The sequence below is a fragment of the Cohnella thailandensis genome, from assembly GCF_014212135.1.
Taxonomy (GTDB): domain Bacteria; phylum Bacillota; class Bacilli; order Paenibacillales; family Paenibacillaceae; genus Cohnella; species Cohnella thailandensis.
On record NZ_JACJVQ010000013.1, the window covers coordinates 1 to 57,671 of the forward strand.

Annotated in this window: 58 protein-coding genes, 2 pseudogenes and 1 riboswitch; of the genes and pseudogenes, 9 read left to right on the forward strand and 51 right to left on the reverse strand. The window is 51.0% G+C overall.

All coding sequences use genetic code 11. The features are described 5' to 3' along the window. A partial coding sequence (locus H7B67_RS14115) for a transposase (protein ID WP_185120497.1) occupies window positions 1-266 on the forward strand: 266 nt, incomplete at its 5' end. A 412-nt stretch (window positions 267-678) separates the two neighbouring features. Here the strand turns inward: H7B67_RS14115 and H7B67_RS14120 are convergent. The 9 genes from H7B67_RS14120 to H7B67_RS14160 form a co-directional block, all read right to left on the reverse strand. Next, window positions 679-2,964 carry a helix-turn-helix domain-containing protein gene (locus tag H7B67_RS14120; protein ID WP_185120498.1) on the reverse strand — a complete coding sequence of 762 codons (2,286 nt, stop codon included), beginning with the start codon at window positions 2,962-2,964 and terminating at the stop codon, window positions 679-681. Window positions 2,965-3,119: 155 nt separating this feature from the next. Next, window positions 3,120-4,736 carry an extracellular solute-binding protein gene (locus tag H7B67_RS14125; protein WP_185120499.1) on the reverse strand — a complete coding sequence of 539 codons (1,617 nt, stop codon included), beginning with the start codon at window positions 4,734-4,736 and terminating at the stop codon, window positions 3,120-3,122. Window positions 4,737-4,820: 84 nt separating this feature from the next. Beyond that, window positions 4,821-5,714, reverse strand: a complete 894-nt coding sequence (locus H7B67_RS14130) for a carbohydrate ABC transporter permease (RefSeq protein ID WP_185120500.1) — start codon at window positions 5,712-5,714, stop codon at window positions 4,821-4,823. A 12-nt stretch (window positions 5,715-5,726) separates the two neighbouring features. Continuing rightward, a complete protein-coding gene (locus H7B67_RS14135) occupies window positions 5,727-6,653 on the reverse strand; it encodes an ABC transporter permease subunit (RefSeq protein WP_185120501.1) in 927 nt (308 codons plus the stop codon). 260 nt (window positions 6,654-6,913) lie between these two features. Further along, window positions 6,914-8,608, reverse strand: a complete 1,695-nt coding sequence (locus H7B67_RS14140) for a methyl-accepting chemotaxis protein (protein WP_185120502.1) — start codon at window positions 8,606-8,608, stop codon at window positions 6,914-6,916. 247 nt (window positions 8,609-8,855) lie between these two features. After that, on the reverse strand, window positions 8,856-9,836 hold the full coding sequence (locus H7B67_RS14145; RefSeq protein WP_185120503.1) for an aldo/keto reductase: 981 nt from the start codon (window positions 9,834-9,836) through the stop codon (window positions 8,856-8,858). Window positions 9,837-9,984: 148 nt separating this feature from the next. Then, on the reverse strand, window positions 9,985-10,518 hold the full coding sequence (locus H7B67_RS14150) for a hypothetical protein (RefSeq protein ID WP_185120504.1): 534 nt from the start codon (window positions 10,516-10,518) through the stop codon (window positions 9,985-9,987). 160 nt (window positions 10,519-10,678) lie between these two features. Beyond that, window positions 10,679-11,194 (reverse strand): hypothetical protein, encoded by a 516-nt coding sequence (locus tag H7B67_RS14155; RefSeq protein WP_185120505.1) that lies wholly within the window; start codon window positions 11,192-11,194, stop codon window positions 10,679-10,681. 25 nt (window positions 11,195-11,219) lie between these two features. Beyond that, entirely contained in the window at window positions 11,220-13,367 is a 2,148-nt protein-coding gene (locus H7B67_RS14160) for an ABC transporter transmembrane domain-containing protein (RefSeq protein ID WP_185120506.1), read from the reverse strand. Window positions 13,368-13,600: 233 nt separating this feature from the next. On the opposite strand from H7B67_RS14160, the gene H7B67_RS14165 reads away from it, so the two are divergent. After that, window positions 13,601-14,020 carry a VOC family protein gene (locus H7B67_RS14165; RefSeq protein ID WP_185120848.1) on the forward strand — a complete coding sequence of 140 codons (420 nt, stop codon included), beginning with the start codon at window positions 13,601-13,603 and terminating at the stop codon, window positions 14,018-14,020. Window positions 14,021-14,092: 72 nt separating this feature from the next. On the opposite strand, the gene H7B67_RS14170 is transcribed toward H7B67_RS14165, so the two are convergent. Then, on the reverse strand, window positions 14,093-14,650 hold the full coding sequence (locus H7B67_RS14170) for a DUF420 domain-containing protein (RefSeq protein ID WP_185120507.1): 558 nt from the start codon (window positions 14,648-14,650) through the stop codon (window positions 14,093-14,095). 355 nt (window positions 14,651-15,005) lie between these two features. Here H7B67_RS14170 and H7B67_RS31290 point away from each other — a divergent pair, with 355 nt between their 5' ends. Continuing rightward, the gene (locus H7B67_RS31290; protein ID WP_342592513.1) at window positions 15,006-17,087 is read left to right on the forward strand and encodes an Ig domain protein group 2 domain protein; all 2,082 of its coding nucleotides are present in this window, start codon (window positions 15,006-15,008) and stop codon (window positions 17,085-17,087) included. A 43-nt stretch (window positions 17,088-17,130) separates the two neighbouring features. Here H7B67_RS31290 and H7B67_RS14180 read toward each other — a convergent pair whose 3' ends face one another. Beyond that, window positions 17,131-18,561 carry a flavin-containing monooxygenase gene (locus tag H7B67_RS14180; protein WP_185120508.1) on the reverse strand — a complete coding sequence of 477 codons (1,431 nt, stop codon included), beginning with the start codon at window positions 18,559-18,561 and terminating at the stop codon, window positions 17,131-17,133. Window positions 18,562-19,093: 532 nt separating this feature from the next. Between H7B67_RS14180 and H7B67_RS14185 the strand changes: the two genes are divergently transcribed. After that, on the forward strand, window positions 19,094-19,912 hold the full coding sequence (locus H7B67_RS14185) for a glucosaminidase domain-containing protein (protein ID WP_185120509.1): 819 nt from the start codon (window positions 19,094-19,096) through the stop codon (window positions 19,910-19,912). Between the two features lie 89 nt (window positions 19,913-20,001). Here the strand turns inward: H7B67_RS14185 and H7B67_RS14190 are convergent, their stop codons facing one another. The 10 genes from H7B67_RS14190 to H7B67_RS14235 all read right to left on the reverse strand — a co-directional run bounded on the left by H7B67_RS14190 (window position 20,002) and on the right by H7B67_RS14235 (window position 29,963). Continuing rightward, complete coding sequence (locus H7B67_RS14190; protein ID WP_185120510.1) at window positions 20,002-20,601, reverse strand: histidine phosphatase family protein; 600 nt, start codon at window positions 20,599-20,601, stop codon at window positions 20,002-20,004. Between the two features lie 19 nt (window positions 20,602-20,620). Then, window positions 20,621-21,058 carry an NUDIX domain-containing protein gene (locus tag H7B67_RS14195; protein ID WP_185120511.1) on the reverse strand — a complete coding sequence of 146 codons (438 nt, stop codon included), beginning with the start codon at window positions 21,056-21,058 and terminating at the stop codon, window positions 20,621-20,623. 21 nt (window positions 21,059-21,079) lie between these two features. Next, the gene (locus H7B67_RS14200; RefSeq protein ID WP_185120512.1) at window positions 21,080-21,442 is read right to left on the reverse strand and encodes a hypothetical protein; all 363 of its coding nucleotides are present in this window, start codon (window positions 21,440-21,442) and stop codon (window positions 21,080-21,082) included. 89 nt (window positions 21,443-21,531) lie between these two features. Next, window positions 21,532-22,047, reverse strand: coding sequence for a GNAT family N-acetyltransferase (locus H7B67_RS14205; RefSeq protein ID WP_221468770.1), 516 nt, complete (start codon window positions 22,045-22,047; stop codon window positions 21,532-21,534). 505 nt (window positions 22,048-22,552) lie between these two features. Continuing rightward, complete coding sequence (locus H7B67_RS14210; protein WP_185120513.1) at window positions 22,553-24,868, reverse strand: universal stress protein; 2,316 nt, start codon at window positions 24,866-24,868, stop codon at window positions 22,553-22,555. 75 nt (window positions 24,869-24,943) lie between these two features. Beyond that, a complete protein-coding gene (kdpC, locus tag H7B67_RS14215) occupies window positions 24,944-25,558 on the reverse strand; it encodes a potassium-transporting ATPase subunit KdpC (RefSeq protein ID WP_185120514.1) in 615 nt (204 codons plus the stop codon). Between the two features lie 22 nt (window positions 25,559-25,580). Beyond that, a complete protein-coding gene (gene kdpB, locus H7B67_RS14220) occupies window positions 25,581-27,611 on the reverse strand; it encodes a potassium-transporting ATPase subunit KdpB (RefSeq protein ID WP_185120515.1) in 2,031 nt (676 codons plus the stop codon). Window positions 27,612-27,630: 19 nt separating this feature from the next. After that, window positions 27,631-29,310, reverse strand: coding sequence for a potassium-transporting ATPase subunit KdpA (gene kdpA, locus H7B67_RS14225; RefSeq protein ID WP_185120516.1), 1,680 nt, complete (start codon window positions 29,308-29,310; stop codon window positions 27,631-27,633). 37 nt (window positions 29,311-29,347) lie between these two features. Further along, complete coding sequence (locus H7B67_RS31465) at window positions 29,348-29,425, reverse strand: potassium-transporting ATPase subunit F (protein ID WP_185120850.1); 78 nt, start codon at window positions 29,423-29,425, stop codon at window positions 29,348-29,350. A 121-nt stretch (window positions 29,426-29,546) separates the two neighbouring features. Then, window positions 29,547-29,963 carry a hypothetical protein gene (locus H7B67_RS14235; protein ID WP_185120517.1) on the reverse strand — a complete coding sequence of 139 codons (417 nt, stop codon included), beginning with the start codon at window positions 29,961-29,963 and terminating at the stop codon, window positions 29,547-29,549. Between the two features lie 115 nt (window positions 29,964-30,078). Next, window positions 30,079-30,264, reverse strand: a riboswitch (cyclic di-AMP (ydaO/yuaA leader). A 273-nt stretch (window positions 30,265-30,537) separates the two neighbouring features. Here H7B67_RS14235 and H7B67_RS14240 point away from each other — a divergent pair. From H7B67_RS14240 to H7B67_RS14250, 3 genes are all read left to right on the forward strand, one after another. Beyond that, window positions 30,538-32,079, forward strand: coding sequence for an ATP-binding protein (locus H7B67_RS14240; protein ID WP_185120518.1), 1,542 nt, complete (start codon window positions 30,538-30,540; stop codon window positions 32,077-32,079). 14 nt (window positions 32,080-32,093) lie between these two features. Next, window positions 32,094-32,789, forward strand: coding sequence for a response regulator (locus tag H7B67_RS14245; RefSeq protein ID WP_185120519.1), 696 nt, complete (start codon window positions 32,094-32,096; stop codon window positions 32,787-32,789). Window positions 32,790-33,087: 298 nt separating this feature from the next. Continuing rightward, on the forward strand, window positions 33,088-33,552 hold the full coding sequence (locus tag H7B67_RS14250; protein WP_185120520.1) for a hypothetical protein: 465 nt from the start codon (window positions 33,088-33,090) through the stop codon (window positions 33,550-33,552). 1 nt (window position 33,553) lies between these two features. Here H7B67_RS14250 and H7B67_RS14255 read toward each other — a convergent pair whose 3' ends face one another. The 28 genes and pseudogenes from H7B67_RS14255 to H7B67_RS14380 all read right to left on the reverse strand — a co-directional run bounded on the left by H7B67_RS14255 (window position 33,554) and on the right by H7B67_RS14380 (window position 54,273). Continuing rightward, entirely contained in the window at window positions 33,554-34,123 is a 570-nt protein-coding gene (locus H7B67_RS14255) for a hypothetical protein (protein ID WP_185120521.1), read from the reverse strand. An 87-nt stretch (window positions 34,124-34,210) separates the two neighbouring features. After that, the gene (locus tag H7B67_RS14260) at window positions 34,211-34,636 is read right to left on the reverse strand and encodes a hypothetical protein (RefSeq protein WP_185120522.1); all 426 of its coding nucleotides are present in this window, start codon (window positions 34,634-34,636) and stop codon (window positions 34,211-34,213) included. Window positions 34,637-34,638: 2 nt separating this feature from the next. After that, complete coding sequence (locus tag H7B67_RS14265; RefSeq protein WP_185120523.1) at window positions 34,639-35,301, reverse strand: HAD family hydrolase; 663 nt, start codon at window positions 35,299-35,301, stop codon at window positions 34,639-34,641. A 66-nt stretch (window positions 35,302-35,367) separates the two neighbouring features. Beyond that, window positions 35,368-35,619, reverse strand: a complete 252-nt coding sequence (locus H7B67_RS14270) for a hypothetical protein (RefSeq protein WP_185120524.1) — start codon at window positions 35,617-35,619, stop codon at window positions 35,368-35,370. Window positions 35,620-35,634: 15 nt separating this feature from the next. Further along, window positions 35,635-36,087: pseudogene (locus H7B67_RS14275) on the reverse strand (NUDIX hydrolase). 36 nt (window positions 36,088-36,123) lie between these two features. After that, on the reverse strand, window positions 36,124-36,585 hold the full coding sequence (locus tag H7B67_RS14280; protein WP_185120525.1) for a GyrI-like domain-containing protein: 462 nt from the start codon (window positions 36,583-36,585) through the stop codon (window positions 36,124-36,126). Between the two features lie 74 nt (window positions 36,586-36,659). Then, window positions 36,660-37,010, reverse strand: a complete 351-nt coding sequence (locus H7B67_RS14285; protein ID WP_185120526.1) for a VOC family protein — start codon at window positions 37,008-37,010, stop codon at window positions 36,660-36,662. Between the two features lie 77 nt (window positions 37,011-37,087). After that, the gene (locus H7B67_RS14290) at window positions 37,088-37,387 is read right to left on the reverse strand and encodes an SdpI family protein (protein WP_425353901.1); all 300 of its coding nucleotides are present in this window, start codon (window positions 37,385-37,387) and stop codon (window positions 37,088-37,090) included. A 70-nt stretch (window positions 37,388-37,457) separates the two neighbouring features. Beyond that, complete coding sequence (locus H7B67_RS14295) at window positions 37,458-37,700, reverse strand: hypothetical protein (RefSeq protein WP_185120528.1); 243 nt, start codon at window positions 37,698-37,700, stop codon at window positions 37,458-37,460. Between the two features lie 4 nt (window positions 37,701-37,704). Then, entirely contained in the window at window positions 37,705-38,124 is a 420-nt protein-coding gene (locus H7B67_RS14300) for a DUF1801 domain-containing protein (protein ID WP_185120529.1), read from the reverse strand. Window positions 38,125-38,142: 18 nt separating this feature from the next. Next, window positions 38,143-38,700, reverse strand: a complete 558-nt coding sequence (locus H7B67_RS14305; protein WP_185120530.1) for a pyridoxamine 5'-phosphate oxidase family protein — start codon at window positions 38,698-38,700, stop codon at window positions 38,143-38,145. A gap of 7 nt (window positions 38,701-38,707) precedes the next feature. Next, window positions 38,708-39,550, reverse strand: coding sequence for an alpha/beta fold hydrolase (locus H7B67_RS14310; protein WP_245363616.1), 843 nt, complete (start codon window positions 39,548-39,550; stop codon window positions 38,708-38,710). Between the two features lie 146 nt (window positions 39,551-39,696). Then, the gene (locus H7B67_RS14315) at window positions 39,697-40,554 is read right to left on the reverse strand and encodes a hypothetical protein (protein WP_185120532.1); all 858 of its coding nucleotides are present in this window, start codon (window positions 40,552-40,554) and stop codon (window positions 39,697-39,699) included. A 254-nt stretch (window positions 40,555-40,808) separates the two neighbouring features. Next, window positions 40,809-41,195, reverse strand: a complete 387-nt coding sequence (locus H7B67_RS14320) for a tautomerase family protein (protein WP_185120533.1) — start codon at window positions 41,193-41,195, stop codon at window positions 40,809-40,811. Between the two features lie 258 nt (window positions 41,196-41,453). Beyond that, window positions 41,454-41,801, reverse strand: a complete 348-nt coding sequence (locus H7B67_RS14325) for an MmcQ/YjbR family DNA-binding protein (protein ID WP_185120534.1) — start codon at window positions 41,799-41,801, stop codon at window positions 41,454-41,456. Window positions 41,802-41,996: 195 nt separating this feature from the next. Further along, window positions 41,997-42,614 carry a hypothetical protein gene (locus tag H7B67_RS14330; protein WP_185120535.1) on the reverse strand — a complete coding sequence of 206 codons (618 nt, stop codon included), beginning with the start codon at window positions 42,612-42,614 and terminating at the stop codon, window positions 41,997-41,999. Window positions 42,615-42,759: 145 nt separating this feature from the next. Then, on the reverse strand, window positions 42,760-42,918 hold the full coding sequence (locus tag H7B67_RS14335) for a hypothetical protein (RefSeq protein WP_185120536.1): 159 nt from the start codon (window positions 42,916-42,918) through the stop codon (window positions 42,760-42,762). Between the two features lie 173 nt (window positions 42,919-43,091). Beyond that, window positions 43,092-43,640, reverse strand: coding sequence for a hypothetical protein (locus H7B67_RS14340; RefSeq protein WP_185120537.1), 549 nt, complete (start codon window positions 43,638-43,640; stop codon window positions 43,092-43,094). Between the two features lie 248 nt (window positions 43,641-43,888). Next, on the reverse strand, window positions 43,889-44,485 hold the full coding sequence (locus H7B67_RS14345; RefSeq protein WP_185120538.1) for a hypothetical protein: 597 nt from the start codon (window positions 44,483-44,485) through the stop codon (window positions 43,889-43,891). 282 nt (window positions 44,486-44,767) lie between these two features. After that, window positions 44,768-45,124: a DUF4181 domain-containing protein gene (locus H7B67_RS31470; protein ID WP_425353896.1), complete on the reverse strand. Its 357-nt coding sequence runs from the start codon at window positions 45,122-45,124 to the stop codon at window positions 44,768-44,770. Between the two features lie 1,038 nt (window positions 45,125-46,162). Continuing rightward, entirely contained in the window at window positions 46,163-47,455 is a 1,293-nt protein-coding gene (locus tag H7B67_RS14350; protein WP_185120539.1) for a hypothetical protein, read from the reverse strand. Between the two features lie 273 nt (window positions 47,456-47,728). Continuing rightward, window positions 47,729-48,481 carry a PD-(D/E)XK nuclease domain-containing protein gene (locus tag H7B67_RS14355; RefSeq protein WP_185120540.1) on the reverse strand — a complete coding sequence of 251 codons (753 nt, stop codon included), beginning with the start codon at window positions 48,479-48,481 and terminating at the stop codon, window positions 47,729-47,731. Window positions 48,482-48,701: 220 nt separating this feature from the next. Next, window positions 48,702-49,682 (reverse strand): site-specific integrase, encoded by a 981-nt coding sequence (locus tag H7B67_RS14360; RefSeq protein WP_185120541.1) that lies wholly within the window; start codon window positions 49,680-49,682, stop codon window positions 48,702-48,704. A gap of 251 nt (window positions 49,683-49,933) precedes the next feature. After that, window positions 49,934-50,251: a hypothetical protein gene (locus H7B67_RS14365; protein WP_185120542.1), complete on the reverse strand. Its 318-nt coding sequence runs from the start codon at window positions 50,249-50,251 to the stop codon at window positions 49,934-49,936. Window positions 50,252-50,702: 451 nt separating this feature from the next. Beyond that, window positions 50,703-50,996 carry a tyrosine-type recombinase/integrase gene (locus H7B67_RS14370; protein ID WP_245363618.1) on the reverse strand — a complete coding sequence of 98 codons (294 nt, stop codon included), beginning with the start codon at window positions 50,994-50,996 and terminating at the stop codon, window positions 50,703-50,705. Between the two features lie 112 nt (window positions 50,997-51,108). Next, window positions 51,109-51,636, reverse strand: a pseudogene (locus H7B67_RS31475) (hypothetical protein); the annotation flags it as partial. Window positions 51,637-51,766: 130 nt separating this feature from the next. Then, on the reverse strand, window positions 51,767-53,434 hold the full coding sequence (locus H7B67_RS14375) for an ATP-binding cassette domain-containing protein (protein ID WP_185120543.1): 1,668 nt from the start codon (window positions 53,432-53,434) through the stop codon (window positions 51,767-51,769). After that, complete coding sequence (locus H7B67_RS14380; RefSeq protein WP_185120544.1) at window positions 53,431-54,273, reverse strand: energy-coupling factor ABC transporter ATP-binding protein; 843 nt, start codon at window positions 54,271-54,273, stop codon at window positions 53,431-53,433. The genes H7B67_RS14375 and H7B67_RS14380 overlap by 4 nt, the downstream gene beginning before the upstream one ends. A 105-nt stretch (window positions 54,274-54,378) precedes the next feature. Between H7B67_RS14380 and H7B67_RS14385 the strand changes: the two genes are divergently transcribed. Continuing rightward, window positions 54,379-55,044: a biotin transporter BioY gene (locus H7B67_RS14385; protein WP_185120545.1), complete on the forward strand. Its 666-nt coding sequence runs from the start codon at window positions 54,379-54,381 to the stop codon at window positions 55,042-55,044. Between the two features lie 85 nt (window positions 55,045-55,129). On the opposite strand, the gene H7B67_RS14390 is transcribed toward H7B67_RS14385, so the two are convergent. Continuing rightward, complete coding sequence (locus tag H7B67_RS14390) at window positions 55,130-56,293, reverse strand: iron-containing alcohol dehydrogenase (protein WP_185120546.1); 1,164 nt, start codon at window positions 56,291-56,293, stop codon at window positions 55,130-55,132. A 145-nt stretch (window positions 56,294-56,438) separates the two neighbouring features. Between H7B67_RS14390 and H7B67_RS14395 the strand changes: the two genes are divergently transcribed. Further along, entirely contained in the window at window positions 56,439-57,080 is a 642-nt protein-coding gene (locus tag H7B67_RS14395) for a hypothetical protein (protein WP_185120547.1), read from the forward strand. A 44-nt stretch (window positions 57,081-57,124) separates the two neighbouring features. Here H7B67_RS14395 and H7B67_RS14400 read toward each other — a convergent pair whose 3' ends face one another. Beyond that, entirely contained in the window at window positions 57,125-57,622 is a 498-nt protein-coding gene (locus H7B67_RS14400) for a YlbF/YmcA family competence regulator (protein ID WP_185120548.1), read from the reverse strand. Between the last annotated feature and the right edge of the window lie 49 nt (window positions 57,623-57,671).

Consider the following 57,671-nt stretch of genomic DNA (forward strand, 5'->3'; position numbering starts at 1 on the left):
GCTTCGACGATGCCACAGCTGTGTTGGCGCTACCTTCAGATGTCCGAGTCCGCGCACGTACAACAAACGCAGTAGAGCGTCTCAACGAGGAACTCAGGCGGAGAGAGCGTGTCATTCGAATTTTTCCCAACCGAGACTCGGTGCTACGTCTATTCGGCGCTTTGCTCATGGAACTTGATGATACATGGACCACCGAGAGAAAGTACATTGACCTACGTGCGTACTTCGCCTGGCGTAAGGAGAAATCCAGTTCTAAGACAAAGTAACTTTCACAGCGAGGATTTTACACACAATAATGGACTTGACCCCAAAAAACGAAATGTAGTTGAGATTTCAAGTATAATTCGGTGATATGTTTAAAAAACACCAAATATACATGATTTTTCACGCATATCCAGCCATTTCGCTAATAAACCAGAAATTAAACATGAAATTTCATGTACAATCGCAACCATAACTCTACTTAACCATCATCCACAACCGACCGCCAACAAAAAGAAGTGGGGCCGCCTAATTACAGGCAGCCTCCTGCGCAACTAAGCGCAACTTATTTAACGCGTTCTTCCCCATCTACTCCCGCGTCTTCCCAACTTCCCCTTCCTCATCGCTTTTCTCCTATTTGTCAGCGCTAATCCCCATCACTCCACGTCACTCCCCACTTCGTCGATCCCTCGCCCTTCATCCCCCGCTCCCCAAGGCCGCCCCGTCCGAACCGTTCTCTTCATCCTGATTAGCGGTTTTGCGATAGTCGGTGGGCGTGAGGCCGAAGTGCTTTTTGAACATGCGATAGAAGTAGGACGAGTTGGTGAAGCCGCAGCGTTCGGCGATCTCGGCGACGGAGTAGTGGGTTTGCTGCAGCAGCTCGAGGGAGCGCTCCATGCGGACGGCGTTGATGACGTCGACGATCGCTTTGAACGTGATCTGCTTGTAGATGCGGCCGATATAGCTTGGCGACATATCCAGCTCCTCCGCGATCCAGTTCAGGGATAGGTTCGGGTCCGAGTAGTGGCGCGCGATGGCGTCGTTGATTCGCTTGATCAAGTCCTCGTGGCGCAAGCTGCGCTTCTCGACCAGCTTCTCCTGGATCTCGCTCATCACGCTGCCGAAGAACTCGTCGACCTCCTGAAGCGTCTCGAAGCGTTCCATCGCCGGCGCGGCCCATTCCGGGTTATGCTCGAATTCGAAGTTATGGTTCTTCTGCATGATGCGCATGATGCTAACGAGCTTCAGGGTGAGGTGAGTGATCACGGATTGCAGCACGGGAATCGGGTAACGCGAGGCTTCTCCGATGATCTGCTCATACTGGCAACGCGCTTCTTCCAGCTTGCCGGACATCATCGCATCGACCAGCTTCTTCTCCCGGTCCTCTGGATAAACGTATTCCTTGATCGGCGGAACGAGCACCTCTTGCGCCTTGATCAGCGCCCCGTGCCCCTTGAGCATCCGATATTGCGCCGCTTCCTTCACCTTCTTGAACATGGAATGAAGATGCAGCACCTGGTTATCGAGCTCCGAATAAGCGATCGTCACACTGATACGGAGATGCTCTTCCACCGCCTTCTGAATCTGGGCGAGAAGCGACTGCAGGTAGATCTCGTCCGCCTGCTCCGGCGAATTCGCCGCTCCGAGCAGCAGCAGCACGCTATCCCCTTCGAGGTCTACCGTCTCCACCGGATAGGCTTGGGAGGACAGCTCGGAGCTGATGTTCAAGATCGCGTATTTATAAACCCTCAAGTCGGCCTCCCGCGACTCGGCGAATTCCTTGAACCGATCGATCTTAAGGAGGACGAGCCGATATTCGTTGTTAAAGTCGAAGCCGATCCCGAAGGTAGCGAGGCGAGCTCGCAGAGTCTTCGGATTGATGGCTTCCCGTCCATGTACCAGATTGCGCAGAAAATCCTGCCGGACCGTATAGAGGCTGTTTCTTTTCTCCACCTCCAGCATCTTCATCCGGTTCGCCATTCGGTCGATCGGAACGTAGAGCCTGCGGGACAGATACCAGGAGAGCAGCAAGCCTCCGACCAGAATAAGAGCCGCGATGCCGATCGTCGTCCGTTGAATGTCCCGTACCTCATGCGTGACGAGATGATAAGGGGTGCTTCGGACATAACGCCATTCGAGCGCGTCCGGACGGGTGTAAGAGATCAGGGATTTCTCCCCGTTCACTTTCTCCACGATATAGCCCGAGTCCGGATCGGAGATGATTTTCTCCAGGATCGGCCGGGCTTCTTCCTTCAAGTTGCCCGCGATCAATTCGTCCCCCGACAGCAGACGACCTCTGTTATCGATAATGAAGGATTTGCCCATGTCTCCGTTCGAATGATTGCCGATATCCTTGTTGATCCATTGCGCCTTGATATTGACGATGACCGCCGAGTTGACTACCTTAGGAGAGCCGATCGCATCGTAGCATAAATAGGAATAGACCGCCTCTTTCCGACCCGTATCCGCATCCACGAGCAGCGTTCTGGGGATCGGAGTGAACGGCTTGTAATCCTTGTAATGACTGAGAAGCGTAAGAATCTCGCCGTCGATCAGCTCCCCCTTCTCGATCATTCCGTTCTGCCCTTGCCTCGCGGATATATACATGTATTCGGACTTCGGATTATAGACGTAGATGGACTCGATGTAGGTCATCGAGAGAAGGTAATTTTGCAGCTCGGCCATCGCAGCGACCGTATCGTAGATGTTCGGATCCGAATAGAACATCAGCTTGGAGACGTTCAAATTGCGATAAATTTGGAAGGAGAGCGACTGGGCGCTGTCGGTCATGCTGACGACTTCGCTGCTGGTCTGGGTGAGCGTGCTAAGGTCGGAACGATACACTTGGCCCAAGGCGATCCGATTAAAAAAAATCAGCAGGATAGACGAAGTGAGCGTAAGCGTGACAACCGTACATAACACGATCCCGAGGAAAAGCTTGTTGTACAGACTGCGATTCTCACCCGTTCTCACAACCCCCACTTGAGCTCCCCCCAATCCATCGACTCAACTTCCGAGACATCGAATATATAATTGAAAGCGTTTCCTGTCAATCCTGATCCCAAGTCCTATTCCGAGAAAAAGCCGGGTATCCCCGTTATGCCGAAGGATACCCGGTCGGTGCTGACGACAGCCCGTTACTGAATGCCTTTCTCCGAGGTGTAGGCGAGCCATTGCGTCTTGTAGGCTTCCTGAACCTTCTCCAGTCCCGCCTTCTTCGCCTTATCCATCGCGGTCTGAACGCCTTCTTCCACGTTCTTCACCAGACCCGCGTAAAGCGGATAGAAGTATTGCTTCTCGACTTGCTCGAGCGCGGCGCGCTCCGCTTGATACGACGAATAATCTTCGGCGAAGCCGGTGAACAGGTCCGGCTTGGCGACCTTGTCGAGTTGATCGAAGATCGCTTTCACGCCGTCGTAGCTCTTGTCGAACAGCATGAATTCCGGATTCCGCCATGCCCAGCCCTGCATGCCTTCGCGAGGGAAGCCGTTGGAGGTGGCGTCGCCGACCATCTTGTAGTAGCCGTCTTCGACGGTATAATGAGTCCCCTCTATACCGTATTGCGTCAGCTGATTGTAGCGCTTGTCGGTCACCATCTTCTCATAGAAGGCGAGCGCCCGTTCCGCGTTCTTGCTGCTCTTCGGAACCGCGAAGCCGTTATGGATCGGGTGAACCGGCGTCGCGAAGCCCCTCGTCTCGGCGAAAGGCGTGTAGCCCAGCTCCCAGTCCGGATGCGTCGACTGCATCTTCATCTTCGTGTCGTTGTAACGGGTCGGGTTGTCGCCGAGAATCGCGGCCGCTTTGCCCGTCGTGATCGGATCCTGCAGGGTATCTTGCACGTTAAGAACGTTCTTCGCGAAGAAGCCTTTCTCCTGCCAGCGTTGAATGACCTTCAGGTCGTTGATTTGCTCTTCGGAGCCCCAATACGAGTAAACGTCGTTCGGGCTGTTATACTTGATTCCGATGCCGTATGGCAGCGGGCCGCCGACCGTATCGTCGTTCACTTCGCGGAAGACGTCCATCATGTTGCCTTTGACGTCCGCGTTCATCGACAGCGGCTGAATGCCCGGCTCGTTCTTCTTGATGCCGTCCAGGTATTCCTCGAACGAGGCGATGTCCTTCGGCACCGGCAGGTTATACTTCTTGCGCAGGTCTTCGCGGTAAACGAAGCCGTTGTTGACGTATTCCTTGTAGGTAGCCGGTACCGTGTAGATGTGGCCGTCGATCTTGACCGCGTCCCACATGTCCTGCGGCACGAACTCCTGAAGCTTCGGAGCCGCCTTCGGCAGCAGATCCTCAAGCGGAAGGAACGCGCCGCTCTTCGCGTAGGATTGGTATTGGGTCCAGTCCGCGGTGAAGATGAGGTCCACGTCTTGGCCGGAAGAGAGCAGCAGCTTGTACTTCTGGTCCCAGTTCGTCCACGTCGTAAAGTTGAACTTCACCGTCGCGTTCAGCTCCGCCTCCGCCATCTCGTTGATCTTCTTCTCGATAACGGAGAGGTCCTTCGGCTCTCCGCCCAGCATGTAGAACTGCAGCGTGACGTGCTTGGACGTGTCGATGCCTGCCGGGCTCTCGGACGGGGAAGCGCTTGCAGATTCGCTGGCCGGAGCGCTGGCCGACGGGCTGGCCGAAGACTCGCTAGGGCTGGGGCTGGCAGACTCCCCGTTATTGTTGTTGCTGCTGCAAGCCGATAATGCCGAAGCCAGGATGAAGCTCGATAAGAGAACCGCGGTTGCCTTGCTTCTGGTATTCATTCGAATCCTCCCTTTTTCCTTATCCTTAATGTATGTTAGCCGCTTCGAAGCCGCAAGAGCGAGCTTGAAGACCGGTTCTAACCCTTAGCCTTTGACCGCTCCGATCGTGAGCCCCTTGACGAAGTAACGTTGGACGAACGGGTAGAGAAGCAGGATCGGTCCCGTCACGATAAGCGACATCGCCATCTTCGTCGTCTCGGTCGGGATATCCCCGCCTAGCGATACGCCGGAGCCGGCGCCCATCTGGGTGATGAAAGCGATCGTGTTGATGATGTTATAGAGGTAGAACTGCAGCTGATACAGCTTCGGATCGTTGATGAACAGCGACGAGAGGAACCAATCGTTCCAGTACGCCAGCGCGAGGAACAAGCCTACGGTCGCGATTCCCGGCATCGACAGCTGCAGCACGATGCTGTAATAGATCTTGAAGTCGTTCGCCCCGTCGATCTTGGCCGATTCCGACACCTCGTCCGGCACCGCCGAACGAATGAAATTCTTCATCAGAATAATGAGGAACGGCGTCATGAGCCCCGGGAAAATCAGCACCGTATACGTGTCGACGAGATCCAGATACTTCGTCAGCAGCATGTACCAAGGAACCAAACCTCCTCCGAACAAGGTCGTGAAGTAGATGACGAAGGAGAAGAAATTGCGGTACTTGAAGTCCTTGCGCTGAAGAACGTACCCCGCCATCGTGATGAAGAACAGGCCGAGGATCGTTCCGACGACGGTCGTCGTCATCGTCACCCCGTACGCCTTGAGTACGGGATCCGGCGCCTTGAGAACCAGGTTGTACCCTTCCAGGGAGAATTTCTTCGGAATGAAGTGATAGCCGTCGCGAATGATCGATGCGTTGTCCGTGAAGGAAGCCGAGATAATCAGCAGAAAAGGAAACAGGCAAGCGAGCGACGTCAGAATGATCACGGCATACGCGATGAACTTGAACAGTCCGGTGTATTTATCGTCTTTGATCTTCATGGGATCCCTCCGTCAGAACAAGGCGTAGTCTTCGTTGATTTTGCGAATGATCGTATTGACGACCATGATAAGAACGAAGCCGAACAGCGATTGGTACAGCCCTGCCGCGGAAGCCATGCCCATGTCGAACGTGACCTTGAGCGATCGGTACACGTAGGTGTCCAGAATATCGGTCGTGTTGTACAGAATCCCGTTGTTGCCGACGAGCTGATAGAACAAATCGAATTGTCCCTTCATGATGCTGCCCAGCGCAAAAAGAAGAAGGACGATAAAGGTGGACTTGAGCATCGGAACGGTGATATAGCGGGCGCGTTGGAAAATGTTGGCCCCGTCGATCTTGGCCGCTTCGTAATATTCGTCGCTGATCCCGGTGATGGCCGCGAGGTAGATGACCATGCTGTAGCCGATGTTTTTCCATAGATAGAACAACGGAATGAGCAGGATCCAGACCCACGGCGTGTTGTACACGTCCGCTTCGCCAAGCCCGAAGCTCCGGAGCGTGGTATTGAGGAAGCCGCTCTCGTAGTTGAACACGTTGTAAACGATGACGCTCAGGATAACGAAGGATACGAAGTACGGAAGGAACATAATCGATTGCGTCAGCTTCTTGAACCACTTCAATTGAATCTCGCTGAGCAGCACCGCGCAGACGATGGCGAGCACGTTGCTGCTGATGATGAACACCAGGTTGTAGCCCAGGGTATTGACGGTCAGCTTGCTGAGGATGCCCGATTGCCAGAGAAACCTGAAATTCTCGAGGCCGATGAACTCGCTGTTCCACAAACTTCTATTGAAGTCGAAGCGGACGAAAGCGTAGTAGATGCCGACCATCGGCGCATAGTTGTTAATTAGAAAGAACAATAGCGCCGGAAGCAGCATCAGAAACAGAATGCGATTCTTGACGAGTTCGTACAGAACTCCTCTCCTGCGGATTAGCATGCCGCTGCAACTCCTCCTTTTCTACGTGATCGAATCAACGACTTCAGTCTATCTGCCCTCCCGGATTCCGAATAGAGTAAGCTCGCGCGCAAATGTGAACTATCCCGCGCTGCGAATGGTGAACTATTGCGCGATTTGTGAACGAATCCGCGTTTTTGCCCTGTTCACACCGCAGAAAGCATGAAGGCAACAAAAAAGAAGCCATTCTTTCCTCCCTGAAAGGATAGGAAAAAATGACTTCCCTCGAACGGAAAATGGTTTCAGAGCTTAAAACGCGTAACGAGCTCTTCCAAATCGCCCGCAACGGCGGAGAGCTCTCCGGAAGACACGCGAAGGTCCTCGCTGGCCGCGAGCTGCTCTTCCGTGGCCGCGCCGACCTGCTGCGCCATGCTCGCGGTCTGCACCGCGAGGTGGCTCATGCTGTCGATCGAAGCGGCCACCTCTTCCGAGCTTGCGGACAGCTGCTGAGCGGCGGCGGCCGTCTCCTGGATGCGCATCGTCACCAGCTCGGTCGAGCCGACGATCGCCTCGAACGATCGTTCCGCGACCTTGACGCTCTCCGAGCTGTCTCTTATTTCCGCCAGACTTTCGCTCATCGTCCGTACGGCCGTATCCGTATCCGCTTGGATGGCTTCGATCAGCTCGATAATGTCCTTGGACGACTCGTCCGTCTGGGCGGCGAGCTTCCTGACCTCCTCCGCGACGACCGCGAAGCCTTTGCCGTGCTGACCCGCATGGGCGGCTTCGATCGCCGCGTTCAAGGACAGCAGGTTCGTCCGGGTGGCGATATCTCCGATCAGGGTCGAGATCGAACCGATTTTGACCGTATGAGCTTCCAGCTTCCGAATCGTTTCTTCCGTTTGCTCGAGCGATTTGCAGAGCTCGTCCATTTTCCGGGAAACCCGTTGAATCTTCTCCGATCCGTCCTTCGCCGAGCCCGCCGATTCCTTCGAGAGATCCGCCACCTCGGCCGTATTCTCCGCGATCCGCTGCACTCCCGACGCCATCTCTTCGATAACCGTATTGCATTCGCTTGCGAATTGAACCTGGTGCTCCGAGCCGCTCGCCACCTGCTCGATCGCCTCGGTCACGCTCCTAGCTGAGCTTGCGTTCGATTCGGCCCTCTCGTTCAGCTGCTTGGAGGAATGCGCCACTGACAAGGAGGATACTTGCATCTTCTTTACCGATGCCTGAAGCTGCTCCAGCGTCGAATTGACCGCCTGGATCATCTTGCCGAACTCGTCTTTTCTCTTCGTCTTGATCGGCTGCTGCGTCAATTCCCCGTTCGCGATTCGATGGAGCGCCTGCGTGGAAGCCTTAAGCGGCTTGGTAATGTTTCGGATGAGCAGATAGGCGAATAACGCGTTAACGAGCAGAGCCAGTCCGCCGATAATGCTGAACGTTCTCAAAGACGATCGGTACAGGCTTTCCGCGTCTTTGGTGCTCTGAACCGCTCCGTTGTGGTCGTACATGACCATCAGCTTGAGCATGCTGCGCATGTTATTGAAGAACTGAACCGCGCCCTGCGTGGCCTGCTCTTCTTCCGGCGAGCCCGGCGCCGTGGCGGCGATCTTCTCGTAGGCCTTCTTGAACATGCTCCAGTTGTTCGCCAGGCTGTCGTAATTGCTTCTTCGGTCCTCTTCGTCGGTAAGCGTCGCCGCGTATGTATTCATGCTCTGTTCGATGTTCATAATCAAGGTGTCGCGGCTCGCGACAAGCTGCTTCTTCTCGTCCGCCTTGTCCGTCAGTTGAAGCTGGTAATTATTCGCCATGTACTGCTCGACGAATTGCACGATCGTGTTGATCGACTCGATCCCGACCATCCACTTGTTCGTGACTTCGGACGAGTAGCTCTGGATCTGCCGAATATTCGAGATGCCGTTCCATCCGATGACTCCCGTGAAGAGAAGAATCACGGCGAATGCCCCCAACAGTTTATTGCGAACGGACCACATACGGACTCCCCCTTTAAGCAAGAATAAGCGCGACTTTGGACTTAGGATTGAACAAGTATAGGCTGCTTTCGATTCAACTTACAATGAAATTAACCTTAATTTGTTAATTTACATAACGTTATCTTTCCCTAATTGTCCTTATGCACGAAGAAACCGGATCGTTAGTCCCAAGCAAGCGTTATCATAAAAAAACGACCTCGGGAACATCCCGAAGTCGTTTTTTTTGCGCCCTTGCGGCGCCGCGTCCTTACCATGCGTATGCTTTCGGAGCCGAACCGCCCGGCCCCGGGAAGATCTCATCCAACCGCTCCAACGCCTGCTGCTCCAGCGCGATGTCCACCGCGCGCAGCGAATCCTCGAATTGCTTAAGCGTCCGCGGGCCGATTATCGGCGCCACCAGCGCCGGACGGGTCAGCGTCCAGGCAAGCGCGACGTTCGCTTCGCTCTCTCCCAGTTCGCGGCACAGACGCTCGAACGCCTCCAATTGAGCGCGATGCTTCTCCGCTCTCTCGGGATTGTTCGCTCGCTTTGAGCCTTCCACCGGATTCAAAGCGTTTCCGCTGAGCAAGCCTCCGTCCAGTGGACTCCAGGCAATCACGCCGATGCCTTGATCCTCGGCGGCAGGAAGCACTTCCAGCTCGGGAAGGCGGCAGTTCAAGCTGAACTTGTGCTGCTCGGAGACGAGACCGAGAGTTTGATGGTTTCGCGCCTCGTACTGCGCTTTAACCAAATCGAACCCGGCGAAATTGCTCGAGCCTACGTACCCGATTTTCCCCTGAGCGATAGCAACCTTGAACCCTTCCCACAGCTCGTCCCACGATACGCTGCGATCGACGTGATGCATCTGGTACAGCTCGATGTGATCGGTCTGGAGTCTGCGAAGGGAGCCCTCCAGATGGCGGCGCAGCTTATAGGAAGACAAGCCCGCTCCGCCGTTCGGCCCATCCGCGCCGTCATGCATGTCCCCGTAGAACTTGGTCGCGAGCACGACCTTCTCCCGACGTCCTCCGCCTTGGGCGAACCAGCGGCCGATGATCTCTTCCGTCCGGCCCGAGTTCTCTCCCCAGCCGTAAACATTGGCCGTGTCGAAGAAGTTGATCCCGGCATCGATCGCGGCGTCCATGATCCGGAAAGCTTCCTTCTCCTCGGTCCCGACGCCGAAATTCATCGTTCCCAAACAGAGCCTGCTGACATTTAACCCGGAACGGCCTAGCTTGGCATACTTCATGGCGGATCACTCCTTTTGAACGGTATGCCTTCATTTTCCTGCGCGCTCTCCATAACGTCAATAGTTAGGAAAAAGATTTACGCCGGGATTACATTTCAAAATTAAAAAAAGAGACATGCAGGCGTTCATAGCCGCAGTCTCTAATCCATTAATCCGCATATCCCGTCGTGATCCTCTCTCTCCGATAACATCGGCTAAAGCGATCCAATTCTTCAAACGACACCGAGTACAGCGCCAAGCTGCCTTCGATCCGGACCGACGATCCCGGCAATCCCCTCCATCTTGTATAGAGGCGCTTCGCGGAGTCCAGGTCGGCCGGGGCCCAGAATTGCACGGTCTCGACGGCAGGGTTCATAACTCGAATCGATTCCAGAAGCACCCTCAACGCTCTTGCGAACAGCGTGCTGCTTCTGTACCCTTCCCGCAAGAAGGCGACCTCGATCTGGCAGACATTCGTATCCTCGTATTCGTTAGCCCCCGTCCCGAGGACAAAACCTGCCGCTCCCGCAATCTCGTAGGACTCTTCCTCCAGGATGAGGAGAGCCTGTCCGTATAGCAAAGGAGCGGCGATGAAGCTCAGCTTCACCGGGAACGAATAAGGCAAATTCAACTCGTTCTGGTGCCGGATCAAAAATTTCGTGTAAGCCGCATGATCCGGCTCCTTGTCGCAGCGTCGATACAAATACGACATTACTTGGCGAGTTGAGCGCGAAGATTATCGTTGGCGATAACGATGCGGCCGAAGCCGGAGCCTTTCTTCGATTCTTTCTCGATGTTAACCGGTGGGATGATCATCGTATTACCTCCTTCGTGATTATGTAAAATATGTCATTACCTATACATTATAACCTGTCGAATGCCTTCATCCTAGTCCGAATTTCATCGATCGTCGCGCGATAAATCGACATTTCTCCCAATTCGTGTTCTTCCGTTCCGACTTTGCGGGCGAATTTGGAATAGAGCTCGCATAGATACCGATTGTCCGAGAATGCCGCCAATTCGAACTCCGCCGCTTCCGGATGCTTCTCTTTTATCGTTGAAGTCATATATTTCAGACCCCCGACGAATATCCTCGAGCCCCGATAGTTCCGGTCGGCCGCCGCGATGCCGGCAAAGGCGACGGTGCGCTCCCCCTTCTCATCCATGCGCTTACGCAACTGGTAGATCGAGAGGCCGATCAGCTGGCCCGCTTCGTTCTCCGCTTTGACCAAATGACCCTCCGCGATCGATTGGTAGAGCATGGATACCGTGCTCAGCACATCGTAGGCCGGATGAAGATCTCTTCTATTGTCCAAAATAAATAAGCTTGCTCGCGCAAAATCGTCGTCCGTCACGCAAAGGCTATAGCGAATGGCCACGTTACTATCCACCTCCTTAAATGGCTTACATCCGATCTAAAAGCGCGGCTTCCAACGAAGCCGACACTTGCGGATGCTCCCTAGTCATTCTCTGGAAAGCCTCGCGCCGAATCGACAATAGAATCGATGGCTCGATAGATTTAACGGTAGCGGTTCTCGGTATATTCTTGAGCAAAGCGATCTCCCCGAAGTAGTCGCCATCCTGCAGGACGGCGATTCTCTTCTCCTCCTGTCCGGGCTCCCGCTTCAGAACCTCGAACTTGCCCCTAGCGATAATATAGAATTGATGGCCTTCTTCCCCCTGTTTGACGACGGCTTCGCCAGCCTGGCAAGGGTATGTCGCGAACAAATCGGCAATCCCCGACAACAGCTCCGGATCTATCCCTTCGAAGAAAGCGAGCTTGGCGAGGCGTTCCGCATCCACCGTAGCGTGAAGACCGTCCGGCGAGACGCGGAAGCCTTGCTGCTTCTCCCACAAGCCCCGATAAGCGCCTCCGAGCTTCAGCAGCTCCGAATGGCTTCCGGATTCGACGATCTCCCCTTTGTCGAAGACGAAGATTCGGTCCGCGTTCGCCGCCGATCCAAGCCTATGCGTGACGGAGACGATCGTCCGGTCCCCCCTCAGACTCTCGATCACCCCGTTGATCTCCGATTCGGACGACGGATCGAGCGCCGAGGTCGCTTCGTCCAGCAGCAATAGCTTCGGATCTCTGAGGAGCGCCCGGGCGATGGCGAGACGCTGTCTTTCCCCTCCGGATAAAGAAGCTCCCTCTTGATGAACCATGGTGTCATAGCCTTCCGGCCAGCCCTCGACGGCGGAATGGATTTGCGCCAGCTTCGCCGCTTCCGCCATTCGTTCATCCGAGGCGTTCTCGTTATCCAGCAAGAGATTGTCCCGAATCGTCGCATTGAACAAGAACGTATCCTGCGCGACCATCGAGGCATGCCTCCGCAGCGAAGCTTCGCTAACCCGCCGTAGATCGATCCCTCCGACGGATACCGTTCCGATCGCGGGATCATAGAATCTCGCGAGCAGCTGAAGCGCGGTGCTCTTGCCGGAGCCGCTGGTCCCAACGAACGCGACATAGCTGCCCGCTTCGATGCTTAGATTGACGCCGCGTAGTTGACGGCTCTCTAGCGTATAACCGAACGTCACGTCCTTCATCAGGACGGAACCGGCAGCCTTCGGAAGCTCGAGGGGGGCGGAAGCTTCTTCGACGGAAGGCTTCTCCGCGAGCAGCTCCCCGATGCGGCGAAAGCTGACGTTCGCGTCGATCGCGACCGGAATGAGCTGCGTGAGATTGGTCGCCGCGGCTCCGACGCTTATGAACAGCGTGAGGAAAGCCGTGAAGTCACCGATCGTCATCCGATCGTGGAAAATCAAATAGCCTCCGAATACGATCATCGTACCGTTGAGAACGAGCAGAGCGGACGCCGGCAGCCTCTCCATAAGGGAATTGGCCATTCGCATCGCCAGACCTAACGAGAATAAGCCGCGAATCTGCTCCTCGGCCCTCTCATGGAACCTGCGCTGTTGATGTAGGTTGATAATCGTCTTATGGCCCTTGGCCATCTCGTCGATAGTGTTGGAGAACCTCTCTTGAGCTTCCTTATAGTGAACGTTAGCCGTCTCCGCGCGTCTTTGGACGAGCTTGGGCGCCGCGATCATCAGCAGGGCTCCCGCCAGAACGGCCAGGGTCAGTCTCCATTCAAGAGAGAAAAGGAGGACTAAGCTAATGATCACGTTGATCGATTCCCGAAACAGAAACGGGTATATTCCGCTGATCATTCTCTCGACGGCCGACATATCCGCGGAGAACCTCGTCGTCAAATCTCCGACCCGATACTTCTGATAGAAAGGCATGGATTGCCTCTGGATATGCTGAAACAAGTCCGTTCGGTATTGGCGAATCGCTTCGCCGCCTAATCTCGCGGTCGAATAATCGCCCGCCATACCCGCGAAGATGTTCAAGACGCCTCCGATCAAGACGATCCCTACGATAATCCAGAAAGCCTCCCAATCCTTCGGGAGAAAAGCCTTGTCCACTAAGTACTTAAGGCTTAGCGGCGATGCCGAGGCATAGGAAACCTCAACGAGAACGCAGAGGACATAGAGCAGCAGCAAGCCCTTGCGAGGCTTGAGATATCGAAGCATGATTCCGAGTCCGTTCAATCCGGCCTATCCCTCCCACGATGCCTATCTCTAGCTAATTCGGGACTAACAGCAGGTACATTATACCATTCCGACGACGCTTCGACAGGGTTTGCGCATAGTTTATTAGGAACGGAAAGCCGGAGTGGGCCGGAAGTCGTCATTTTCGTAAAATTGGGAACATACGTTTGCTTATGGTCGATCGATATGGTAAAATCATTCCGAATCGCCAATCCATTCAAGGAGTGATCCGCTTGCCGATTAACGCTTACCTGAATTTCGCCGGCAATACCCGTGACGTCGTTTTATACTACGCGAAGGTATTCGGCCTTCCGGAGCCTCAATTGATGACGTTCGGCTCCGTGCCTCCTAACCCGGAATTCCCTTTGCCTCCGGGCACGGAAGATCTGATCATGCACGCTGCGCTCGACATCGACGGGAGCAAGCTCATGTTCTCCGATACGTTTCCGGGAATGCCGTTCCAAGTAGGCAACAATATCTCCCTCGCCTATGTGACCGGAGACGAAGCCAAGGCAAGAGACATCTTCGAGCAGCTTAAGGACGGAGGAACGGTCGTCATGGAGCTTCAGGAGACGTTCTGGAGCAAAGTATACGGTCAAGTTACGGACAAGTTCGGGATCCTCTGGCAGATCAGCCACGAAGAGAATAAATAACGACTCGCATACGCAAGGAAGGCAACCCCGGACAGGAGTTGCCTTCTTCCATAGCTTTATAAACTTTTCCCCTTAATAGTACGGCTCCATCATCAGGAACACGACTACCCCGGTAAGACTGACATAGAGCCAGATCGGCATCGTCCAACGGGCGATCCGGCGGTGCTTGCGCAACTGGTTTGTCCATCCCCATACGAGCGTGAACAGCGCCAACGGCACGATGATCGCGGCAAGAATGCTGTGCGAGATTAGAATGAAGAAATAGATCGGACGAACGATCCCTTCCCCGCCGAATGTCGCCGTCTCCGAGGACATGTAATGGAAGGTCAAGTACGAAACGAGGAACAGCAGCGTCGACGAGAACGCGGCCAAGATGAATCCCTTGTGGAGCTTCACGTTCTTGCGGATTATCGCGATTAACGCGGCCAGAAGGAAGATGAACGTAAAGCTGTTAAGCACCCCGTTGATTCTCGGGAAGACGGTAAGATCGAAGTCGATTTCTCCTTTATAGCCGAGCGGCGAGAAGAACAGGAGCAGGATAACGATATTCGCAATGAGAGAAATCGCTACAATCGCGGCCGTATAATTCTTGTTGCTTGTCGGCTTCAAGCGGTCGGACTCTTGGCTCATGGATCCGGCAATCTCCTTTCCATTACTGGTTATGGCTTCATTATAGACGTAATACCGGACAAGCGAACGCCGGAGAACGCACAACATTATGAACAAAAGCTTATTCGCAGCTTCCGTTTAATGTGCCAGTATGGCCTGCTTTGGCTCCTACCATTCCTCTATCCCCTTTTCTTTTGCTCTTTCCTTTACGATTTAATCTTGACCCAACATAAATCTGTTATTTCGTTCATCTTTTTCCATTATGATTGATAGGCTAACTAGATCGACTAGACGGATGAGCCATCGCTCGAAAGGAGGGGATGCCGTTAACGGCCGCTTGCAAGTAGAATCCTATTTTTAACATGGAGAGGTGGAAATGATGTTGAGAAAAAAATGGAATCGTTTGCTCGCCGTCTGCCTTCTGCTCGTCGGTCTTCTTCCCTACTCTGCCGCTATAGCGGAAGGTCCGTCCGATCCCGCTCCGGAGCTCCAGCCTGTCGTAACCGCGAACGGCAAATTCGTTCTGTTCGACAACACGCATGCCCAGACGGCCGGCGCGGCGGACTGGGTCATCGACGGAGGCTTCTCCGACTTCGGCAACGCCTTGGCGGCGGAAGGCTATTACGTCAAGGAGCTGCGCAAGTCGACGCCGATCACGCTATCCGATCTTCAGGATTACGACGTGTTCGTCATTCCCGAGGCGAACATTCCGTACAAGACCTCCGAGCAGGAAGCCATGCTCGATTACGTCGAGAACGGCGGCAGCCTCTTCTTCATCGCCGACCATTATAACGCCGACCGCAACAAGAACCGCTGGGACGCTTCCGAAGCGTTCAACGGCTATCGCCGGGGCGCCTGGAGCAATCCGGCTTCGGGCATGAGCTCCGAAGAAGCCGCTTCCGCCGCGATGTCGGGCGTCGCCAGCTCCGATTGGCTGTCCGACAACTTCGGCATGCGGATTCGCTACAACGCTCTCGGCGACATCAATTCCGATTACATCGTTCCCTCGTCTCAAGCGTTTGGAATTACGGCCGGAGTCGGAACGGTAACGATGCATGCGGGCTCGACGATCGCCATTACCGATCCGACCAAAGCGAAGGGCATCGTCTACATCGACGAGACGACGACCGGCTGGTCGAACGCCGTTGACCAAGGCGTTTACGCGGGCGGAGGCATCGCCGAGGGGCCGTTTGTCGCCGTCGCGAAGGCGCAGCTCGGCAAGGTCGCCGTGATCGGGGACTCCTCCCCCGTCGAAGACAGCACTCCGAAGTACAAGCGCGAAGAAACGGGCGGAACGAAGACCACCTACGACGGATTCACGGAAGAAGACAATGGCGTTCTGCTCGTCAACATCGTGGATTGGCTCGCTACTCAGGAGAACTACACGAGCTTGACCGCCGTAAGCGGACTGACCTTGGATACGGCGACTCCGCTTCTCTCGATGGAGAATCCCTCCACTTCGACGCAGCCGGTCTCGGAACCTTGGTCCTCTCCGGCAGCCGGGTATAAGTGGTGGGACAGCTCGACCTTCAAAGCCGGATCCTATGGATACCAAACCGACGGCGGAGGCGGAACCGGCGGCGCGGACGAGAATTTCGAGAGCGGAACGAAGACCTCATATACCGCCGGCAGCGTGAGCCTTGGCAGCGGAACCTGGTACTTCGACAACGCTTTGATCGGAGACTCGACGACGGACAAGAAGAACGGAACGAAATCCGCCCGGATTCGAGCAGCCGGCAGCATCGCCATGAGCTATGACGTGGCCGGCGCGGCAAGCGTCACCGTCAACCACGCCAACTTCGGCTCCGATAGCGGCGCCAACTGGAAGCTCCAGAAGTCCACCAATTCCGGCTCGACCTGGACGGACGTCGGTTCCACGTATACGAGCGGAAGCACGCTGTCCGCTCAGACGATCTCCGTCGGAGAGACGGGAAGCGTTCGTTTCCGAATTGTCGTGGGCGGTACTTCCGGCCAACGCATCAACATCGACGATTTCGATATTGCGGCGTCCACGACCAATCCTTCGGCCTCTCTGGACGAGAACTACGAGAGCGGATCGAAGACCGCGTATGCGGTGGCCAGCATTACGCTCGGCAGCGGAGCTTGGACCTTCGATAACGCCTTGATCGGCGATTCTACATCCGATAAGAAGAACGGCAGCAAGTCCGCGCGAATTCGTTCGGCCGGAAGCATCGCGATGAACTTCGACGTGACGGGGGCGGCCAGCGTTACCGTGAAGCACGCCAACTTCGGCTCGGACGCCGGCGCGAACTGGAAGCTTCAGAAGTCCACCAATTCCGGTTCGTCCTGGACGGACGTGGGCTCGACTTACACAAGTGGAAGTGCGCTCGCTTCGCAGACGATCGCGGTCGGCGAGTCGGGAACGGTTCGCTTCCGGATCGTCGTTGGCGGAACGTCCGGCCAACGCATCAATATGGACGATTTCGAGATCAATTAAATGGCTGGCGGCACCTGGGATTGATCCCGGTGCCGCCATTCCGTTATTTTGCGAGCTCGGCTTCCTTCGGCCACGTGCCCGTGAATTCCCGTTCATCGTATCCGTAGAAGTTGTTCAGAATCTCTTCGCGGTTGTCGTGGAACAGGCTGTCCGCGATCGCCGATACGATCTTCGGGATCGCGTAGCGCATCCCCGATAGAGCCGATGCCGATAAGCCGCAGCTTACCATCGCCGAATAATTGAAGGAATAAAGACCGTGGAGCCGATCGATCCCTTCCTCGTCCCGGCTCTGGAACTCGAAGCCCGGGCTTAAGTAGGGATGAGCATCCAGCAGCGAATTCGCGATTGCCGCCGGCGCCTCGTACCGATCGCTCCAACGGGCAATATGCTTCTCGACCGATCGGAGCTCCTCGCGCAGCGCAGGGTCCGTGATCAGCCCCGTGCTGATAATAAGGAAGTCGAAGGCGAACTTGCCCTGCGGAGTCGTGACGACCGCCTGCTCTCCGGCGACTTCGACGTCGAGCCACGGCGCTCCAAGATGGAGCTGGAAGCCCGGCCAAGAGACAGCGCGTTCGTACGTGTCGTTCGTGGGCGGCTGATTGTGTTTAAAGAAGTGCGACATGACCGCGTATTTATCCGCATCGGACAAGGACGGGAATCTCTCGATCATGCCGGAGCCTTCCATCTGGCGGATCGGATTGATACGGGGCATCTCCTGGCGTCTGACGAATACATGAGCCTCCGCGACTCCATTCATTAAAGCGAAGTTCGCATTGTCGTAAGCCGAAGCGCCCCCGCCCAATACCGCGATTTTCTTCCCCTTTAACGCTTCGATATCGATCCGCTCCGAGGTGTGGGCATAAAGACGAGAAGGGAGCTTATTCTTGATCAGCGGAGGAATGTGCCATTCTCCTCCTCCTTGAATACCCGTCGCGAGAACGACTTTGCGGGCCAGCAGCTTGCCGGACGGGATGCCGGTACCTTCGACTTGTAGACGATGCAGCCCCCTCTCGAGCGGCTCGATCCGCGAAAGCTTCACGTCGTTCACCACGGGAAGCTTGAGTATGCTTCGGTACCAGCGCAGGTAGTTCATCCATTCTCCTCGCGGAATTTTATCTACCTTCTCCCACCCTTCCGCGCCGTGCTGCGCTTCCCACCAGGATCGGAAAGTAAGGGACGGAATCCCCAAATCGATCGCCGTCAGATGCTTCGGCGTCCGCAGCGTCATCATCCGGGCGTACGTTACCCACGGCCCTTCCTGGCCTTCGGGATTCTCATCGATAACGAGAATGTTCGAGATTCTCTCCTTCAATAAGCCGAAAGCAATGCCGAGTCCGCTCTGCCCTCCCCCTACGATAACGACGTCATAGACGCGATCTTCGGGATGCCTCTTGGGGATTACCCATTCCTTGCCGCCGAAAGCCAAATAAGACAGATCCGTGCTCACCCGTTCGTTCAATCGTTCCAAGCTCATTCTAATCCTCCCCTTCGACGGTGACCTGAGCCTACCAGCGAGCCGGAAGCGGCTTCGAAGCTTTATAATGTAATTATAGATTACACATTGCTGGTCGATTACCACCATTCCGGAAAAACATGTCATTAATATCAACAATCGATGTTAGATTGATATCATTTTATCGCTTCTTAAGGGGCAATTGAAGGCGAAGTCGTCATTTTTGTAAAGGTACCTAATAATTTTTCGGCTAATTGTTCATCGTTACTAGTTCGTCTTCGCACAGGATCGGCGTTAACTTCCAAGGTTCCGACTTCCGCCTCGGCTTTATCCTCGAACGACTGGGGTTGGAGGAGCGATGGACAAGATCAAACGCGCAGATGAGAAAATCTTAATGGGGAGATTCCGAAACCTCGACTCCAATTACGGGGATCCGCTCTTTTTGCGACAAATAAAGTCCCTGTAGCGCTGCTAGAGTATGACACGTTTTGCAAAGGGTTCTCTGTACAATCAGTTTAACCTTCCTCCCAAACTAATACAGAGGAGTGATTGTATGAGAATTAGTCTTAAAGAGTTATCACGATTCGGTCTGCTCGTAGGTACGATCTTCGTGCTCTTCCTGATCCTCGTTCTCCTTCGGTCTCCCTCCGCCTCGGCGGCAGCTTCCGCTCCCGCCTCCGAATCCAAGACTCCTTCCGCCTACACTCCTTATGTCACGACGGCCAGTTATCTGAACGTGAGAGCCGCCCCCTCGAACAAATCCAAGATCATTGATGTGGTTAAAAAAGGAACCGTATTATCGATAGCAGGCAAGCTGAAGAACGGATGGCTCCAGTTGGAAGGCAAAGGTTACGTACATGGAGGCTACGCGACCCCTCAGAACGGCAAGCAAAAGGCGCAAATCTTGAGTTACTCCAAAGCAACCGCGAAGAGCGAAGCTGCCGTCACAGCCGCGGGAGTCGGAGACGCTCAGGGGGATTCCGGTCTCACGGTCGAAGACCTCAAAGACATATTCAAGGGGACCGGATTCGAAAATCAGGGGTTGGAGGAAGCCATTCTTCAGGTGGAAGAAGACTACGGAATCAACGCTTACTTCACGATAGCCGTCATGAGACTTGAAAGCGGCAACGGCAAAAGCAAGCTCGCCAAGACGCGAAACAATCTGTTCGGCTTGAATTCGAGCAAAGGATACGTCAAGTTCGCCACCAAAGAAGCCAGCGTCCGACGCTTCGGCGAGCTGATCTCCAAAAATTACATAGGCAAGGGTCTAACGACCATCGATAAGATCGGCAAAAAATATTGTCCGCCGAATTCCAAATGGGCCAGCAAAGTAAAAGGGATCATGAAGACCGATTATCGTTCCACCGCATAACCGGCTTGTCCTGAGGGGCTGGTCGCGAAGAAGCCCGCGTTCGGGATGAACACGGGCTTACGAGCTTATGAGAGAAGCGCGGGAATTCTTTATCCTCGTTCTTCGTTGTCCAAATGAGCCGTGCAATTATAGAGAGGACAGCTCCACGTTCCATGCTCGTAGATGAGTTCCGTTACGGAGGTATTGCCCAGCAACGGCTCGGTATCGAGCCCATTCACCAAATGCTTGATCGTGTGGCGCAGGACGGCGCCGTGGCTGACGACGAGAAGGGTCTCGCCCGGATGCCGTTCGGCGATCTCTCTCAGGCAAGAAGCTCCGCGTTTAGCCCCCTCCTCGGGGGACTCGACTCCAAGGTCCAGCTCCTTCCAGTTGTCTCCCCAGGCGGCAATCCGTTCCTCCAGGGTCGTCCCTTCGATCCGTCCTCCGTGAAGCTCCCGAAGCCGGTTGTCATATCGGATCTCGGCGATCCCGGCGGCTTGCGCGATGATCTCCGCCGTTTGCTTCGCGCGCAGCAAATCGCTGGAGTACACGCGATCCCATCGAACGGAGCCCAGTCTGCGAGCCGCCCGTGCCGCTTGCCGGAAGCCTAGCTCGTTTAAGCCGTTGTTCGTATGCCCTTGCGCCCGCTTCTCGTCATTCCACAGCGTTCTTCCATGACGGATAAGAGTCAGCTTAGTCGCACCGCTCATAGAGAACCGATCACCTCCGTTAGCCTTCCGCAATCGAAGCGCGAATCCGCCGATTCATCTGAATCGGGAGTCGGTCGGAAGGGAAGTAGGCCAACTCGATCGCTTCCTCCCCATCCGGCGCCATCTCGCCGTCCGGTACCTCTTCCGCGGAGAAAAGAATCGTGACCCCGTAGAACTCGTCGCCGTTCGGAAGCCGGATATGCTGATCCGCTCCGGAGATGACCGAGTAGAGTTTAAGCTCTCCAAGCCGAAGACCCGTCTCTTCCCTGACTTCCCTGCGGCCCGTCTCTTCGGCGGATTCTCCAAGCTCCATGAGACCGCCCGGCAACCCCCAGGAACCATCCTCTTTCTGGCGCAGGAGAAGCTCCCCCCGCTCATTGCGAATGAGAACCGCGACTCCGACCAAAATAACGGGACGATGGCCGATTTCTTTTCTCAATTCCTCCACATAACCCACGAGGAACCTCCTTAAGCCGGCTTAGCGCGATCCTGAGATGATTTGCAAACAGCGCCCGGTAATTTGCTCCTCACTGAGAGTATGTAGCTCGCGGCCCGGAATGACCGTCTCTCCCACTAATTTCTCGTCGTCGTTGCGGCCGATCAGCGCCTTCACCAGCTTCATCGACCACTTTCGTTTCTGGTAAATGCGCAGAGACAGCAGTTCCTTGCGACCGTCCCAAATCAAGCGCGCGACTCCGTCATCGCTTTCGTATACCGCATAGAAATGGCCCATAAATTGAACCTGATGCTGACGTTTGACTTGCTTGTAGCCGCGTCTGCCCAGCTCCTCCTCGACATTCCTCTCTAGCGTTAACAGCAGATCTTCGGATATCGTTGCCATAGATTGATTCTATCTCCTTTGCCTCGGCTGATCCATTTGCTCGCTCCAGCTCCTCTTTACGCAGAACCGTTATGGAAGGTTTCTCAATCCTATAGAGAATAGACCATTAGATCTTCGTCATACGTAACGTCGCCTAGCTTCAACGCGTTTCTCTCGATTCCGAACGACTCGAAGCCCATGGATCGATAAAGCTTCTGCGCTGGCGCATTGCCGATGACGACATAAAGAATAAGCTTCTCGAGACCGTCCATCTGCCTCGCCCTATCCTGAACAGCCGCGATCAGCCGCCTTCCGATGCCTCGGCCTTGATGCTCCGAACTAACGTACATTCCCCAGATCATCGCCTTGTGCCTAAGCTTCCGCCTCTTTTCTCTCGACAGGCCCACCATCCCGACCAGCTCGTTTCGTTCGAACGCTCCAAGGGCAAAGCCGTCTTCCGATGAGGGAAAACGCGCCCGTACCGCATCCATGGAAAGCTCCTTCTCTTCCTCGTAACTAGCTCCGAAGGACTCGGGATGCTCCCGAATGGCTCGTAGGCGAAGCGCCCAATATGCATCGACGTCCTCGAGAGTCAATTGTCTGATTACAATGCCGAATTCGTTCATGCTTCCGTTACTCCCTCTCTGACGTGAAGGTCAACCTCAAGAATCTGCCGGGTTCGCTTGCCTAGGATCAATTCAAGCAATCGCCTGTCTTCGTACTGTTTTCCGGCATCCGGACATCTTGCGCCCCCCTCTAATCCGCCAATTCCAACCCGCAGCTTGGGCAATGCTTGGAGTGGTTGGGAACGGCACTTCCGCAGACGGGACATGGGTACGTATCTACACCCTCTACGATTGGCTGCACGAGTGGTTCGGTGGAAGGAGCAGGCGCTTGAGCTGGCTGCATCGCTTTTAACAGTTCTTTGATCTCTTCGAGCTCCCAGGCCAGTTTGGAATTGTTGATGGCGTTGCGAATGAGGTTATAGAGAACTACGCAAACAAAAACGCCTACACAGAACAACAAAAGTAGAGATGACATTGCCTTCCTCCCATGCTGAAAGCGGGTCGTATCACCCTTATCTCAACATTATAACATGGGGTGGAATTATTTGGGTCCCTTTACGGTTTCTTAAGTCATCCGACCATAATCGGCGACGACGAGAACATCCATATGCCTTGCGCGCCGAAGAATCGTTCGTACGACATCGCCGCGCAGGAACCGATACCAGAAGCCGCGAGCCGATTGGCCGGCGATAATCTGCGTCCCTCCGTATTCATTCGCTTTCGCGATTAAAGTAGAAGCGATCTTCTTGCTATGTTCGGCCGCCAGAACCTCGAACTTGCCTCCCAATCGCACGGTCAGCTCCTGCAGCTTCTCCAGCCTTCGGCTCGCCTCTTCCGATCTTTGATTCTCCAATTGGACATAAGTGACGTACCAAGCCGCCTTCAAACGGTGAGCGATGCGGAACCCGCGGCGAATCAATCTCTCCGCATTGGAGGTTAAAGTTACGGCTACGCAGATCGTTTCCTGCCGACGCCAAGGACCCCGCAACGCTTCACGCCGCTCCCAGGACTCCAGCCTCTCGTCGACGTCGTCCGCGATTTCTCGAAGTGCGAGCTCGCGCAAGGCGATCAGATTACCCGTCTTGAAGAAGGAATTCAGCGCTTGGTCGACTTTGTCCATCGCGTAGATTTTCCCCTCCGCCATTCGCTGCTGCAGAGAAGCCGGCGCGACGTCGATCAGCTGGACCTCGTCCGCCAGGCGAAGCATTCGATCGGGGACGGTCTCCCGGACGCGGATGCCGGTAATCTGCTCGACCGCGTCGTTCAGGCTCTCCAGATGCTGCACGTTCATCGTGGAGATAACCGAGATGCCCGCGTTCAGCAACTCCAGCACATCCTCATATCTCTTGGCGTTGGTGCTTCCCGGCACATTCGTATGGGCCAACTCATCGACCAGAACGACTTCGGGATTTCTCGCTTTAATTGCGTCCAGATCCATTTCTTCCAACGTGGTTCCGCGATATTGGAGCACGTTCTTCGGGATCGCCTGCAGAGAGCCGATCTGCGCTCCCGTCTCCTGGCGCCCGTGGGTTTCTAATAAACCAATGACGACATCGATTCCCTTCTTCAGCAGGTCGTTGCCTTCTCTCAGCATCGTATAGGTCTTGCCGACGCCGGGAGCCGCTCCGATGTAGACCTTGAACTTACCCCGGCGAATCTTCTCGATCTGCTCCTCTACCTCGATGCGGGTCTTGCGCCGATATCGTTCGGAGTATTTTTCTTTCCGGCTCTTGGTCGGAAGGATCCGCTCTCCTTCCCTCTCGGCCCGATCGGCTACGAAGAAGAGATCGGTATTCCGGATTCGGCGAAGCAGGCCGTTCACGACCGAACCTTTGCGCCATTCCTGCCAAGCGCCCATTTTGGAATGGCCCATCACGATTCTCGTCACGTTGTTCCGCGCGGAGTACCGGACCAACTCGGAGGCCAATGCTCTTCGATTCGCGAGCGGAAGCTCCTCGAACTGCCCTTCCACTTTGGCCGCAAGTTGGATGATCGACCGCTTGAAGGCGGCGGCTTCCTCCGTCAGCTTGCGGCCGGGACGGACGAACGATACGATTCTTAAATCTCCGCCTAGGCGCTTTGCTATTTGCTGCCCGCGACGCACGTAGATGGATCCGTTCCAGTGATATTGGACCGAGACGAGGATACGCTCCGCCGCTCCAGACGGACCGAGCAGCCCGTTCTCCTCCCGGTGCCTCTCCAGCGATTCGTTGACGCCTTCGGCAACCGTTCTAAGCGCAATCTCGCGAAGCTTGCCCAGGTTGCCTCTGTCGTAGAGACTGCGATTGGAAGTCTTCATATGGCCGGCCGAGATACGCTCCAACATCGTCTCCGGAGTGACGTCGATGAGCCGCACTTCGTCCGCCAGCTCCAGGGTGTCGGCCGGAACGGTCTCCTCGACGTCGATGCGGGTCAGCTTGCGGGCGATCTCGGTCGCTCCTTCCAGCTCGAAGACGTTAACCGTCGTAATGACGCTAATGCCCTCGTTCAGAAGGAATTGAATGTCTTCCAGCCTGGTCGCGAATCGGGCTCCCTCCCGATTCCGGTGCGCGAGACCGTCGACAAGAACGACCTCCGGGTTGCGCCTCACCAGCTCTTCCAGATTCAAATCCTTTTTCTCCGTATCGCCTACCGTCCAATGGATGCTCGGAATGCGCTCCAGCCCTTCCAGCTGCTCCACCGTCTCCGGCCGCTGCATCGTCGACACCGCGCACAGCACCACGTCGATGCCTTGCTTCTTCAATGCCTGTCCTTCCCGCAGCATATGATAGGTTTTGCCCGAGCCGTTGACGGCGCCGAGGTAGATTTTCAAACGGCCTTTCTGGATTTTATAGATCGAATAGAGCAGCTCCTCCGGCGTTCGGCGGCGAAAGTTATCCATGATCCGTTCCCCCGATCGAATGCGCGAATACCCTGCCCGATTATCCATCGACCGGCAGGGTATTACGCCTTCTCTTTATTGAAGTAAGGTTTGGAGATCGATATTCAGCTTCAGTACGTTTACGCGCGGTTCTCCGAAGATGCCGAGATCGCGTCCCTCGGTATGCTTGTCGACCAGCTGCTCCAGCCGTCCCGCGGGGATTCCCGTCAGCCTGCTGATTCTCGGAATCTGCACTTCGGCCGACTGCGGAGTAATATGGGGATCGAGTCCCGAGCCGGAGTTCGTGATCAGGGCGATCGGCAGCTCGGAGATCGGTACGTCCGGATTCTCTTTCTGCCATGCGGCGATCGAATCCTGCGTTCGCTTCAGCATATCCGGATTGGAAGGCGCATAGTTGTTGGAGCCCGAAGCCTCCGCCTTGTATTCGATGCTGGAGACGCGGCTTTGGAAGTACTTCGGATCGACGAACGATTGTCCGATCAGCTCGGAGCCGACCGTGTTGCCGGAGGCATCCTTGATCAGGCTGCCATTGGCCTGATGCGGCATGAAGAGCTGGGCAAGTCCGGTCATCGCGAGCGGGTAAAGGATGCCGCACAGGATTATGAACACGATGCTTGCGCGTAAGGCGACAAAGATAATCGGTTTACCGGAAGGTTCCGAGCAGTTGGCATTGCTGGCTGTATGATTCATGGTATCTCTCCAATCGGTCTTTCTAGACCAAAAGATGAACGACGAGATCGATCAGCTTGATTCCGATGAACGGAACGATCACGCCGCCGATGCCGTAGACCAGGATATTGCGCCTAAGCAGCTTGGTCGCTTTCATTGGCTTGTAGGCGACGCCCTTCATCGCGAGCGGGATAAGCAGCGGAATGATGATCGCGTTAAAGATCAACGCCGAGAGAATCGCCGACATCGGGGATCCGAGGCTCATCACGTTGAGCACGCTCATCTCCGGAATCGCCAGGATAAACATCGCGGGGATGATGGCAAAATACTTGGCGATATCGTTCGCGATACTGAACGTCGTCAAGGCGCCGCGCGTCATGAGCAGCTGCTTGCCGATGGAGACGACTTCGATGATCTTGGACGGATCGGAGTCGAGGTCCACCATGTTCGCCGCTTCCTTGGCCGCGATCGTCCCGCTGTTCATCGCGAGGCCGACGTCCGCTTGAGCCAACGCGGGAGCGTCGTTCGTGCCGTCGCCGGTCATGGCGACGAGCTTGCCTTCCGCCTGCTCGCGGCGGATGACGGCGATCTTGTCCTCCGGCTTGCTCTCGGCGATGAACTCGTCGACTCCCGCTTCGCGGGCGATCGTCGCCGCGGTCAGCGGGTTATCGCCGGTGCACATGATCGTCTTGATGCCCATCCTGCGAAGCTCGTCGAACCGTTCGCGCATGCCTGGCTTTACCGTGTCCTTCAGATAAATAAGCCCGTAAATCCGGTTGTCTACCGCGACGGCGAGAGGCGTTCCGCCTTCCCGGGCGATCGAATCGCCATGAGAATCCAAATCCTTCGGAACCGCGCCTCCTTGCGCGACCACCCAACGTTTGACCGCATCGACGGCGCCTTTGCGAACCTTACGTCCGTCCTTCAGATCGATGCCGCTCATGCGGGTCTCGGCCTTGAATTCGATGAACTCTCCTCCCGCGGCCAACGATTCGTTCGCGTTCAGCTTCAGCTTCTTCATCAGCTCGAGCACGGAGCGACCTTCCGGAGTTTCGTCTTGGAGCGAGCCGATAGCCGCCCATTCCCCTACCGATTGCACGCTCTCACCGCCAACCGGGATGAACTCGCTCGCCATCCGGTTGCCGAAAGTGATCGTGCCGGTCTTGTCGAGGATCATCGTATTGATGTCCCCGGCCGCTTCGACCGCTTTGCCGGACATCGCCAGCACGTTGAATTGGGTGACCCTGTCCATGCCGGCGATGCCGATGGCGGACAAGAGGCCGCCGATCGTCGTCGGGATAAGGCAGACGAGCAGCGCGATCAAGACGGGCACCTGCAGATCGATATCCAGATAACCGGCTATCGGTCCCAACGTCACGACAACGATTAAGAAAATTAGCGTCAAGCTGACCAGCAGCGTACTCAGCGCCAGCTCGTTAGGCGTTTTCTGCCGTTTGGCGCCTTCGACGAGGGCAATCATCCGGTCAATGAACGATTCGCCCGGGTCGCTCGTAATACGTACGACGATCCGGTCGCTGACAACTCGGGTTCCGCCGGTGACGGAGCCGAAGTCTCCGCCCGCCTCCTTGATTACCGGAGCGGATTCGCCCGTTATGGCGGATTCGTCGACCGAAGCAAGCCCTTCGATGACTTCCCCGTCACCCGGAATCATTTCTCCATGCGAGACGATAACGATATCGCCTTTGCGCAGCTCCGTGGACGGAACGACTTTGATCGTGCTGCCGGTCATTTTGTTCGCGGTAATTTCTTTTTTCGTCCGTTTGAGAGAATCCGCCTGCGCCTTGCCCCTGCCTTCCGCCAACGCTTCCGCGAAATTGGCGAACAGGACGGTGAAGAGCAGTATAAAAAATACCGTCAGATTGAATCCGATGTCGTCCTTGGCGTTAAAATAACCGGGGAATAGAGTCATCAGCAGGACGATCGCCGTGCCTACCTCCACCACGAACATGACCGGGTTCTTCATCATGGCGATCGGATTTAGCTTAATAAAACTGTCTTTAACAGCGCGTCCTACGATCGCGGAATTCAACATCGACTTGCGTTTTGCGTTCATGAATGATTTCACCTCATCCTTAGCCTAGCTTCAAATGCTCGGCGATCGGTCCCAGCACGATGGCGGGCAGGAACGTCAGCGCCCCGATAATGAGCACCGTGCCGATCAGTATGCCGTAGAACAATCCGTTGTCGGTCCGGAACGTGCCGATCGTCTCGGGCACCCATTGCTTGCGGACGAGTGACCCGGCGACCGCCAGCATGGCGATCATGGAGATATAGCGCCCGAGCAGCATGACCAGCCCCGTCGTGAGGTTCCAGAACGGCGTGTTATCGGCCAAGCCTTCGAAGCCGGATCCGTTATTCGCCGCGGAGGACGTATACTCGTAGAGGACCTGCGAGATGCCGTGCGAGCCGGGATTCGTAATGGAGCCTTGGCCGAGATCGGTCAGGAAGGCTATGGCGGTCGGCGCCAGGATAATAAACGGATGCGCAAGAATCGCGATGGCGATCAGCTTCATTTCCCTAGGCTCGATCTTCCTGCCCAAGAACTCCGGCGTCCGTCCGACCATGAGTCCGCACAGGAACACGCCAAGGATCGCGTACATCAGCATATTGACGAGACCGACGCCTTTGCCGCCGAATACGACGTTCAGCATCATTTCGGCCAAGGTCCCGAGTCCGCCGAGCGGAGTAAGCGTATCGTGCATATTGTTGACCGTTCCCGTCGTCGCTGCCGTCGTTACCGCGGAGAACAACGAGGATTGCGGAATGCCGAAGCGAACCTCCTTGCCTTCCATGCTGCCTTGGGAAGCATCGATGCCCAGAACGTTCATTGCCGGGTTGCCGCGAAGTTCCGAGAAATAAATAAGCGATAGAAAGCCCACGAACAGAGTCATCATCGCGCCGAATACGACCCAACCTTGCTTGGTGTTCTTGGCGAAGCGGCCATAAACGTATGGAAGAGAGGCCGGCAGCAGCCACATCGACAGGATCTCGATTACATTCGTCAAAGGGGTCGGATTCTCGAACGGGTGAGCGGAATTCGCGCCGAAGAAGCCGCCTCCGTTAGTACCCAGGTGCTTGATCGATTCCAGCGAAGCGACCGGGCCGATGGCGATGTTCTGCGAAGCTCCTTCAAGTGTCTTTACCGTCAGGACCGGGTCAAGCGTCTGCGGCACTTGCAGCGCGACGAGAACCAGGGTAACGACGACCGCGGCCGGGATAAAAATGCGGGTATGAGACTTCACGAAGTCTTCGAAGAAGTTCCCGATTGTCGCGCCCTTGCCGGTAATTCCGCGAATGAAGGCGATGGCGACCGAGAACCCTGTCGCGGCCGACGTGAACATCATCATCATGATGACGGCCATTTGCGAGAAGTAGGTCAAACCCGTCTCCCCGCTGTAATGCTGCAGGTTCGTATTCGTCATGAAGCTGATGATCGTGTTGAAGCTTAGCGTTTGCTCCATGTTCTCGATCCCGTTCGGATTAAACGGCAAGTATTTCTGCAGCCGCAAGATCAAATACCCGAGGGCCACCAGCACGATGTTCGTTAACAGAAAGCTGACGGCATACCTTTTCCAAGTCATGCCGGGACGATTCTTTAATCCGATCAGCCTGTAAATGAATCGTTCCAACCAGCCGAACCATTTGTCCGTCTTATTCGGATCGTTGGAATATACATGATAGACGTACGTCCCTAACGGTTTTACGAGTAGGACAACGATCGCGATAACGATAAGAATCTGCAAAATACCCATTGAACTTCCCCCTGCGTCTAAGGTTATCAGGTGCCCGTCAGAATTTGTCCGGATTCACCAAGGCATAGATCAAATAAAGAAAGACGAGCAGCGTCAAAATAGAGATGACGATCATCGCTTACCGCCTCCTTCTTCAACGACCCGGCCGCACCAGACGATAAAGCCGTAGAACAAACCGAATACTCCCGCCAGAAGCAGAACCATATAAAGATCTAGCATAAGATAGTAACCCTCCTTTAACCCATTGCGTTCAAATCGTCGGTAACGAGAAAAGAGAGATCGATCGATTGGCTGTGAATGACGTAATCGGCTCCGAGCGCTTTGTAGATATGCCTCGGTTGGGAGCTCTCCGTAATCACGTAGATCGGTTTCGTCGTCCAGTCGCGGCAGATTTGGAGATACCTGCAGCTTAAGTTCAGGCTTCTCTCGAACAAGTACACTTTGCCGACTTCGATGGATGGAACGATCCGCGCCTCTCTCTTGCTTGTGTCTACCCGAATCAGCTTCTCCGCTCCGATCGCGCAAAGCCGTTCGAACTCGGTGCCGTTGTTCACGATGGCCGCGAACGGGATATTGCGGTTTCGGAGAAGCCTCGCGAACTGCTCGCCGGCTAGCGTAGGAGCCGATAGGAGCACGACGTCCCGATGGGCCATACCCTTCTCCTCCTCATTTATGTCCGAAGAAAGCAACAAAAATAAGCCGCTCGAAGAGAACTCTTCTCGCGGCTTCGGGACACGGCGGAATCAACCGGGATGTCGCGAATAGCAAGTTGTCTCTCTCCATACGCTTACGAGGTTAGCTGTCGGATTCGGGCGGTGAGAGTCGCCCTTCCCCCGCGAGGCCGAGACTCGCGCAGGATTCACCCCGTGCGGACCTTCGGCTTGCTCTCACACAAGCTTACGGCCGCTTTTGGTTCCCCCGTTGGCCATCTTGGCCATTCAGCGCTACCGAATGGATCGTCGCTCCATTCATGGACTGTATCGTACTCCTGGAACGATTTTCTGTAAAACGGCACAATAACGCTATTCGATGGATAGTCGGAAGAACCGTCTGCGAAGACATGCAAATAGGGCGCGATCTTCCGAATACTCTCGTATGCTCATGATTTTTCGTCTTTTCAATCATTTTTACACTATTTTTACGACTGGGATCGGTTTCTTTTATCCGTTTTTTACAGTAACCTAAGGAGAGATCGACCTAGGAAAAACAGGCAGGCAGGGATCTCATATGGGCAATCGGAACGTACTATGGATGAAGTGGAAGTCTTACATTGGAATTACGGCCATCGTCATCGCCATGACGATCGTTCTGCATCCTCTCGAGGCCGCTTTCGATATGGTCAACATCGCTCTCGTCTTCTTGCTTCCCGTGCTCCTCAGCGCATCTTTATGGGGATTTCGCCCCGCCTTGTACGCGGCGGTTCTCAGCGTCCTGGCCTTCGATTTCTTCTTTATCCCGCCAAGACTAAGCTTCACAGTAGCGGATCTTCGCTACTTGATCTCTTTCGCGGTATATCTGTCCGTTGCGGCGTTAACCGCCAGTTTATCGTCCAGGCTGAAGCATCAACTGCTCCTGTCCAAGCAGCGAGAAGCGCACACTGCCGTCTTGTATGAGCTTAGCCGGGAGCTCGGCGCGGTCACCGACCTTCAATCGCTGATCGACAGCGTATCGCTTCAGGTCTCTAAGACCATCGGATCGGAGATAGCCGTGTTTTTGCCGGACGAGCAGAACCGCCTGAAGCTGTACCTTCCTTCCAATGCCGCTTCGAATTGGGGACAACGAGAAGAAGGACAAGCCATCGCCAGATTGGTGCTTAATCATAACGAAGCAGCCGGATTCGGCACGGAGACACTTCGAGACGATCCGGGTCAATATGCTCCGCTTCGGGCGGATAATCGAATCTACGGGGTATTGGCCGTGAATCTCGGAGGAAGAACGGCTGAGTTCGGACCGGAGCAGCAAAGGCTGCTGGAGGCGTTAACCGACCTGACGGCGAGCGCGATCGCCCGGATGAAGCTGATGGAGGAAGCTCGGATCGCTCATCTAACCGCCGAATCCGAACGGCTGCGCACCGCGATCCTGGATTCCGTCTCGCATGAGCTCCGAACTCCGCTAGCGGCGATTATCGGTTCGGCGACCAGCCTGATCGAGGGAGATCGGCTGTTCTCCGGAGAGGATCGAATGGAATTGCTGCAGACCATACGCGAAGGTGCTCTTCGAATGAATCGTTTGGTTCAAAACCTGTTGGGCATGGTACAGCTCGAGAGCGGAATGCTGAAGCTGAAGCGGAATTGGTGCGACGTCGAGGATCTGATCGGGGTTGCACTCGCTCAAGTCAAGGAATTCCAACAGCATCGCCAGATTCGGGTAAAGCTGCCGGATGAAGTCCCGCTGCTCGTAGGCGATGAAGTGCTGCTCGAACAGATGTTGGTTAATGTGGTCAGCAACGCCATCAAGTACAGTTCGGACTCCAGTGTGATCGATATCGTCGTACGGACGTCTGGAGATCGGCTGATCCTTACCGTAACTGACCGTGGCGTCGGTTTGGAGGAGAAAGAATACGATCGGATCTTCGATAAATTTTACCGGGCTAAATCCTCGAAGAACGTGACAGGAACGGGGCTCGGCCTCGCCATCTGCCGAGGAATAGCGGAGCTTCACGGAGGATCGATCTCGGCCTCGCCGAACGAACCGCAAGGCACCGTGATCACGATTGCTCTGCCTCTGCCAACGAGGGAAGATTCGAATCCGGACATAATAGAAAGCTAGGGGGGGAGCTCACGATGAGCGATCATGGGGCGAGAATCCTCGTCATCGACGACGAGCCTCAAATACGCAAGCTGCTTAAAGTAACGTTGCAGGCTCATAAATACTCCATTTACGAAGCGTCTACCGGCGAAGAAGGCGTGCTTCAGGCTTCGTTGCAGATGCCCGACTTGATCGTGCTCGATCTCGGGCTGCCGGATCTCTCCGGCATGGAGGTTCTCTCCCGCATTCGGGAGTGGTCGCACGTTCCCATTCTTGTTCTAACGGCCAAGGACCGGGAGGAAGACAAAATCGCCGCGCTGGACGGAGGGGCGGACGATTACGTGACCAAGCCGTTCGGAATGGGCGAGCTGGTCGCCCGGATTCGAGTAGCTCTTCGTCATGCCGCCAAATCGGCGAACGAGCCGCAGCTTCAATTCGGCGAACTGACAATCGATCTTGCGCAGCGGATCGTGGAATTAAGGGGCGAACGCGTGAAGCTGACGCCTACCGAGTACGATCTGCTCCGAATTCTCGCCTCCAACGCCGGAAAAGTCGTAACGCAGCGCCAGCTGCTTCAGCAAGTATGGGGCAGCCAGCATACGGAATCCGATAGCCATTACTTGCGTGTCTATATTGGACACCTTCGCAAGAAGCTGGAGGAGGATTCGACGCAGCCGAAGTTTATCGTGACGGAACCCGGGATCGGCTATCGGTTTCTCTCTCGGGACTAGCGCGAATTTGAAGAAATCCGCAGAATATCGTAGAATTCATATAGCATTCTTAAGCCAGTTCCCTTATAAACCGTATTCCTATTAGCCGATGGCCGATTCCCCATCCGAATTGGCTTTAATTGCCTTTTACAATCCTTATGGATTCGCGTATCATACGCATCAACAACTACATATTTCCTTCCAAACGCTGAGTTCCCGATTTAAGATAAAGAAGCCCGGGAGTAGAGTGTCTCTGCTCTGGGCTTCTTCTTTGCGCCTGGGAAAGTAGCTAGCAATCTTTACTTGGAGTGTGACCGACATGCCGATCCTTTCGGAACCGTTGCCTAAATTAAATGAAAAGCCGCTGCCGGAGCCTCGAATCGGTTCCATGGAGATTTTCCAATACGAGCGTCAATTTATCGAAGACCATCTTCCGGGTGTCGATCCCGATTGGATCTGCGGGTTATTCAAGGTCTCCTGCGGCGGCAGCAACGGCTGGGAAGAGTTTCGGCTCCCTCCTTCGGCATCGCGCTTCGACTTGATCCGTTATGCTTCCGTCTTCCGGCAGTTGAAGGGCCTTCCCGTACAAGAAGCTATCGATTACGTTACCTCTCGCGGCGAATGCTGGGGGACGGTTAGGCAGCGGCTGGCGGAGTCCGCCCTTCTTAATTTATCGCGTCATCTTCCGAATGACAGCGGCTTGAGGCTCGATGGACGGAGTCGATTATCTTCTACGGAGAGAGATTGGCTATTCGACTGCTCGCAAGCCTATTATTCGTTCTAAGTCAGAAGAGGTTTTTCTTCCTTCTCCTCCAATACCAAACATACACCGCTCCAACGAGCAGTAGAATCGCACCTAGACCATAATAAAGGGATAGATAGCCGTCTTTCGTCTTCGCGCCTATCCCTTCGTTCGCCTCGACGGTCGTTCCCATTCCGAGCTGTTTAATATCCTCGTCTGCTTGATCGATGAGGACATTGCCGCTGCAAAGGTTCGTTTGAAGGGTTCCGTCCTTATCCTGATAGGAATAAACGAGATAAGATTGCCCGACTTGGAACCGATATCCGCAGGATTCTTCCCCGCCGTCATAAGCATATATGGAAAATGGGCTCTTCTCGACTCCCTTCCAGGCCTCCTTGACCTCGAACGTGTATTTTCTCAGCTTGCCGAATTGCGACCCCTTCGTTCCGCCTTTGTCCACGACTTCGCCCACGAATACCGCTGCGTAGTTTTCCAATTTCTCTTTAGGCCCGCTGGCAGCGCAGCTGCACGCCGACGCCTCTCTCTCCGGGAACGCCATTAATCCTGTCAGCATAAGAACGGCCAATAGCACGACCGACACTACCCGCTTCATCTTCACTCCCCCTTGGAATCTCGGTTATTTAAGTAACGACGACAATTCCTGGGAAAAGGTTGCTGTAGGGAGCGAAGTATCCATTGGTTAGAACGGTCTGCCGAATTGCTGCTCGAAGAACGTTCGTATGCGTTTATCCAGGTCGGGATTGGACTCGTAATAAATGCCGTTGATTTGAGTCGGGATGAAGCCTAGCTTCCGTTCATCGCCTTCGTACAAGGTAATCCCGAACACATATCCGACGCGTTCCTCCTGATTGGGATCCGGGGACAGCGGAATATCTTTGATTTGTTGAAGCCATGCTTGAATGACCGTTCGATCCTCGACGACTTTACGTTCCCCGGATGAGCCATCCAGCAATTCGACTTTATCCGCCTTCCGAATATCGCCGGGATAAGCTTCCGCTAAAGTGATCGACTCCAAGGATTTCGATTCGGATGTCTCCTTATTGCCCTGGCATCCTATTGCGAAGAAGAGAAGAATGATTATCGTCGCTAACGCTATTTTCCTCAAACTTATCCCCCTTTGCGGCTCAATTCCTCCATAAACAGCGAATTAATCTCTCTAATCGAATGAACAATAGCGTCGGCCAGCGATAAATCCTGATTCCCGGAGTTCGGATTCGCGAAGCCGATACAGGACATGCCGGCCGACTTGGCCGCTCGAACCCCATTCCGGGAATCCTCGAGAACGATGCATTCCTTCGGCTCCACGCCAAGCTGCCTTGCAGCCTCGAGATAAACATCCGGCTCCGGTTTACCCCGCTCCACTTCTTCTCCGCTTACGATACAATCGAACAGCTCCTGCAGCTTAAACCGATGGAGCACCGCTTCTATAAACCGGATCGGGGACGATGAAGCCAATCCGATTCTTATCTGCTTGCCCTTCAGCTCCGCAAGGAGCTCCGGAATTCCTTCAATGGGGCTCATGGTCGCAGATTGAACATACTCGATCTTGGTTCCGAGTTGGTACTCAATAATCTCGGTTGAGTCGGGTGCAAGCTTATACTGTTCCTTCAGGATCGCCCACATCTCCGGATTCGTCATTCCGACGAACCTCTCCAGCTCATGGGGAGCGATAGCGACTCCATAATGCTCCATCGTTGCCGTATCCAGCCGGAAATGAATCGGCTCGCTATCGATAATAACTCCATCCATGTCGAAGATAAACGCGCGCATGCGCCACACCCCCTTAAATAATTGTTTCACACGATCTTCACGGTTCCAAGGAAGAGCCTTCCGATTCTAGCGATTCCACCGGCTATCGTTCTTCCTAAATAAAACAATGACGTAAGCAAAGACCGCAATGATAAGGGCCACGTTAACTCCATTTGAGTCGATCGCCGCAGAATGATTGATCCTTGCTAAGCTAAACAGTATGGCAAAGACAACGATCGAGATCAAGAATTCGTTCACCTTATCGTCGTCGCTGTTAAGGATGGCGATTAACGAGAACAAGCCGCCCAGTGCAAGCACGAAATAGACCAAAAAGGACAATGCTTCTCCTCCTTCTTACCAAGTAATATAGCCTGATTTGCGGAGAATCGTCCTGGCCATGACGTTCATCTCGGGTATCGGCTCTTTTAAGCTGAAGTACCTCAATTCCGTTCCTTCGTCGTCATTGATCTGGAGGTTTCCTTTTACCTTATGCGCTTCATATACGACAATCGCGTTATACACTTCGTCTCCGTGAGGATACTGTTAGTACATATCGCTTCCGGATAGCGTCGTGACAAATTTCATCTCTCCCGCATGAAGACCGGCTTCTTCGTGCAATTCCCGATGAGCCGCCTCTTCGAACGATTCGGCCAGCTCCAGGGCTCCGCCGATCGTCCCCCAATCCCCGGAATCGGTTCGTTTCTGCAGCAGGATCTCCTTGTCCTCGTTAAGAACGATTACCGTAACTCCGGTCAGGATGATCGGCCTCGTTCCGACCATTTTCCTCAAGTCTGCTATGTATCCCATGACGTGTCTCCTTATTCAAGTCGTAAAGTCGTGCCATTATTCGATCGGAAGCAAAACCTCAACCTCTTCTTCCAAGGTCAGCCCCGTTTCCGGAATCGGAAAATCGTATCTCTCGATAAATAAGGAGGAAGGCCATATTTGCTTCTGTCCGTTGCTTTGGATCCATCTGACCAAATCATCGTAGATCGCTCCCATGTTCTTGATCTGTCCCCTCGCACCGGCATATCGTCCGTCGATGCGAAGATATTCAGCACCATCCGGCAGCTCCGCTGGTTTATCTGTACAAACAATCCCCACGTAGAAAAATCCTTCCACATGCTCCGGGCCAAGTTGAGGCTCGTACAAGGCGAGCGTGGTGTCCGTCCCAAAGCAGATTTGCTCAAGCTTGGCTTTAAGATCATGAAACGCCCGGGCAACAAGCTTGTCATATTCGTCAAATCTACCATAGTGTTTAAATCCTACAAACTGAAAGCTGCAAGTCGTAATGCGGGCTTCCATATAGCGTCTCCTTTCCCCTTTGCCCCATTATCATTAAAAAGGACCTGCCGCTGCAGATCCCGCTAAGATAGTCGTTACTTGTATTCAATTAATCCAATCCCGTTCCCGACGGGATCGACCAGATAAGCCAAGTAGAACTCGTCGAACTCCATCTTGTCTCGAACGATCTGAGCTCCTGCTTCCACCGACTTGCGAATGGAATCCTCAATGTCATCGACCGCGATTTGAATCCTTGTTCCATGGGGGAAATCCTGAGGGCCCTTCGATATCCCGCCATGGATGCCGGGTTTATCATCGTCTCCGGTCGTTACCGGATAGTACCCCCAATTAGACTCTCCGACCTTCCATCCGAAAACATTCGAATAAAACTCCGCCGCGCGCTCCGGATCCTGGCTGCTCAGATCAAACAATACGACTCTTCCCATTGGAATTCCTCCATAATTGGAATGATTGCCCATAACGATCATACCGAATGTTTGTTCGTATGTACAGGGAGTTTGAGTCATCCCTTATTCGACTCCATTTCCTTGAGCCGTTTCTCAACCCGAACAAACAATAGAATAAAAGTCAGAGCCATCAATCCCATTAACAGAAACGTAATAACCACACTCTTAAACAATAAACTAAGGATACATCCTGCGATCAAAAAGAGGATCCCGTACTGTTGCATCTTTACCGCGCTGTATCGGTTGCCTTCGTTCCAAAGCTCCATATTTTTCATGGACCTTTGGGTACGATACCCGTAGATCGCATTCCTTTCCTTAGGGGGATACTTCTTGAGAATGGCACCGCCAACAAACATAATAAGCGCTATAATAAAAGTCAAAATTAGGTTCGCGATTTGGCTTTGTTCCATGTCTATCTCCTTTGATTCATTCTCCTTGCCAATCCACTTCGTTCATGGACGGGTTCAAGTCTTCACCTTCTATCACGATGGCCGCCATTCCCAGGTGAATAGGCGCTTGATGCGCTCCTACGGTGCCACCCGGTTCAACGTAAATGCATCCCACGTGAATCGGTTTGTCGTGCTTCACGATTTTCGAGAAAATCGCATTTTGACTATTATAAGCCGTAATTTCTTTACCCGTCCCTTTGTCGAAGCTATAGATTCTCATAAGTTTAATCCGCCTTAGTCTCTTTTATCCATAACGATATCACTTCTAGCAGCTTCTCTTTCTTCGCTTCGACATCGTCCGCGGAAGCTAGCTTTACGATAGCTCGATCGTCCGTTACCCACTCAAGCAGATGAGTCGGATCTTCGAATAGCTTCCCGCTGTCTTGTCTTGAAACCGATTTAGAACCGCAGTGGAAAATAAGACGGAACCCTTCCTTGCCGTGCAAATTAAAGGTAATCCGATCTTCGCCATTCACGCAAAAGCTAGGAGCATTCCACTTGATATGTTCCGTAAGTTGATCGTCTGCGCTAAGGATGATCTGTCGAACGACTTCAATCTCCCGCTTATAAGGATGGTCAAGGTCGGCGAGAAAGCGAATGACCTGATCCGGGCCGGAGAGCTTCTTGGATTTTTGCTCAGGCATGACCTATCCTCCTTCAGCTCATATCCCATTGAGTTCTATTCCGATCGGCGTGGGGTAGCCGTCCATGCTTCGGGCATTTTTATTTTTGCGATACTCTTTAAGTCCGTCTTCCCCTTTCTTATTCGCCCACTCGATAAGCAAACTCCGCTCACCTTCGTAGGCATAATAAGGAACGCTGAACCCGCAGGATGTCTTCACGATATCAATATTCGATACGATGATTTGTCTCGCCCCAGGCAATAACTCAAAGTGACCCGCTAATTCGTCCCATTCCTCGCTACCCGGCAGAACAACCTGCCCATCGCCAAAAAGCCGCAGAATAAGAGGTTTGCCCTGAAACGAAATAAACATGAAGGTGATTCTATTCGTATCCAAAAGATGGGCGCTTGTTTCATTGCCGCTGCCCGTTAAATCGAGATAAGCCACTTTATTGGGGGTCAGAATCCGAAACACGTCATGCCCCTTAGGGGAGAGATTGACATGACCCTCCCTTCCTGCCGTTCCAACGAAAAACAGATGCTGCTCCTTGATAAACTCCGCATGGTCGGGCAGAATCTCGCGATATTCTTTTCCCATGAACCGATCAACTCCTATCGAGTATGTCTAAGATTTCTTGATTAATAAGCTCCGCTTGCTCGTGATTAATCGCATGCCCGGCGTTTTTAATGATTTTGTAATTCAACTTGTTATCCTCAAGCCGCTTTATTGCTTTGGGATAGTTGGTTAATCGGTCCTGCTCCCCAATCAGAAAAACGACCTTGTCCCTCAACTCGGACACTTCGGAGTCGCTGTTGATCTCTATTTTATGCCGCATCATCGATTTATTGTTGAAGTACTTCAATAAGTAGTACCAGTGCTTCATCAAGACCTCATTCTCTTCAAATACGGAGTAATTAGGTCCGCTTAATTTTCTTAGCAGTTTTCTGCAGTTTTTCTCGGATGGTATCAATGCCTCAGGCAGAAAAGCCGACATCATCTTGGTCATGACTTCAAATTGACTGGATGGGATTCGCCCTGCTAGACCTATTGCCCTGCTTACCTTCTCGGGCCTCATTAACGAATAGTGATAAGCTAAGTACGCCCCGTAGGACACTCCGCAGATATTGGTCTTATGTATTTCTAGAGCGTTTAAAATCTCGTCAATCCAAGTCGCTTGATTGAAGCTTCTGTAATAATCGGCGTTAGGCTCGCTTTTGCCCGACCCTCCGATGGCATCGACGGCAATGGTGTAAAAATGCTTGGACAGCTCCTCAATATTATAGATCCACATCATGGCTGAATTATCGGCGGTTCCATGAAACAGTAATAGTGGAGGATTCTGACGGTCTCCGGCGGTAATAATATGCGTTACTCCATAGCTCGTCTCGATATCCTTCTCCTGCCATTCCGTTCCCCATGAGTTCAACAACGCGTCGTACGAATCCATAATTAATTGCCTTCCGGTTGGGCTTTTGTATCTGTTCATCATTTCTCCTTTCTTAGCTCAAATAGGCTATTTTACGACAAAGTCCTTATATGGAATTGTATCCCATACCGGAAACGTTTTCACTAGACCTGCGACCGATCCGCCTTTCATAAATAGGTTCTAATCTTATATAAAAGCCACGTCTTTATGATGGATTCTCTGGCCTTGTGAGTCGCGACCTTATCCAAGAATTCAAAGTCATCTATATACACATCCAATCTTAGAACGGGTTTTATTTGTTGCGTACATACCCACTCATCAAAGTAAACCCTGCCTATATTCGTTTGTTCAAATAATTCCGAAGATAAAAAATAAACGGTTCCCGAAGTCCATGGAGCTTTGTCCCACGTCTCTTGCGTTAATGAGAAGTAATAAAATCTATTATTATTCCGCGCTTTAAAGCAGCCGTTTCTAAAATTAGGAACAACTTTACTTCTATCTAAGACAGCGTAGAAAATAGACCAAATGCCGTCCTTCGAAGCAAAAACGGCATCGACATATTTACCGTTGTATAACGTTTGCCTTCTGGTCTCAAACAAATGGATCTCTTTGTTATTGGATCCATGTACGACATAGTTCTTCTCTTTAATAATAAAATCGATAAATCTGTATTTAGGAAACTTTGAATCGAACGTGATTACTCCATTATTCTGTAAGGCTTTATTATAAATTCGTGTAAAATCATTGATTTCATTAAGGGAAAAATCCGATTCAATCCTTTGATAGAACAACCGTTTCAATATGATAGTTTTTAAAAATCCCAACTTTTCGTTCACTAACCTCCAATACAAATAGCCCACGCTTCCTTTTATGATTTTGAATATGCTACAAAAAATAACAGGAGTGTTTGTGATGACTTGGTTTCCGGAGTTTCCTCCGTTTCCAATCCCCCCAATACCGCCTATTCCACCAGTACCTCCAGTTCCGCCAGCTCCCCCTGTTCCTCCTAGTGGCAGCCGATACAATTCTCTAGATATCTCGATTTTCTATCCTCATGTATGTTTCACATATCGTATCCGTGTTCACGAGGTCCCACCATTGTTTTTTTCTTGTTCTTTACTTAATTGGTCTCGTTTTAATGCTTGTTCAATCGGATCATTCATATTCGGAAGTTTGCTATTAATTTGCAATAGTATCAATATGATTATCACTAATAGAATCGCTATAACAACTTCCATTGTAATAGCTCCCATCTATAGAGATTGTTTACGAATCGACTTTAAACATCCACCTTGTAATTCAATGTTAATTCATCTCCAGGCAAGCCTCTGATTCCCCAATTATTTTTGGGTGTTTCAAATATGGTTACTTCAATATCATTAGGTTCAAATCCAATATCCCTCAATCTCTCAAAAATCAAATTAACCAGTTGTTTCTTAACTTCATCAGATCGTCCTACAAACATACTTATTTCAATTATTGTATACTTTTCTGATCGATCTATTGGATATATAAAATCTTCGTTATTCATTAAAATAAAGCGCTGAAACTTCTTGTCCTCAGGCAATTTTAACGACTCCATTAGGCAAGAATGCAGAGTATCTGAGAACTGTTTCTGAACCGGTTTTAGTGATTCATAGAGACCGTAAATTTTCACTTGAGCCACGTAATCCCTTCCTCCTTTAACTCTTTTCATCCAATTTTCTAGAAATCTCTTTTAGAACTGACAAAACATTATTAAGAGCAATCAATATAAAGCCAAGAAGCACATATGTAACAATCTCTTGAGTAAAAAACGAAATCACGCCTAGTATTCCAGCATACAAACAGTATAGAAATATTCTCATTGTTACCTCCTGTTTTTTCCTAGCAGTTTATTGGCATGAAACTAATTCTTTTCCCCGTCAATTGCTTCAACCCAGTCCTAGGGCCTCGCTCCATCTTCAAAAGCCCTTACTATTTTCTTCGGGGCAACACTACTCCATGCTTTTATTATTAATCCTTTTAACTCTTTCGGTGATACTGTATTTAGATAAATATGCATGTAATTCAGATTGGCAAAAGTGTCTGGAACTCTATAAGTATCTGGAGCCATTGTGGTAAATATTGTTCGATCTTCCCCAATAGTCTTAACTGTTAAGGTGTAACCATCAGGCTGTAATGTAGCAAAGATCTTATTGTTTATTCGATAGGACGGTTTGCCAAAATGATCAATTTCTTTTGTTTCCGGTAATGCCATTATAAATTGACGGATTTCATCGAATTGAAACAATTGACACACCTCACTTAGTATTGAAAAACTGCCTACAATCTTTTCATTAAGCTTTGCGACATACAAGTTAGTCGGTGCGGATATATCCGCCGAATCTATAATGTATACTCATTTTGCTATTCTTAGAATAGTTCGAAACTAATTTCACTGGATTACCTCCAAAAAACACATTTAGTATTGTTCCCTGAAACACATTCAAGATTTTTCGCTAATTGGCACTCTAATTATCAGGTTTGTTTTCTCTGGCCAGCCTATACTTACATGACTCATATGAATCTCCTTGTATTGGTGATAATCCCCTCTGAATCCTTGGTCTTCTATATAGTGTTTAATTCTTTCTATCGTTCTCCCGACTTCATTGTAATGACCAGTATGTAATGTTTGTGCGCACATTCCAGGTTTACTTTCTTCCAATGATAACGGGTAGTTGTCGCTTCCGAGACGATCAGTCATGGCTGCTTTCAATTCAGTATGAGTAACATACTGTGGGACCCACATACTGATCTTCACTTGTCTGCCGTTGTCAATCTGATTTCCCCATTCTAACTCAAACGGACTCATAATAAAGTTTTTGTATTGTTCCCTTACTGTATATGACCTAATTCTATTGTTACAAACAAATATCATATTACATTCTCTAATTCCCCTTACGCCGCTATTGAAATCAACGTTTGCTATACCAGATGCAACAATGAATTTCATAGAAGGGATATCTAATATTTTTACTTGAGTGGCTCCTTTAGAAACACTATATAACTCCTTATGCTGTTTCCTAACATCATCTTTTATTGGTTTTGGTACTACGGATTTCATCGAAAATCCTCCTCCAACACACTTATTGGAATTGTATCCCATTTCTCGCGTTTTTTCACTAATTCGTTAAAACAAAAATGCCTTGGTCTATTTACTTAGACCAAGAGCAGTATTTCAGTCTTCATTATATTTAAGGCTCGTAATATTATTTTCTAATATTGTATGCGCCGTAACGATTGATATCCTCAATTGCTTTATTCCCGTATAACTCGATAACTGCAGCCTCGTTTAAGACATTTGACTCTTTTGTTTGACCATCGAACTGAACGATCTTTCCATCTTTCACAACATACAAAGTTTCCACATGAATCGCTCCTTCCATTAATGTTATTTAACTAGTAATGCTATCCTATCTATTCGTTAATTTAATGATCTTTCCTTCCTGCTCTATTGCTATACAAGTGTTAAAATTATTATAAAGGAGCGGCACTATGATGCTGATAGCTGTTACCAATGTTCTTGTTGCAGTTGGAGAATTCAGTTGACATTCCTTCCCTGCCAATCGCTTTTCGAGGACCAAGGAGCCTTTAGGCTCCGATGCGTGAATATAATGCTATGTGATGTACATGCCTTCTTGGATTCACTGACAAAACTTATTAATGTTTCTATTCCTATTTCTTGTTCCGAGATAATTTTAAATTTCTTCAATTCGATATTTAGTTTCTCAATCCCTTGTTTATCTAAACCCTGAGTATTTAAAGAAAATGAGCCCGAAATTACTTCTGAAGAACTTCCATTGATGGTTTTGTTAATTTCATTTATTAGTTCACTGTTTTCTAATCTTTTACGAAGATCGTCTGATAATATGGGTTCAACAGTCATTATGAATATTGCCTTCTTTGTTTTATTCCAAAGATTAAAGTTATAGGAAACTAGGGTTTTATTTAAATCCCCACCAAAGCCAACAGAAATTGAATTAATAACCAAACTGTCATCAACCACATCTTTAGACTGATTTATATTGCTGCATCCAATTAAAATTGAAAAAAGAATAGACAAAAGCAGGATCTGCATAAATCTACTCATTAAATCACTCCTTATAACGCGTTGCATATATTTACTTAACGTTTCTGTATTCACGGCGTCCCACCGACTTAAGGACACGCGAAGGTCCGACAACGCTTGGAGCAGTTAGTCGGTGCGAGTTAGTCGGTGCGAATTTGTCCGCTGATTCTGCTTACCTGCCGATCTTTTCCCGCGATCGAGGAGCCGCCAGGCTCCGATACGTGAATATAATGTTATATGATGCCGATGCCTCCTTGAAACAACACATTTTAATTAGTTTTTTTCTTTATTATGAATCGAATTAAAAATTCAATTAAGATTGATAAAATAAACACAATAACAATAATTACTCCAAAAAGCTGAAATAATATTAAATCACTTTCTCTTATTCCTATATATCCTGTTTCAGTACCGGTGCCATTCACAAACATGTGTTTACTCCGGTCTAATTCAATACTCTTATGTATTCGTTCATTCTTATGAAACTGGCTACATTCAATATCAGCTAAATCGAAAGCAACATGTGAAGAAATAGTGCTTTGTGAAAAAACAGTCCCCCTTAACGATCTTGACTGTCCGTCTAAACCATTGTACTGAGCATGCCATTCTTGATCATCTTCACCAAAAGCCATAAATCCTGTTGGCACATGTTCTATCCTTGCCTGAATAACTCTAATTGTGCTATTACAATAACTTGTTAAATAATTCTCTAACGCTATTCGTATTTCTTTCTCTATCTTCCCTTGTTCTTGCCAATCAGCGAGTATTCGGAATCCGCCTACTAAATAGGGCAACAATAATGAAATTAAAATAATTAGTGATATTTTTATCTTCATGCGTTCCCCTATTCTTTGCATCGGTTTCATCTAACGTTCTTGTGTTCACGACGTCCAACTCCCTTAAGTCCGAAGGGCGGCCGCGACGCGGTTAGGGAGTTGGACGTGTCCGGTTAATTGCGCTTCCCTGCTGCTGATATGCATCCACGGATTCACTTCTAACTTCTGCCGAACCGAGGGCCGAACGGCCCGAGGTGTGAACATGGTGTTATCCGATACCTCCGACTTCCTGAATCACCTTCAAATGCTCTAAATAGATAATCTGTTCTTATTCCGTTCCTTTAGTGATCTAGTTTACTCTGATAAAAGACACTAGAATATAAAAACACAAAAATAAACTATTCCAATTATTAGTAATATTAGTGAAATAAGAAAGTCTTTAGAGCCTTTCAAATACTTCCACTCTATAAATACATCAAGTCCCCTTCCAATCAAAAACGTTATTAACCAAAACCACTTATTCTTGCTGTCATCTGTTGTATCCAAAACAAACAAATAAATGCTTAATGTAATGATTACAAGTATTCCTCTGAGCCACCAATTGATCTTCCTAACGTCAGTATCAGAAGTCTCTTCTGATTTCCCTGCAAAGAGATACTTCTTCAAGGGTATTTGAATTAGGGCTAAAATTATTATTAATAACATAACTAATTGAATTGTATTTGGCATTGTAATATTTACTTATTCGCCTCCTTCATAACTTCTCGTTGATTGGTCCCTAAATTAAAATGAGCCGAAAACAAATAGATTTCAGTTTCTACACTTTCATCTATTCTTTATGCTCTCGGAGGTATCGGATAACGTTCCTGTATCCACGACGACCAAGCGACTTATGGGTGCACCAGCAGCCGGCCGCGTTTCGGTTAGTCGGTGCGGATGTGTCCGCCTGTATCCACTTCCCCTGCCTATCTCCTTCGGGCGGACCGAGCAGCCGTCAGGCTCCGATGCGTGGATATGATGTTACCTGATGCTCAGGCCATCATTGAATTTACTTCAAATTTAGCTCTTATTTATCTTAGAGGTACCTTCAAGTTAAGAACCTTTCATTAGTCCTTGATACTTATCGCTGAATTATCAATAAAAAATCCAAATAATCCCATAACTTTCATCTCATATATAGTATTTGAATATGAATAGTGATCCTCTACCTTCATATAAATACCTGCACTTCTTATATGTCTCGAATTCCATTCAATGTTCTTATCGCCATCTTTACAAATCATTCCATTGGGAGTCGATATACATGAAATACTGTGTTTATCTGATAACCATTTAAAATAATCATCATCATTCGGACAAGTTAGTATTGAAATGACGAAAATTAGACTTACTATTGAAAGGGTCCAAACAATAATTCGTTTCATAGATCTCCTTTCAAATCTAAAAAATTTATTGTTGCCTTATTTTTTCGAACTTTGAATTTCTTATAATTTATTCGTTGAATTTATTGGTATATACAAGCTAGCCTGAGTTTCAGGTAACGTTCCCGTATCCACGACGTCCCACCGACTTAAGCGACCAACGGGAGCGGCCGCGATGCGGTTAGTTGGTGCGGATGTGTCCGCCTGATTCCGCTTCCCTGCCAATTGCTTCTCGCGGACCAAGGGCCGTCAGGCCCGAAGCGTGAATATAATGTTATCGGAAGTTACTGACATCCTTGTAAACACTACAATAGTAAAGCCGATCAATTTATGATCGGCCAACAATCTAAAACAATTTCATTTGATTTGGATCATTTTTTGCTGCTTCAGCTTCTGCAATGAGATCTTCCCAGGGCCACCGTACAGTTAAAAACCTTCTGTAGAACAAAAACTGTCTATCAACTGCAGTGATATCATCATTAGCTTCATTGAAAGTAATTACTAAACCTCTACCATCTTTATCAACCTGCAATTCTTCCAATTTAGTCAAAATTGTTCTCATGTTAATCTTTTGAATTCTAGGTTGCCTCTCTCTTGATTTCCTGTAAATCTCATCAAGATTTAAGCCATTTATTAATTTGTTATCACTAGACTCAACTATAACCGCCATAGCATGGGCATAAATACCTGTAGAATCTTCTCTCTTTCTAATTCCTGAAGATACTGTCCTAGCAAATTGCTGATACAATGGGTTTAATTGTTCGGCGTATTTCATCGCTGCAGTCTCAAAGATATCTATCGATTCTAAATTCAATAATCCATCTTGCTTTGTGAAAATAGACATTTCATCAAGAAATGCTAACAAAAGTTGTTGAAGAATGCCGACGTTGCCATAACATATTTCAATTAATTTTTCCTGAATTATAGAAGATATTTTTATATTTAGTGCCAAGCTTCCTTTCTGAATAACGGAAACTAAATCTGTTTGCGACCAATATATAGATAATTCAATGATTCGTCCGGAAAGATCTTGATTTAAGTATGTAAGCAAGTTGCTTTGTGACCATACTCCAATAATAACTGTAAAACAGCCATAGTCCCAAAGAGTTTTTAAATCATAAGAGAATAATTCTCTTTCCAATATGGACAAATAATGAAAATCCTCAATTACTAGCTTTTTCTCCGATTTAATAATGATTTCAGCAATATATCTTAAATCATTAATATCATGACCATAATTTTTTTCTTTTTGATCCTGCGACATTTCCCCTTCAAGAGTCGCTTTAAATCCAATTTTAGCCAAAAGTGATGCACCGAAACTTGTTTCTGCTTCAATTTTCCCTTTTAATTTAGAACCTGATGATTCATCTACTATCAATTTTATACCCAATTGTGAAAGAGCATCAGTGTATATATCAATAACTGATTTTCCATATCTACATTGCACTATTAATCCATTAGGTATGTTTTTTTGCCTAAACCAGGACTTACCACATTTGGATTCGCCACGTAATGCCAAATGTGTTGGTCTTGCTAAATATTTTTGTACTTCAATATCTAAATTACCACGGTCAACATAAGAGTTAACTAGTATTTTGTTGGACAATCCAAAGACGTCGTGGGTTTGTAATTTTGTCATAAAACTACTCCTTTTCCCATCTTATATCCACAAAATAACATCTTATCTCTAGCAATTCAAGTATTCAGTGATTTCCGGTAACGTTCCTGAATCCACGACAACCGACTTAAGGCTCCGTCAGGAACTGTCCATGATCTGGTTAGTCGGTGCGATGTGTCCGCCTGATTCCGCGCTCCTGCAAATCCCTTCGGGCGGACCGAGGAACCGCAAGGCACCGAAGCGTGGAAATGATGTTATAAGATGTGCCCTCTTTGAGCTGCAAACAATTTGTACTTAGTGTTTAACAATAATCAGTTTAATTCCATCATGATTCTCAATGTCTCTGCTAATTTCTACTTCATCTCTAATAATTCCTATATCATAGACAACAAATAAGATACTTTCATAATTCTTTAGATATGCAGTAATATCTGCATTTATTTCTTCGATAATTTTGGATTTTTTACTACTTTCTTTAAGCAACTTAACTTCAATACACATTCTTAGTTTAGGAATAATAAAGTCAGGTATATATTCTCTCCCCGAATAATTAAATTTCCCAGTTTCTCTATCGTAATCAATTCCTTTATTAAATCCTCTACCTATAAATAAATTTTCTATTGCATTTTGAATATCTTTTTCTTTTGTTGGGATATCGAATATTACATTTCTTAATTTGGTCTTGAGAAAGTTCCCTATATTCTCTATTTCTTCAGATACAAAGTCGATTTGGCTTTCTAATGACACAATCAAAAAACGTGTACTCATTAGAACTGACTCAAGTATATTCTTAGCATCTGGCCAGACTGTATTTCCTGGTGATTTCATTCCATCAGTATTGAGCAGATAAAAGTTACCAAATTTCATTACTGTTTTAGCTCTATTTGCTAAATTGTTATAGACTAAGGCCATATCCTTAAAGGAAGTATATCTACTATGCTCTGCCACATCTCTATTAAGAATATCATCAATTGTCTTTTCTAGTGCCTTTGCTTGCAGCAAAAGAGTTTTTATTTCAATTAATTCCATCATCGATAGATTACTCATTTTCTTCTCCTTTTTTATATCCGGGATTTCTTATAACGTTCCTGTATCCACGACGTCCCACCGACTTAAGGCTGCGCCAGCAATCCGGTCGATGCGGTTAGTCGGTGCGGATGTGTCCGCCTGAATCTGCTTCTCTGCCAATCACATCCTGCGGACCGAGGGCCGAATGGACAGGAGCGTGAATACGGTGTTAGCTGATGTTGCTGTCATCCTGAACTACCTAAAGGTACTTAAACGTTTTAAGTGCTCTTAATGTTGAATCTAAAAATATCTTTCTTTCCATATGGAGATCCTTATTAATAATTTGCAAGCAATCATTAATAATTGTATTACCCACTCCTGTAAATTCTTTAATAATATCTATTGTTATTCCTTTTTTCATCATTTCAATAATTACGAATCTTATGATTCCTTGAATATCTGTTCTTGATGTCAAACTTCCCAAAAAGGTTGCTGTGAAACCTGTAATTTCGGCTAACTGCTCACCATTTGATTTGATGAATAGAATGTTTGACTCTGTTCTTTTGTTTCTTAAAGACGAATAAAGTTCAAATTGATCTATAAGCATGTGTGGCAAATGTATTTCATAATTATTGATTGTTAATGTTCCATATCGTAAGTTCACATCTGCTAGTTTTAATTTTGGGATAAGTTTATATTTTATTCCAGTTAAAATTATTAATTTAATAATCAGTGCCGGTACAAATTTCTTGTCAAAGTATTCATCATCCATTGATTCGACTTTAAGGGTATCATTACATAAACCAATTAATTCTTGTATTTCTACTTCATTAAAAACTCTAGTGCTTTCTTTATCTTTTAAATTCTTTGAAATCCAAGTATTAATCCGTGCCCGATATGACCTGTCACTATATATTGGTGCATGCATTTCTTCATATAATTCTTTATTTGAAAAATGTTTTTTTTCGTAAGCGTACTGAAAATATTCAGTAAACACAGAGATGAAACGATTTGCAGTAGACATAGAAGTTACCTTACTATGATCAACATAATATTTAAGACTTTTGATTATTAAATCTGTATTAGCGCCACCCAAAACGTGTCTCCAGGTTGACTCACTTACTTTTTCTGTCTCAAGAAACGTCCAAAATATATTTAAATCTTTTTCATATCCTTGGACTTGAGCGGAAGCTTCTTGCTTTGCTGCGATAAAATCCTTCACTGAATCACTAAAATTCATTTGTATTTTCCTTTCACAGTAATTTCAGCCAACGTTCCCGTATCCACGACGTCCCACCGGCTTAAGGCTCCGCCAGGATCCGGCCGCGATGCGGTTAGTCGGTGCGGATGTGTCCGCCTGATTCCACTTCTCTGTTTATCCCCTTCAGGCTCCGATGCGTGGATATGATGTTATCGGATGCTTCTGCCTTCCTTGATAAACCCACGTTCGAGTCTTTAATTTCAGTCTTAATTATTTATTAATTTTGATCACTATTCTTCATACTCTTTATTATCTATTTTCATTACATTCTCTATCCATTCTTCAAATGAATAGTATATTATTGATTTTGGCCAATCTGGACTTAATTCTTTACTCATCTTCCATATTAAATGCACTTGAACATATTTATCTTCTGACCTTTTGAATTTAAATAATACATCGTCATTATCGATCCTTCTTGAAACTACTTCTAGTTCTTCACCAAATAGAATATGTTCAATTGATACTTCTTTAATAAGCTCTTTAATAAATGCACTTGATGTTTCTTGAATCCAAGGTTCTATGAATTGACTATAGGGTTCGTTCATACTAGCCCCCCTTATGCTCTAATAATATATAAAGCAGAAGTTTCCGATAACGTCTTTTCTACGATCTTCATAAATCACTTCATTTGAGCTGATTTACGAAATTTATGTGTCCCCCCTCGAACTATCCTTCGCAATATGTGCTCTTTACTGTAGTGATTACGAACTATCTATTTGTCAGTTATTGTATATTATAGTCTTTAAAATCATCATATGCCATGGTTTTTCAATGGTCATGCACAAGACCGCCCACCTAATCGATAAATCCCCACTCCGCATTCCGCCCCCCCCCTACGAATCAATCAAAAGGACTACGAATATTCCCTATGTCCTTAACAGAGATATGGGTGTATCGTTGTGTGGTACGCATGCTCCGATGAACGGATGTCGATACCGCCTTCAAGAAGGTGGGTGGCGAAGCAGTGCCTCAAAGTGTGGACGCTAACTTTCTTGGTTATTTAACGTTGCGAACGGCTTGCTTGAATACTTTCTGAACGGTGCGTTCCGTCAGGTGGTCTTCGGGTGATTGGCCGGGAAAAAGCCATTGTCCTTCTCCGGCTAGACCCGATTGACTATAGTGCTTCACGACCTCAAAGGCAGTGTCCGATAGAAGCGTATACCGGTCCTTCCTCCCTTTTCCTTGGCGGATATGCAACGTCTTTCTCTCCGGATCGATATCCATCTTTTGCAAGCGAACCGCTTCGCCAACTCGAAGTCCGGAGGAATAGATGATATAGAGACAGTTCATTGGGAAGCTTATTTTCCTTCTTAGGCCGTGGTATCTTCTCAGAGACAAACATTCCGCACACATGTCGCAAGTAAAACTGTATCGCGCTAATCGCTTGGTTAACGTAAGCGTGGGACTTTCCTTCTTCAAGCAGTTCCACATTATACAGAGTTAGGCATGAGGGATCGGGTTTTCTATCGTTGCTTGAGCAAAAGCGGAGGAAACGTTCGATATGGCTTCGGTAAGTACGGTTCGTTTGAAAACTGTAGCCCTGCAGTTTGAGTTCTTGGAGGAGTTTCTTTCTATCGACAGGCAGTTGCACGGCGTTTGGTCTTACATTAGAAAATAATGAAGGAAAAAGGTCCAATAGCTCGGGTGACCAGTCTAAGTCGCTATGCTTAAACAATTCTATGATCCGTCGCACCGTATCCATGTCATTAGAGACAACCCAAGCCCGTAGCTCCCGATCGAATCGGCGAACGGGTAAACTTCGAAATCGAGCCAGTTGAATGTCGAATTCGAAGTCCTCCGCGATCGTTACGTGAACCGCAATCTCCTTTTCATTTGCCATGGTTACGTTCAGCTTCATTTTCAGCCACTCCTCCCATCCATTTCGCCAGAAAAGACAAAAAGCCCGCCAGCTCCCAGCCGGATTCATCATCCGGAGAGAAGCGGCAAGCTCTCGATGCTTTCGGAGCTTCGAAGAAACGCGAAGATGCGTTCTTCGACCTACTTTGCTCTAACGATATCATTCCATAAACGGTTCGTCCATAGTGGAGACTAAATGCGCCTCAAGCCCCCAACCCGCGCACCAACCACAGAACAAGCGACAACAGCAAAACAACAGCCACCAATGCCGTATCTCGCTTGCCCCAACTACTGAGCTTCAGAAGCGTGGGATATTTCTGTCGGCCGACGCCCCGGCTCTCGAGCGCGACCGCCGCTTGATCTCCCAGCCGGAACAGAGAAAGCAGAAACGGCTGTGCGGTGCGGCTGAGCCGTCGGACCGACCCGCCTAGCGATTTTCGCCCCGCTTCTTTGCCTCTCGCGATGGCATATCGATTGAACCTCTCCCATTCGTTCAGGAAAATCGGGATAAACCGAAGCATAAGAGTGACCGTCAGAAGGAACTTCTGGAAGGCAGGCGCGATTCTCCCCCGGAAGCCGAGCACGCTCTCCAGCGATCTCCGCAGCCTGATCGGCGTAATCGACACCGCCAAGCCGAGCCCCAGCAGGAAAACGATAAACGTCCGCGCCATCGAATGAAGCGCCGTCAGGAAAGCCTCCCCTTGGAAGCCCCACTGGCCGCCCGCGTCCCGACCGATGCCCGCCACGACCGACACGGTAAGCGTGAAGACGAGGAAGCTGAGGATGAACCCGCGCCACCTTCCGATCGGAATTCGCCCTCCCCAGATGGCCGCCGCGGCGATCGCTCCTCCTGCCGCCACCCCCCACCAGCTTTGCTGGGCGAGGATCGCAACAGATAACAGCACATAAGACAACCATAGAGCCCGCGGGTCAAAAAAAGCGATCGAGGAACGCGACCCTTTCTGTCGTTCTTGCCTAGCAGAGGCGTTATCCATTCGGTAGACGACTGAAGACTCAGGCGGAGACTCGCCCGCCTCTCGCACCAGCCTCCCCCATTGTCTTGCCAGCTCGGACGGCTTCCAGACCGAGGAGATCGGAATTCCCGTTCGCAGCATCGGCTCAAGAACCTTTAGCCAAGCGGGAACCGCCATGCCCGCTTCCTCCCACCAATCCGGGTGATGAAGAAGCTCCTCCGGCGAGCATTCGCGCAGACTGCCGCCATCAGCCGCCAATAGCAGTACCTGATCGGCCAGAGGAAGCGCCCATTCCGTGTCGTGAGAGATAAGCAGCACTCCCTGCCCTTCTCGCGCAGCCCTTTCCGCAAGTATCTGTCGAAGCTGCTCCTGACCCGGAGCATCCAATCCGGCCGTCGGCTCATCGAGCAGCAGCCAATCGCTCGGCGCTACTAGCAAGCAGGCGAGAGCGAGCCTTCGTCTCTCCCCGCCGCTAAGACGGTATGGCGAACGAACAAGCCACGACTCCTCCCAGCCGACCGCTTCCAGCGCAGCCAGCATCCTCCGCCTACGCTCATCCGAAGAAAGCGAATAAGGCTTCAGCGTCTCCAACAGCTCTTCTTCCACGGTACGGCCGACAAGCTGCTCCTCGGGAGCTTGGCTCGAATAAGCGTACGCTTTGAGCGCATCCGGATTTCTCGCTTTGCGCCCCCGGCGTCCTTCTTTCCACAGCGGCAGCGAGCCGTAACGAACCTCCGCACCGGTCCCCGGATGCAACCCGGCCATACTTTCCAGCCAATACGTTTTGCCGGCCCCGTTCCTTCCGAACAGGACCGTAATGCTTCCCGAGCGCAGGAGTAGGGGATTCGCGTCATCCCGGAAGCGAACGAGGAGATCCGACTCTCTAACTAACGTCATCTCGCGAACCCTCTCTCCATCGTGTTCGCCCATTCCTCCGGCGTCATGGGAAGAGGCCAATCCACCCGGCCGGCCCGATGCAGCTCGAATGCCAGCTCCGCCAGATAGGGAAGCCTCAATCCGCATTCCTCGCATGGCGTTCCAACTCTAGCGCGATCGTCCCGCCTCTCGCCATAGAGGAACTCTCTCCCGGAGCCGTCGAATCGGATCTTACCTTCCGATAGGGCAACGACTCGAACATCGGGCTCCAGCTCCTCCAGCCTCTGAGTCAACCAGACGACCGCGGTTCCCTGCTCGTGGAGACGCTTGGCAAGAGTTCGAACCCGAAGTGCCGTCTCTTCGTCCAGCATCGAAGTCGCTTCGTCGAATACGATGAGCGGGGTTCGGCAAGCCGAAGCGGCGACGACCGCGGCTAGCTGCCGCTGCCCGCCCGACAGCTCGGCCCAAGGCGAATCCGCGAGCTCGAGCAGCCCTGCTTCTTCTAGCGCGGCCTCCACTCGAAGCGGAATCTCTTCCGCCGGCACCGCCTGCCACTCGAGAGCGAAGGTAACCTCCTCGCGAGGCGTATCGGCGAACAGCTGGGCATCCGGCTGCTGCATCACATAGGCGGCTGCGCCCTCTCCCGCGAATCCCCGCTCCATCGATCCGACGGCGCCCTCTTCATAGATTCCCGCAAGGATTCGTCCGAGCGTCGATTTGCCGCTGCCGTTCACGCCGACCAGGTAGAGCCATTCGCCTCTATTAAGCTTCAAGGAGAGGTCGTCCAACCGGGCGGTGGTCTCCCCTCTCTCATCCTCCGTAAGAACCGATAGATGGTTAACTCGTAATCTCTCATCCATCCGACCGCGAATTCCCCTCTTCCCAATCCGTCTTTCCCGTGCTACAATCCAAATTGTTAACCACACAACCACATTTAGGTTAACATTAACGAAGGAGTTTTGACAATGACCATTTCCGATTCTGCATCCGAACAGCCTTCATCGCCAGACTCTAATCGCAAGCTTGAACCGCTTAAGCCGATACGATCGAATTCCGCGGGCTGGATTCGCGGCGTCGTGTTCACCGCGCTTTTTGCGGCGTTGTTCATTGCGTTCAGCGCCATCAAGTTCTCCATCGGCATCTCTCCGGTCCCGATCACGCTGCAGGTGCTTGCCGTCATGCTGGCCGGCGGGTTCCTCGGCGCGTTCTACGGCTTCTGGAGCATCGCCATCGTCCTTCTGCTGACGGCCACCGGTCTCCCGCTCCTTCATGGCAACGGAGGCTTCTCCTTGATCTTCGGCCCGACGGGCGGCTTCCTATGGGCGTTCCCGTTCTGCGCTCTCTTCATCGGTTGGATAACCGATCTTCTGCTGCGCAACGGGCAGACAAGAACGATGAGCGTGTATCGTTACATCGCTCTCGCCGTCGCGATCTATATCGGCGGATTGATATCGTACATAGGCGGAGTGCCTTGGCTCGCTTACAAGCTGGATTATTCGTTTGCGAAGGCGATCTCCGTCGGCATGACGCCTTATCTGGCCGTCGACGCGGTCAAAGCGGTCGTCGCCGCGCTGCTCGTCGGCGCCCTGCGTCCCGCTTTCAAGCCTCTGCGCAGAGGCTCCCGCAATTAGCAATTAGCAATTAGCAATAGCAATTAACAAGAAGAAGGCCTCCCGAGCGTCGATCGCGCGACGCGGCGGGAAGCCTTCTTTGCCTTTACAGCGCGCGGCGGTAGATGTCCAGGACGTCCTCTTTCGTTAAGGACAGGAAGTGCCCGCGAGGGCCGTTCGCCGTCACCTTGCCCGCCATGAGCTCCAGCTTGCTGTCATCGATTCCGTAATCGCCAAGGCGAGTCGGCGCTCCGAGGGACGACCAGAAGTCCCTCAAGGCCGCGATGGCGTCTTCGGCCAGCTTTTCCACCGGTCGGCCTTCCCCGTTCACTCCGAACACGTTAACTCCGAGCTGCGCGAACTTCTCCGGATGCTTCTTGGACGCGACGTCCATCCAGTGCGGGAACAGAATCGCCAGACCCCCGCCATGCGGGATATCGTAGACGGCGGAGACGGCATGCTCCATGTCGTGATTCGCCCAATCTCCCCGAACCCCCATCGAGAGCAGCCCGTTCAGAGCCATCGTTCCGCAGTACAGAATCGTGCCGCGGTGCTCCAGATTGCCGAGATCCTTCACCAGCTTCGGAGCGGTCTGAACGATCGCGCGCAAAATCGATTCGCAGAACCCGTCCTGCACCGGGGTGTTCGAATCCTGATGAAAATACTGCTCGAACACATGGCTCATCATGTCGACGATCCCGTAAACCGTCTGGTCCAGCGGAACGGACGCCGTAAACGAAGGCACCAGAATGGAAAACTGCGGGAATACGAGCGGGCTGCCCCAGCCGTGCTTCTCTTCGACCTCGAGATTAGAGATGACCGAGCCCGAATTCATCTCGGAGCCGGTCGCGGCCAGCGTCAGAACGGCGCCAAGCGGCAGAGCGTCCTTAACGACCGCTTTCTTGGTTACGACTTCCCAGAAGTCCCCGTCGTACTTCGCCGCCGCGGCGATCGCCTTCGTGCAGTCGATGACGCTCCCGCCGCCAACCGCAAGCACCCAATCGATCTTGTGCTCCCGGCATAGCTCGGCTCCGCGCCGAACGGTCGTGACTCGCGGATTCGGCTCGACGCCGGAGAGCTCGAACACCTCGGCCCCCGCTTCCCGCAGCTCGCCCATGACCGCGTCATAGACGCCGTTGCGGCGGATGCTTCCTCCGCCATAGACGAGCAGGACCCGCGTACCCAATCTCTTGCCTTCCATGCCGAGCTTGCTTAATTGATCTTCTCCGAAATAAAGCTTCGTCGGGTTCGAGTAAACGAACGATTTCATCCGGAACACTCCTTTGTCTGGCGGATCTGTGCTTATTCCCTCGTGGGACGACCGTACAAGCAAGCCAATGTCCTTGAGCATAAAGTGAAAGGTACCCGAAGACATCCTTGCTCGCAGGGTTACACGAGGAGCGTGAATCGGCTTCATGTCAAGCATACGGTTGGACATTTATCATTCGCAAATACCGAATAACGCCGTCTATCTTACCTTCAATGGACTTGGCAGCGGCGAGAATACCTTGCGGTCCATAGGAAGCGGCAAGCAAGTGACCCTTAGACGAGGCACCGTGCGCCGGAATGCCATCCTCCTCTTTCGGGAGAACGGCGAGAGCTTCACGAACGAGATGGAGATGAGCTCTAAGCTGGCCGCCGCTCTCAGCCTTCGTTCTCATTTTCGCTATCTCGTAACCTATGATTCGGTGGCGAACGTCCTTGCCTTCGTCCCTTCCCCGATCAGCATCGCTCAAGCCAAGCTTAAGAGCAACTACAAAGCCAATTTGAACCGAATTTTGATCGGCTACGAGCTTCTCTCCAAGCTGGGCATTCCCGAGAATCGCTCGCAGAGCGTCGTGTGCCGAACGCAATCCGCTTCCATACGGCTGACCGTCAGCACCCCGTCGAACCTGTTCGACAACGGCCTCGGTCTGGATCCGGCGGTCATCCGGGCCCTGCATCTGGTTCCCGACTCCCATGTAACGCTCAGCTACAATCAGAACACGAAAGTACTGGCCTTCAAAGCGGCGAAGCCGCCAAGCTCATCGCAGAACAGAACGGGCGGAGCCTCTTAGCGGCTCCGCCCATCTTCTGCCTCTATCCCGATGGAACGAGGAGCTTAATCGCAATTTTCCGGCGCTTCCGGCTTCGAGGCGGCTTCCAGATCCAGCTTCTCGGCTACCGTATCGCGGATGATCGATACGATCGATTGCAGCAAGTAGTTCACGTCCGTCTGGCTCTGCTGGAACTGCTGCACGACCGGCATCTCGTCGAGCTCGTCCTGGAGAACGGCGATTTCCTGCTCGATTTTGTCCACCATAGCCGGGTTCTTGAACGTATTCTGGAAGGCGACAAGCTCCTTCTGTTTCTTCTTGATCTGCGCGATCAAGCCTTGGATCTTCTCATGCGATTGAACCAGTCTCTCGGACTTCTGGTAGAGGGAGACCTCTTCCGTCGTCGTGATCAGCTGGGCCAGCTCGCGCGCGCGAGCCAGAATGTCCTCCCGGACGATCAGCTCCCGGTTGTCGAAGCGAGGAATGCCTTCTTCATCGTGATGGCAATGGTCATAAGGATCATGGTCATGCGTATGGTCGTGAATTGAATTCGTTGCGGACATGTCGATAAGTCTCCTTGTATCGGCGAATAGCCCGGCTATTCGGCATCAG

What these genes read in the sequence shown, in the direction of transcription:
- H7B67_RS14190 (WP_185120510.1), bottom strand. Translation starts at nt 20,601, where the DNA reads ATGAGCGGTGCGACTAAGCTGACTCTTATCCGTCATGGAAGAACGCTG.
- kdpA (WP_185120516.1), bottom strand. Translation starts at nt 29,310, where the DNA reads ATGGGTATTTTGCAGATTCTTATCGTTATCGCGATCGTTGTCCTACTC.
- H7B67_RS14185 (WP_185120509.1), top strand. Translation starts at nt 19,094, where the DNA reads ATGAGAATTAGTCTTAAAGAGTTATCACGATTCGGTCTGCTCGTAGGT.
- H7B67_RS14310 (WP_245363616.1), bottom strand. Translation starts at nt 39,550, where the DNA reads ATGGATTCGTACGACGCGTTGTTGAACTCATGGGGAACGGAATGGCAG.
- H7B67_RS14400 (WP_185120548.1), bottom strand. Translation starts at nt 57,622, where the DNA reads ATGTCCGCAACGAATTCAATTCACGACCATACGCATGACCATGATCCT.
- H7B67_RS14210 (WP_185120513.1), bottom strand. Translation starts at nt 24,868, where the DNA reads ATGGATAACTTTCGCCGCCGAACGCCGGAGGAGCTGCTCTATTCGATC.
- H7B67_RS14360 (WP_185120541.1), bottom strand. Translation starts at nt 49,682, where the DNA reads ATGAATTTTAGTGATTCAGTGAAGGATTTTATCGCAGCAAAGCAAGAA.
- H7B67_RS14280 (WP_185120525.1), bottom strand. Translation starts at nt 36,585, where the DNA reads ATGGAAGCCCGCATTACGACTTGCAGCTTTCAGTTTGTAGGATTTAAA.
- kdpC (WP_185120514.1), bottom strand. Translation starts at nt 25,558, where the DNA reads ATGAATCATACAGCCAGCAATGCCAACTGCTCGGAACCTTCCGGTAAA.
- H7B67_RS14130 (WP_185120500.1), bottom strand. Translation starts at nt 5,714, where the DNA reads ATGAAGATCAAAGACGATAAATACACCGGACTGTTCAAGTTCATCGCG.
- H7B67_RS14390 (WP_185120546.1), bottom strand. Translation starts at nt 56,293, where the DNA reads ATGAAATCGTTCGTTTACTCGAACCCGACGAAGCTTTATTTCGGAGAA.
- H7B67_RS14305 (WP_185120530.1), bottom strand. Translation starts at nt 38,700, where the DNA reads ATGGGAAAAGAATATCGCGAGATTCTGCCCGACCATGCGGAGTTTATC.
- H7B67_RS14365 (WP_185120542.1), bottom strand. Translation starts at nt 50,251, where the DNA reads ATGAACGAACCCTATAGTCAATTCATAGAACCTTGGATTCAAGAAACA.
- H7B67_RS14370 (WP_245363618.1), bottom strand. Translation starts at nt 50,996, where the DNA reads ATGAACTGTCTCTATATCATCTATTCCTCCGGACTTCGAGTTGGCGAA.
- H7B67_RS14135 (WP_185120501.1), bottom strand. Translation starts at nt 6,653, where the DNA reads ATGCTAATCCGCAGGAGAGGAGTTCTGTACGAACTCGTCAAGAATCGC.
- H7B67_RS14355 (WP_185120540.1), bottom strand. Translation starts at nt 48,481, where the DNA reads ATGAGTAATCTATCGATGATGGAATTAATTGAAATAAAAACTCTTTTG.
- H7B67_RS14255 (WP_185120521.1), bottom strand. Translation starts at nt 34,123, where the DNA reads ATGAAGCGGGTAGTGTCGGTCGTGCTATTGGCCGTTCTTATGCTGACA.
- H7B67_RS31470 (WP_425353896.1), bottom strand. Translation starts at nt 45,124, where the DNA reads ATGCCAAATACAATTCAATTAGTTATGTTATTAATAATAATTTTAGCC.
- H7B67_RS14295 (WP_185120528.1), bottom strand. Translation starts at nt 37,700, where the DNA reads ATGAGAATCTATAGCTTCGACAAAGGGACGGGTAAAGAAATTACGGCT.
- H7B67_RS14170 (WP_185120507.1), bottom strand. Translation starts at nt 14,650, where the DNA reads ATGAGCCAAGAGTCCGACCGCTTGAAGCCGACAAGCAACAAGAATTAT.
- H7B67_RS14125 (WP_185120499.1), bottom strand. Translation starts at nt 4,736, where the DNA reads ATGAATACCAGAAGCAAGGCAACCGCGGTTCTCTTATCGAGCTTCATC.
- H7B67_RS14140 (WP_185120502.1), bottom strand. Translation starts at nt 8,608, where the DNA reads ATGTGGTCCGTTCGCAATAAACTGTTGGGGGCATTCGCCGTGATTCTT.
- H7B67_RS14250 (WP_185120520.1), top strand. Translation starts at nt 33,088, where the DNA reads ATGCCGATCCTTTCGGAACCGTTGCCTAAATTAAATGAAAAGCCGCTG.
- H7B67_RS14200 (WP_185120512.1), bottom strand. Translation starts at nt 21,442, where the DNA reads ATGGCAACGATATCCGAAGATCTGCTGTTAACGCTAGAGAGGAATGTC.
- H7B67_RS14330 (WP_185120535.1), bottom strand. Translation starts at nt 42,614, where the DNA reads ATGAAATCCGTAGTACCAAAACCAATAAAAGATGATGTTAGGAAACAG.
- H7B67_RS14290 (WP_425353901.1), bottom strand. Translation starts at nt 37,387, where the DNA reads ATGTTTGTTGGCGGTGCCATTCTCAAGAAGTATCCCCCTAAGGAAAGG.
- H7B67_RS31465 (WP_185120850.1), bottom strand. Translation starts at nt 29,425, where the DNA reads ATGATCGTCATCTCTATTTTGACGCTGCTCGTCTTTCTTTATTTGATC.
- H7B67_RS14205 (WP_221468770.1), bottom strand. Translation starts at nt 22,047, where the DNA reads ATGAACGAATTCGGCATTGTAATCAGACAATTGACTCTCGAGGACGTC.
- H7B67_RS14340 (WP_185120537.1), bottom strand. Translation starts at nt 43,640, where the DNA reads ATGAGTAGATTTATGCAGATCCTGCTTTTGTCTATTCTTTTTTCAATT.
- H7B67_RS14265 (WP_185120523.1), bottom strand. Translation starts at nt 35,301, where the DNA reads ATGCGCGCGTTTATCTTCGACATGGATGGAGTTATTATCGATAGCGAG.
- H7B67_RS14285 (WP_185120526.1), bottom strand. Translation starts at nt 37,010, where the DNA reads ATGGGAAGAGTCGTATTGTTTGATCTGAGCAGCCAGGATCCGGAGCGC.
- H7B67_RS14395 (WP_185120547.1), top strand. Translation starts at nt 56,439, where the DNA reads ATGTCAAGCATACGGTTGGACATTTATCATTCGCAAATACCGAATAAC.
- H7B67_RS14245 (WP_185120519.1), top strand. Translation starts at nt 32,094, where the DNA reads ATGAGCGATCATGGGGCGAGAATCCTCGTCATCGACGACGAGCCTCAA.
- H7B67_RS14380 (WP_185120544.1), bottom strand. Translation starts at nt 54,273, where the DNA reads ATGGATGAGAGATTACGAGTTAACCATCTATCGGTTCTTACGGAGGAT.
- H7B67_RS14180 (WP_185120508.1), bottom strand. Translation starts at nt 18,561, where the DNA reads ATGAGCTTGGAACGATTGAACGAACGGGTGAGCACGGATCTGTCTTAT.
- H7B67_RS31290 (WP_342592513.1), top strand. Translation starts at nt 15,006, where the DNA reads ATGATGTTGAGAAAAAAATGGAATCGTTTGCTCGCCGTCTGCCTTCTG.
- H7B67_RS14235 (WP_185120517.1), bottom strand. Translation starts at nt 29,963, where the DNA reads ATGGCCCATCGGGACGTCGTGCTCCTATCGGCTCCTACGCTAGCCGGC.
- kdpB (WP_185120515.1), bottom strand. Translation starts at nt 27,611, where the DNA reads ATGAACGCAAAACGCAAGTCGATGTTGAATTCCGCGATCGTAGGACGC.
- H7B67_RS14145 (WP_185120503.1), bottom strand. Translation starts at nt 9,836, where the DNA reads ATGAAGTATGCCAAGCTAGGCCGTTCCGGGTTAAATGTCAGCAGGCTC.
- H7B67_RS14240 (WP_185120518.1), top strand. Translation starts at nt 30,538, where the DNA reads ATGGGCAATCGGAACGTACTATGGATGAAGTGGAAGTCTTACATTGGA.
- H7B67_RS14345 (WP_185120538.1), bottom strand. Translation starts at nt 44,485, where the DNA reads ATGAAACCGATGCAAAGAATAGGGGAACGCATGAAGATAAAAATATCA.
- H7B67_RS14385 (WP_185120545.1), top strand. Translation starts at nt 54,379, where the DNA reads ATGACCATTTCCGATTCTGCATCCGAACAGCCTTCATCGCCAGACTCT.
- H7B67_RS14350 (WP_185120539.1), bottom strand. Translation starts at nt 47,455, where the DNA reads ATGACAAAATTACAAACCCACGACGTCTTTGGATTGTCCAACAAAATA.
- H7B67_RS14375 (WP_185120543.1), bottom strand. Translation starts at nt 53,434, where the DNA reads ATGACGTTAGTTAGAGAGTCGGATCTCCTCGTTCGCTTCCGGGATGAC.
- H7B67_RS14300 (WP_185120529.1), bottom strand. Translation starts at nt 38,124, where the DNA reads ATGCCTGAGCAAAAATCCAAGAAGCTCTCCGGCCCGGATCAGGTCATT.